This is a genomic window from Agromyces sp. Y575, from assembly GCF_059445445.1.
The window spans coordinates 112,269-169,939 of record NZ_JCAIUI010000004.1; the positions used below are offsets into that span (position 1 = coordinate 112,269).

Genomic DNA, 57,671 nt, shown 5'->3' on the forward strand with positions numbered 1-57,671 from the left:
CGGAACTCGATGACGCGCCGCCGCACCTTGCGCACACGACGCACCACCCACCGCGCCGGAATCGCGACGAGCATCGACAGGGCACCCACGATCGAACGATCGTGCTCACCGAGCATGCGCTTGCGCTCGAAAGCTCGACGCAGCGCACCGCCGGTCAGGTTGTGCGCCCGATCACGCGGGGCGAGGGGCCGTCGCCGCACGACGCGCGAGGAGCGCGTCGAGGTGCTGCGCCCAGTCGTCGTGCTCGCGCCCATGGAAGTAGTTCTCCGCGAGCCACCCCGAATCAGGGTGACGGGTCGACCAGGGTTCGGCGGCAGCGTGCCGCCGAACTCGCGTCGCACCTCGGGGTCGGCAAGGAGATCGGCGTAGTCGAACGCCTCGGCGTGCGTCTGCGCCTCGCCTCGGCGCGCCCGCACCTGCACCACCACGCGACGCGAGGGGCGTCGCCTTCGCCTGCGCCGCGAAGACGAGGTCGGTCCGGGATTCGTCGGCCGCGACATCCGCCAGCGCCTCATCGGGGAGGAACGGGAGCGTCGCCAGGCCGAACTCGACCGCGACGCCGAGACTCTCGGCGTCCGCGCGGAACTCGCGCACCTCACGGCGGCTGTGCAGCACGATGAGATCGACCTGCTCGCGGTAGACGATCGCCTTCGGCTCGGCGGGGATCGTCAGTCCGGGGAAGCGACGAACGCGCGAAGGGGCCGTCGACGGGCGCTCCGGCGAGAGTGACACGTGCTATGGGCGCGAAGCTCCGCGCGCAAGACGGCCGCCCAGTGCACGCGTGGTGAACACCGGGCGACCGGGAGGTCGACTACCGGTGCAGGCGCTGCTCCGCGGCCTTCACGACGTTCGCGAGCAGCATCGCGCGGGTCATCGGCCCGACACCGCCGGGGTTCGGCGAGAGGTGACCGGCGACGCCAGCCACCGCCGGGTCGACGTCGCCCGTGAGCTTGCCCTTGCCGGTGTCCTCGTCTTGCACGCGCGTGATGCCGACGTCGAGCACAGCCGCGCCGGGCTTCACCCAGTCGGCCTTCACGAGATGCGGCACCCCGACCGCCGCCACGACGATGTCGGCGCGGCGCACCTCGGCCGCCAGGTCTTGCGTGCGCGAGTGCGTGAGCGTGACCGTCGCGTCGATCCCCTTGCGGGTGAAGAGCAGTCCGAGCGGGCGCCCGACCGTCAGGCCGCGTCCGATCACCGTCACGTGCTGGCCCCGGATCGGCACGTCGTAGCGCCGTAGCATCTCGACGATGCCGGCGGGCGTGCACGGCAGGGGCGAGTGAAGCTCCCCCTCGATGCCGAGCACAAGCCGGCCGAGGTTCGTGGGGTGCAGCCCGTCGGCGTCTTTGTCGGGGTCGATGAGCTCGAGCATCGCGTTCTCGTCGTGCCCGGCCGGCAGAGGCAGCTGCACGATGTAGCCGGTGACGCCGGATGCCGCGTTGAGGTCGCGAATCGCCGCGCGCACGTCGGCAGTGGTCGCGGAGGCCGGCAGGTCGACCCTGATGGAATCGATGCCGACTTCGGCGCAGTCGCGGTGCTTGCCCGCGACGTACGACCGCGATCCCGGGTCGTCGCCCACGAGGAGCGTACCGAGCCCGGGTACGACGCCGTGCGCTTTCAACTGCTGGATGCGGGAGGCGAGTTCGGACTTGACGGCCGTCGCGGTGGCGACGCCGTCGAGGGTGATCGCGGTCATTCGTCTCTCTCTTTCATTCACCTCACCTTTTTCAGGAGATTTCGGGCGACACGCCGGTGTCGGCGGGCCGAACACAGCGTGTCGCGCCCGAAACTCCTGAGAAAAGTGGGGAAGGCGGCGAGCTACTGTGCGAGGCCCGGGTACAGCGGGAACGCCGCTGTGAGGGCTTCGACACGGGAGCGGAGGGTCGCGACATCCGCTTCGCCCTGCAGTGCGAGCGCGATGAGGTCGGCGACCTCGGTGAACTCGGTGTCGCCGAAGCCGCGGGTGGCGAGCGCGGGCGTGCCGATGCGCAGGCCCGAGGTGACCATCGGCGGGCGCGGGTCGAAGGGCACCGCGTTGCGGTTGACCGTGATGAGCGCCGCGTGCAGGAGGTCTTCGGCCTGCTGACCGTCGATCTTCGAGTTGCGGAGGTCGGCGAGCACGAGGTGCACGTCGGTGCCGCCGGTGAGCACGTCGATGCCCGCTGCGCGCGAGTCGTCGGCGGTCAGGCGAGCTGCGAGGATCTGCGCTCCGCGGATCGTGCGCTCCTGGCGGTCCTTGAATTCCTCGGATGCCGCGATCTTGAACGCCGTGGCCTTCGCCGCGATGACGTGCATCAGCGGGCCGCCCTGCTGACCCGGGAACACGTTCGAGTTGAGCTTCTTCGCGAGCGCCATGTCGCGCGCGACGATGAAGCCCGAGCGCGGGCCGCCGATCGTCTTGTGCACGGTCGAGGAGACGACGTCGGCGTACGGTACCGGGCTCGGGTGCAGGCCCGCGGCCACGAGGCCGGCGAAGTGCGCCATGTCGACCCAGAGCTTCGCGCCGACCTCGTCGGCGATCGCGCGGAACGCGGCGAAGTCGAGGTGGCGCGGGTAGGCGGACCATCCGGCGATGATGACCTGCGGCTTGTGCTCGAGGGCCTTGTCGCGCACGACGTTCATGTCGACGAGGAACGTCTCGGGGTCGACACCGTACGAGACGGCGTTGTAGAGCTTGCCCGAGAAGTTGAGCTTCATGCCGTGCGTGAGGTGGCCGCCGTGCGCGAGCTCGAGGCCGAGGATGGTGTCGCCTGGAGTGGCGATCGCAGAGAGCACGGCCGCGTTGGCGGTCGCACCGGAGTGCGGCTGCACGTTCGCGTACTCGGCGCCGAAGAGCGACTTCGCACGGGCGATCGCGAGCTCTTCTGCGACGTCGACGTACTCGCAGCCGCCGTAGTAGCGGCGACCGGGATACCCCTCGGCGTACTTGTTCGTGAGCACGGAGCCCTGGGACTGCAGCACGGAGACGGGAACGAAGTTCTCGCTCGCGATCATCTCGAGGTAGTTTCGCTGGCGACCGAGCTCGAGCTCGAGAACCTCGGCGATCTCAGGGTCGACTTCGGACAGGGGGGCGTTGAAAACAGACTCGGCCAAGACTGGCTCCTTCATGACAAACGGACCTATTTGGGTGCTGCCTCGCGCGCGCCAGCGCCGAGGTATGCGTACCGGCCCAGGCGTTCGGTCGGTCCGTGCCAGTCGCTCCCCGATGGTATCCATCTCAACGCCAGTCGCGACGTTGGAAGCTTAGCAATGGATGCGCCGCGCCGAGGAATTCAGCGCGACATGATCCACGTCGACACGAGCCACCACGCGATCACGCCGATGACGCCGACGACGCTCGCCCAGCGGATGCCGCCCCGCAGACGCCGTCCGCCCGGGGCGATGACGGGTGCGGCGGGCGTCGCGAACAGCTGCGCCGCCTGCGGCGCGGGAGCAGCGGATGCCTCGGGCGCGGCGGCGACTGCGCGCTCGTCGGCATATCGCTGCGTGCGCGAGAGCACCTTTGTGCCGACGGCGTCGGCGACACGGAGCGCGCGACCCCATGCCGCGGAGTCGAGCGGGTCGATGGGGTTCGGGGAGTAGCAGAGCAGCCAGCCGTCGATGAGCTCGACATCCCACTCGCCGGCCTCGTCGATCAGCACGGCCATGAGATCGGGCGTGAAGATGTAGAGCGCGTCCCGTTCGTACTCATGCGGGGCGTAGAGAGTGAAGTGGCGGTCGAAGTCGCCCTCGAGGCTCAGCACCTGGCTGCGCTCGAACGCCGCAGGCAGACCGCTGCCGAACATCCCGTTGTTGGCGCGGGCGTCGAGCAGCATGTGCGGCACCGGGCGGTCGAGGGCCACGGCGATATACCCCCACCGCGAGGTGCGCTCGTTCTTCTCGCTCCCGGTCGTGTACTCGTACGATCCGAGATCGACGAATCGACCGCGAGCGGACTGCAGCCGGTCGTAGGTCGCCCGGTTGCGACCCCGCCCGAACACGACGCCGGGATAGTTCGGATTCGCGGTGCGAATCGCGTAGCCGAAACCGTTCGCCGCGGCGAAGCCGTCGAGCCGGAACCAGCGATGCCACTTGCTGCCGCGCCGCACCCGTCGCACGATGGCGTTGATGCCGACGGCGAGGGCGACGATCACGAACACCGGCGCGATCAACAGCACGATCGGCAGGTCATCACCCGAGCTCGCGGCGGAGAAGTACAGGCCGCCGAAGACGATGCCGAGAATCGTGAAGACGACGACCACCAGGATCACGGAGAAGACGACGGCGATCGCCGACGTGCCTGCCGTCGCATACGGCGACCCGGGCGCTTTCGCGGTCTGCCGGAACGCCTGCAGCGCAACAGGTTCGATGGGGGCTTCGAGCGCGCTGAAGTCGACCTGGTCGACCGAAACCGGGAGCGCTGGCAGAGTGGTCGTCATTCGTCTCCGTTCCGGGCCCGAGCGTATCGCCGCCCGCCGACGAATCATGCCACTATGTGGGAGTTAGGGCTCTTTACCTCCAGACGAGTGAGGACGCATGCACCGACGCAGCAGCTCCACCCGAATCGACCGCGGCGAGCGTGGCGGCCGCCGCATCGGCCACGCCATCGCCGGCCGACCGATGAAATCGGGCCGCGCTCACCTCGTCGTCGCCGGCGTCGTCGGCATCGCACTCGCCCTCGGCGGCTGCACCCTCGACCCGCAGCACGACGGACGCCCCGTGACCGGCGTCATTCCGGCTCCGGCCGAACTCGAACTCACCGGCGGCTCGCCGTTCACACTGACCGAGGAGTCCCGCTTCGTCGCGACCGGCGATGCCGCAGCCGTCGCCGAGACGTTCGCCGCGCAAGCGCGCATCGCCACGGGATTCGACCTGCCGGTCGTCGAGGGCGACGCCGCGGCATCCCTTCGACAGGCTCAGGACGGCGCCGACATCGCACTCGTCATCGACGACGGAGCGGCCTTCAGCGCCGACTCCGACGAGGCGTACTCGCTCGCGAGCGGCGCCGACGGCGTCCGCATCTCAGCGCCCAGCCCGGCCGGACTCTTCTGGGGCACGCAGACGCTGCGACAGTTGCTGCCAGCCGAGATCGAGCGAGCGGATGCCTCGCGTGCGCCCTCTGGCGGATGGATCGTGCCCGCGGCATCCGTCACCGATGCCCCTCGCTTCGCCTACCGCAGCTCCGTGCTCGATGTCGTGCGCCACTTCTTCCCCGTCGAAGACGTGCTCGACCACATCGATCGCATCGCGCTGCTGAAGCTCAATGTGCTGCACCTGCATCTCACCGACGACCAGGGCTGGCGCATCCAGATCGATTCATGGCCCGAGCTCACCGGCATCGGCGCGTCGACCTCGGTCGGGGGCGACGGCAGCGGCTTCTACACGAAGGCCGACTACGCACGCATCGTCGACTACGCGGCCGAGCGCTTCGTGACGATCGTGCCCGAGATCGACCTGCCCGGGCACACGAACGCCGCGCTCAGCGCCTACCCGGAGCTCAACTGCGACGGAGTCGCGCCGAAGCCCTACGAGGGCATCGAGGTCGGGTTCTCGTCACTCTGCGCCTCGCCCGAGCGCGCAGAGGCGACCGACCGGTTCCTCGCCGACGTCACCCGCGAGGTTGCCGAGATGACACCCGGGCCATGGCTGCACGTCGGCGGTGACGAACCGCACGCGACGTCGCCCGAGGACTACCTCGATCTCGTCGCGCGGATCACCGCGGCGGGCGCCGCCACCGGCAAGACAGTGATCGCGTACCACGAGATGGGCGTCTCGACCGAGCTGCCGCCGGGCACGGTGGGCCAGTACTGGGACTTCACCGAGCCGCGCGAGAACACCGCAGAACTCACGACCTCGTTCGTGGAGCAGGGCGGCGAGGTCATCCTCATGCCGGCCGACGTCACCTACCTCGACATGATGTACCCCGACGACCCCGAAGGTCCGCTCGGCGGCTCGCTCGGCACCCGGTGGGCCGACGGTCCGACGACGCTCGAAGAGGCGTACGCGTGGGAGCCGACGTCGACGATTCCGGGCCTCGACGAGTCCGATATCCTCGGCATCGCGACGCCGATCTGGACCGAGACGACAGCGACCATCGCCGAGCTCGAGTTCATGGTGTTCCCGCGCATCACGGCGATCGCCGAGATCGCGTGGTCGGCGGCGGCCGCCGGCGGCGGCGCACGCGACGAGGCCGGCTTCCACGCCCGCCTCGCGTGGCTCGGCACGCACCTCGACGCACTCGGCGTCTCGTACCACCAGGTCGGCGGGGTGCCATGGGTCGAGTAGCGCGCCGGGTGCGAGGAGGCCGCGGGCTGCGGGATGCCGCTTCGGCGCGGGATGTCGCGTCGACCCGGACGCCGCGGCATCCGCTCGCAGTGCCGGTCTTGCGTGCTACGCCTCCGGCGGCGGCGCCGTCGAAGCCCGCACGACGAGCTCGGGGCGAAGCGGCTCGGTCGCGACGGGCTCGCGCTTCTCGATCATCTCGATGACGCGCTTCGCCGTGGCGCGGCCGACGTCTTCGAAGGGCTGGCGCACCGTCGTGAGGGCAGGCGCTGCATAGGCCGCGAGCGCGATGTCGTCGACACTCACCACCGAGACGTCGTCGGGCACGATGCGCCCAGCCTCGTGCAGGGCGCGGATGACGCCGAAGGCCATCTCGTCGCTCGACACGAACACCGCCGTGACGTCTGGAATCGCCGCGATCGTGCGCCCGGCGCGGTAGCCCGACTCGGGTGACCAATCGGCGGGGACCACCGGGGGCGGCGCGACCCCGCGCTCCCGGAGCACCGTCTCCCACTCCTCGCGGCGCGCGTTCGACTCCTGCCAGAACTCGTCGCCGGAGATATGCCAGACCGTGCGATGGCCCAGGTCGAGCAGATGCTCGGTCGCCGCCCTGGCGATCGCGCGTTGATCGACGAGCGCATCTGCGCCGACCCCGTCGGCCTGCCGGTGGCCGACCGTGGGCGTGCGCTCGGTGCGCGAGCCGAGGGCCTCTGCGAGGAAGCCGACCGGCGCGAGAATCACGATGCCCTCCGCCCCCTGGCCCTCGAGGCGATCGAACGCTTCGAGGAAGGATGCCGGTGCAGAATGCTGCGCCACACTCGCGGTCGTCACGGCATAGCCCTCTTCGGCGGCGACCGATTCGACTCCGAGGAGGATCGCGCTCGTCGAGTAGCGGGCCGTGGAGACGAGGATCACGCCGAGCATGCGGGTGCGACCGGAAGCGAGCGACGCCGCCGCCGCATGCAGTCGGTAACCGACGGCGTCGACCGCCGCCATCACCCGATGCGCCGTCTCGGGGCGCACGTTCGGGTGACCCGACATCACTCGCGAGACCGTCTGCGTCGACACGCCGGCGACGCGTGCGACGTCGACCTGACTCGGCGAGCGCTCCTCCGGTGAACGACGTGGCATGGACCCATCGTAGTGAGCGTTCACTCGTGTGCGACGAAGGCGAGTCCGACGAACGTTGGATTGCGCGATAATGTGAACGCAAACATTCTTCTCAATCGGGCGACATTGCCCGCGATTCAAGGGGGGCCGCGCGATGACCGCGACCGACACTCGAACCAGCGTTGATCAAGTGGCTGCGCTCACATACCGCGACAGCGTGTTGCTGCGCAACGGTCTCCCTCACCGGATGCTCGCCGGGGCGGTGCACTACTTCCGGGTGCACCCCGAGCAGTGGGAGGACCGACTCCGTCGCCTCGCCGCGATGGGGGCGAACACGGTCGACACCTACGTCGCCTGGAACTTCCACGAGGAGATCGAAGGCGAGCCGCGATTCGACGGATGGCGCGACATCGAGCGGTTCATCCGCCTCGCCGGCGAGATCGGTCTCGACGTGTACGTGCGGCCGAGTCCGTACATCTGCGCCGAGTGGTCCAACGGCGGCCTGCCCAGTTGGCTGACCGGCCGCACCCGGAGCATTCGCAGCAGCGACCCTGCGTACCGCGCCGCAGTCGAGAGCTGGTACGCCGAGCTCCTCCCCCGACTCGCTCCCCTGCAGGCCGCACACGGCGGCCCGATCGTCGCCGTGCAGATCGAGAACGAATACGGCTCGTTCGGGACCGACCGTGAACACTTGCACCACCAGCGCGATCTGCTCCGCCGGTACGGCATCGTCGAACTCCTCACGACCGCCGACGGCATCACTGCGGGCATGCACGCCTACGGCTCGGTCGAGGGCGCCATGCCGAGCTTCACGTTCGGCACGGGTGTGTCGGCGGCCGTCGACCTCCTCCCCCCGAACACCCCGCTCGTCTGCAGCGAGCTGTGGGGCGGGTGGTTCGACCACTGGGGTGAGCAGCACCACGTGCGCAGCGCCCCCAGCATGATCGGCACCGTCGACGAGCTCCTCGCCGCGGGCGGCTCCGTCAGTCTCTACATGGCGCACGGCGGCACCAACTTCGGTCTGTGGAACGGTGCCAACTGGGACGGCGTGATCCAGCCGACCGCCACGAGCTACGACTCCGATGCGCCCATCGCCGAAGACGGCCGTGTGGGCGCCAAGTTCGAGGCACTGCGCGCTTCGTTCGCTCCTTTCCACGATGGACCGCTGCCCGAGCTGCCCGATGCGCCGCGCTTCCAGGCACCTCGCACGGTGTCCCTCGCGCCCGAGGCATCGCTCATCGAGGCAGTCCGTGCGCTCGCCGCGAGCGATCCTCGCCCCCACCCCGCAACCTTCGAGGAGATCGGCGTCGCGGAGGGCCTCATCGCCTACGAGACGACCGTCGTCGTCGAGGAGGGTGAGAACGTCCTCGCCCTCAAGGGTCTCCACGACCGCGCCACCGTCTTCATCGACGGGAACCGTGTCGCCACACTCGACCGCGACGGGGAGACGAGCACCGTGCTCCCAGTCTCCGAGCGGCCGGTCGTCGTCACGCTCATCGTCGAGAACGTCGGTCGAATCAACTACGGTCCGAAGATCGGCGAGCACAAGGGCATTCTGGAGGGCGTCCTCCTCGGCCGTCGCTACGCCCACGGCTGGACCCACCGGGTCATCCCGATGGCGGCGCCGGAGCCCGCCGGAGCATCAGGCGCCGACGGATACGCCGTGGCCGGGTTCGACGTCGCCGAACCCGCCGACGCGTGGCTCGCCTTCCCCGGCGGAGTCAAGGGCTTCGTCTGGGTCAACGGATTCCTCATCGGCCGCTATTGGAACGTCGGCCCGCAAACGACCTTGTACGCCCCGGCCCCGCTCTGGCGCGCGGGACGCAACACCGTGCGCGTGCTCGACCTCGAGCAGCTCGGCGGCACCGTCGAGGTGCGCGACCAGCCCGAACTCGGCGCGGTCGAAGAGTTCATCGGCTCCTGACCGAGCCTCAGACGAGGAAGGCCCGCGGCATTCGCCGCGGGCCTTCCTGTTCGAAGCGAGGTGTCGAAGGGATCAGCCCTTGACTGCTCCGGCCGCCAGGCCCGAACGCCAGAAGCGCTGCAGGCTGAAGAACAGGATGATCAGCGGGACCACGCCCAGCAGTGCGCCGAGCATCACCGCGCCCTTGGCCGGCGCGAAGTAGCTCATCATGCCGAACAAGCCGAGTGTGACTGGCTTGAGTTCCGCTGACGAGACCATCATCAGCGGCAACAGGAAGTTGTTCCAGGTCGCCACGAAGATGAACAGGAAGATGGTCACCATCGCCGGAGCCAGCAGTCGCATCACGATCGTGAAGAAGATGCGGATCTCCCCGGCTCCGTCGATCCGTGCCGCCTCGAGCAGTTCCGCCGGCACCGCGTCCTGTGCGTAGACGATGCCGAGGAACACACCGAACGGCGAGACCGCCGACGGGATGATGATCGCCCACGGGGTGTCGACGAGACCGAGCGCATGGAACTCGAGGTAGAGCGGCACCGTGAGCAGTGCGACGGGCAGGAGCAGGCCGGCCATGATGACGCCGACCGCGATCGTCTTGCCCGGGAAGACGAACTTGGCGATCGCGTATCCCGCCATCACGGCGAAGAGTGTGCCGATCACCCCGGCGGTGACCGAGTAGAAGATCGAGTTGCCGACCCATTGCCAGAACATGCCCTGGGTCCAGACCATGAGGCTCTCGTAGTTCGCCGGCAGGTTCCACTCGGCGAACCAGAACCCGAACGACGAGGTGAGATCGCGATTGCTCTTCGTCGACGCGATCATGACCCACAGCACGGGCGCGAGGAAATACAGCGTCGCCACGACGAGCACTGCGACGCCGATGACGCGGGCGAAGGGGCCCGGCAGTTCGGATTTCGGCGGGCGGTCGGGCGCGGCCTTGCGGGCGCGACGCTTCGCGGATTCGATGAGTGTGCCGCTGCTCATGCCGAGGCTCCCTTCCGCCGCTGAAGCAGCGCATAGACGATCGCGAGCACGCCCGCGATGACCGCCATCAGCAGCGAATAGGCCGATGCCGGACCGGTGCCCGACGGCGAGACCGCACCCATCATCGAGTTGTACGTCAACATCATCGGTGTGAAGGCCTTGCCCATCCAGGGGTTCGCGCTCTCCATGATCACCGGCTCGTTGAACAGTTGGATGGTGCCGATGATCGACAGCAGCACCGCGAGCAGTGCCGCACCGCGCACGAGCGGGATCTTGATGCGCGTCGCGATCTGCCAGCCCGAGGCGCCGTCGAGGCGGGCGGCCTCGTAGAGGTCTCTGGGTATCGTCTGCAGCGCCGCGAGGAAGATGAGCATGTTGTAGCCCGTGTACGTCCAGGTGGTCATGTTGGCCATGGACGCCAGGATCGTGCCCGGCGCCATGAAGTTCGTGCCCTCGGGGAGGTACTGCATGAAGGGCGAGACCTCGGGCGTGTAGAGGTAGAGCCAGATCATCGCCGCGATGACACCGGGGATCGCGAACGGCAGGAAGAACGCCAGGCGGAAGAAGCCGGGCCGCCGCACGATCAAGGTGTCGAGCAGGAGCGCCAGCCCGAGCGCGGCCACGATCATCACGGGGATCTGGAAGAGCGCGTACAGCAGCACCCGCCCCATGCCCGCCCAGAACGGGGCACTGCCGATCGCGAGTGCGAAGTTGTCGAAGCCGACGAAGGTGTCGACGAGCTCACCGCCGCCGTACAGCCCGTCACCGGCCGGAAGCTCGGTGAACATCGACGAGCGGATCGACACGACGATGGGCACGAGGAAGACGACGATGAAGAGCAGGGAGAACGGCGCCATGAACATCCAGCCGGTCAACGCCTGATGGCGGGCGCTCCTGCTGCGCTTCGTGGCCCCGCCGTTCGTGCCCCGGGCGCGTTTCGTGCTCCCGGCGTCTTTCCTGCTCCCGGCGTCTGCTCTGCTGCCGGCGCGGGCCTGAGTGGAAACGGTCATTGTGGTCGGTCTCTCCTTTCAACCTCGATTCGGCGGCGGATCCCACGACACGTCATGTGATCCGCCGCCGTGGCGATCAATCGTCGGCTCGCCTCACTTGGAGACGGGCAGTCCGAGGTCTTCGAGCGTGGCGACCGCGGTCGTCTGCGCGGTGGTGAAGATGTCAGCGACCGTGGCGCTGCCGTCGGCGACGCCCGATGCGGTCTCGTTCATCTTGGTCAGCGAAGCGAAGCCCGGTGCGTACACGAAGTCGGGGTTCAGGTTGCCGGACGCCGTCGCGAGCTCGGCGAGCACGTCCTGGCCGCCGAACTGGCGGAGCATCTTCTCGCTCGTGGTCGGCGTGCCGTTGGCAGCGACGACGAGACCCTGTGAAGCGAGGTCGTCGATCTGCGTGTTGAACCAGGCGTTGAACTCCATCGCCTCGGCCGGGTGCTCGCAGCCCTTCGTGACGGCGACGCCGGAGCCCCCATCGGGGCCGGTCAGCGTGCCTGCACCGAAGTCGGGCAGCTGGGCGATGCGCCACTGGCCCTCGGCCGGGGTGCCGTCGAGGGAGTCGAGCATGAAGCCGGCCTCCCATGCCGCGCCGACGTGACCGATCAGGCTGCCGTCGTTGAGTGCCTGGGTGAAGGCCTCGCCCCAACGCTCGGTGGCCAGGGTCTGCTTGTTGTCGACCAGGTTCTGCCAGAACGCGGCGACCGTCTGACTGCCTGCGCCCTCGGCGTCGACGGTCCAGCCGCCATCGCTCGAGCCGAACCAGGAGTCGCCCGCGGCCGCTGCCTGCGCCGACAGCCAGGAGAGCGCCTCGTCAGGAGTGAAGGCGGTGACGTACTTGCCGGCCGCTGCCGCCGTGGCGGAGTCTGCGGTCAGTTCGTCGAGCGTGGTCGGCACCGTGAGACCGAGGTTCTCGAACTCCGTCGCGTTGTAGAAGTACACGAGGGGGCCGGTGTCTTGAGGGAAGCCGACGACCGCGTCGCCGACGGTCATCATCGCGTATGCACCGGCCGAGAAGTCGTCCTCGTGCGCCGCGGCCTCGTCTGCCACGTCTTCCAGTAGTCCCTTGACGTACATCTGCGGAACCTCGGAGTACCCGATCTGGGCGAGGCACGCTGCATTGCCGGCCTTGACGTCGGTTTCGAGCTTCAGGATCATGTCCGTCGCCGCACCGTCGAACTTCGTCGCCTTCACCTGGATGTCGGGGTTCTCCTCGTTCCAGCGGTCCACGATCTCGCTGACCGGCGTCATTCCCTCACCGTCGGGCAGACGGTGCAGGTAGGTGATCTCGACGGGACCGTCGGCGTTGCCCGAGCCGCTGCCGGTGCTGCAGGCCGCGAGCGCGAAGACGGAGATCGCCGCGACCGTCGCAGCAGCGGCGGTGCGTGCGAAGCGAGTCCTGGATGTCATGTGTCGCTCCTCTTTGAGAGAATCGCCGCCCGTTGGTGCACGGGCGGGCCCACCTGCCGGTTCAGTGCGCTCGTGCGCACCTCGTCGACATCGATGGAATGAATGTTTGCGTTCACATTACCCCTCTCACCCATAAACTCAAGTAACGCTCGTGAATCTCTGCTCGGAATGTACAGCGCGAACACTCCGACACCGCGACGGTGTTGCCTGCGAAGATGGGGTGACCCGCGGGCACCACCCGTCACCGATACCGAAAGAACGGATGAAGCCATGACCGGCATCGTTCCCGCACCCGTCCAGATCGAACTCCACGCGGCGGTCGCGCCGTTCCGTTTCGTCGATGGCGTTCATATTGTCGCACCGGGAGTTGCGAGGAACATCGGAGCCCTGCTGGCCGCCGAACTCCTCGCCGTCACCGGCCGCAAGCTCCCTGTCGTCGACTCCGAGGTCGGCTCGCCAACCGACGGCGTCATCGGCATCTCCCTCGTCCTGCGTGCGAGCGACGAGGCGAGCGACGAGGCGTACACCCTCGAGGCATCCGCTCTGGGGGTCGTCATCACCGCGAGCACGCCGACCGGGTTGTATCGCGGCACGCGGTCGCTTCGACAACTGCTGAGCGCGCACGACCATGTACCGAGCTCCGCCGCTGAGTGGACCGTGCCGGCGCTCTCGATTCGCGATGCTCCGCGCTTCGCCTATCGCGGCGCCATGCTCGACGTCGTGCGGCACTTCTTCCCCGTCGACGACGTGCTGCGCCTCGTCGACGCGATCGCGATGCTGAAGATCAACCACTTCCACCTGCATCTCACCGACGATCAGGGCTGGCGCATCCAGATCGACTCGTGGCCCGAGCTCACCGGCATCGGCGCGTCGACGGCTGTCGACGGTGCGGCCGGAGGGTTCTACACGAAGGCCGACTACGCCCGCATCGTCGACTACGCCGCCGAGCGGTTCATCACCGTCGTGCCCGAGATCGACCTGCCGGGCCACACCAATGCGGCCCTCAGCGCCTACCCCGAGCTCAATCACGACGGCGTCGCCCGCGCTCCGTACGAGGGGGTGAAGGTCGGGTTCTCGTCGCTGAGCGCCGCGCCCGAGCGCGCGGAGGCGACCGACCGGTTCCTCGACGACGTCATGCGCGAGGTCGCCGAGATCACGCCCGGCCCCTGGCTCCACATCGGCGGCGACGAGTCGTGGTCGACACCGGCCGCCGAGTACCTCGATCTCGTGCAGCGCATCACGAGCGCTGCAGCTTCGACCGGCAAGACGGTGATCGGATGGCATGAGATCGGCGCGTCGACCGCGCTGCCCGCCGGCACGGTCGCCCAGTACTGGAGCTACCTCGTGCCGCAGGAGAACGCGGGCACGGTCACCTCCGCCGTGGTCGAACAGGGCGGGCGCGTGATCATGTCGCCCGCAGATGCCGCCTACCTCGACATCCAGTACCCCGGGGCGCCGGCGACCCCGAACGGTTACGAACTCGGGCTCGACTGGGCCGACGGCCCCACGTCGCTCGAGGCCGCCTACTCATGGGAACCGACCCGGATCGTCCCCGGCGTCGGAGAGGCCGACGTCCTCGGCGTCGAAGGGCCGATGTGGACCGAGACGGCCCTGACGATCGACGATGTCGAGTTCATGGTCTTCCCGCGTCTCGCGGCGATCGCCGAGATCGGCTGGTCGCCCGCGCCGGGGGACGGTGCCCGCGACTATGCCGACTTCGCCGGGCGGGTCGCTGACCTCGCCGCGCTCTGGGATGCCGCGGGCACGGTGTACTGCGCGGTCGACGACGTCGCGAGGCCGCGCACCGCGTGATGGTCGCGACCGTTCCCGACATCGGCACCGGTCGCGCGAGCGCGGCGTGGTCGCGTGCAGTGCGGCCGCGTGCAGTGCGGCCGCGTGCAGTGCGGCCGCGCACAGCACGGTCGCCTGCAACACGAGCGGATGCCGCGAGGCCGGATGCCGCAGGGTTCGGCGACCCCGCGGCATCCGCTCGGCGCTACTTGACGCTGCCTGCGGTGAGGCCGCCGACGAGGCGCTTCTCGATGATCATGAAGAGGATCACGACGGGCACGATCGCGACGATCGAGACCCCGAACACGTACTGCCACGAGGTCTCGTACTGGCCGACGAACTTCGTGAGGGCGACCGAGAGCGGCTGATTGCCCGCGGTCGAGAGGATCACGAGCGAGGCCGCGAACTCGTTCCAGCACGCGACGAACGTGAACACGATCGCGGTCACGATGCCGGGCCAGACGAGCGGGAGGCTGATCGTGAAGAGCACGCGCAACCGCCCGGCGCCGTCGATCTGCGCGGCCTCGTCGACCTCCTTGGGCACGCCGGCGAAGAACGAGTGCATGATCCACACGGCGAACGAGAGGTTGAACGCGGCGTTGATGAAGATCATCGCCGCCCACGTGTCGATCATGTCGAACGCGAGGAACTGGCGGAAGAGCCCTGAGGTGAGCACCGCGGGCTGCAGCATCTGCGTGACGATCACGAGGAAGAGGAACACCATGCGGCCCGGGAACTTGAACCGCGCGGTGTAGTACGCCGCGGGCATCGCGACGAGCAGCACGAGCAGCGTCGCGACTCCCGCGATGATGATCGTCGAGATGAGGTTCTGCACGAGCGGCGTCTCGGGCGTCGACCACATGTTGATGTAGTTCTCCCAGTGCCACTCCGTCGGGAAGTAGGTGGGTTCGACCGAGCGGATCTGCGCCTTCGTCTTGACCGAGCCGAAGAACATGATCGTGTACGGCAGCACGAAGATGAGCAGCACGATGAGCCCGGCCAGCATGCGCCAGATCAGTTTGCCGAGCGGCACCTGGTCTTCGGTGTAGCGGCGCTTCCGAGCGGATGCCGCGGGCGGGGCGATCGTCTCGAACGCGTGTGCGGTGACGGCCATGCTCAGACCTCCTTCATGGGCTTGACCACACGCACGTAGATGGCGACGATCACGATGACGATGATGAAGGCGACGACGGAGAGCGCGCTCGCGACGTCGACCTTGTGCTGGTTCTGGATGTACTTGAAGATCATCGTCATGATCGTGTCGGCGTCGTAGCCGGGAATCGACCCGGTCATCACCTTCAGGATCGGCAGCGAGTTGAAGACGTTGATGATGTTGATGAGCACCGCGACCGAGAGGGCGCCGCGCAGTTGCGGCAGTACGACGCCCCAATACGTGCGAACCGGCCCTGCTCCGTCCATCTTCGCGGCCTCGAGCACGTCGCCCGGCACCGTCTGGAGTCCGGCGAGGATCGTGTACGTCGTGAACGGCAGCGACACGAACACCGCGACGACGATCGACCAGGCGAAGGCCGTCTCGGGGTTGCGGGTCCACCCGTAGCCCTCGGGCGTGTCGACGAGCCCCACGTCGACGAGGAAGGTGTTGATGATGCCGAAGTACGGCTCCAGACCGTAGTAGACGACCATCGTCGTCATGACGACGGATGCCGCCCACGGGATGATCACCGCCAGGCGCACGATGCGCCGGCCCGGGAACGCCTTGTTCAGCAGCTGGGCGAGGACGAGCGAGATGAGCACGGTGGCCGCGACGACCACCACGACCCAGACGATCGTGCGGCCGAAGATCGGCCAGAAATAGGGGAAGGAGAAGACCTCGACGTAGTTGTCGAAGCCGACCGAGCCCTTGTCGACCCCCGAGATCGAGATGTCGCGGGTCGAGTTGAAGAACATGACGACGGCCGGGAACAGCACGACGCCGAAGATGAGGATGAGGGCAGGGCCGATCCACGGGAGCGAGGCGAGGAACTGCCGCCCGCCTCGGCGAGGCTTGACCTGTTCGGCCCGCCCACTGGGCGCAGCCTGCCCGCCGGGGCGGGGGCGGCCGGTGGCCGCCCCCGCTGGGATCGATGACGTATCGGGTGTCGTGCTCATGGTTCGGCGGTCACCGATCCCTCCGGGTATTGCGCAACGGACGTGCTGGTCGAGCGGGGTGGGATCAGCCCGCGTCGGCCTGTGCCTGGATCTCGGTCAGCACATCTTGTGCGGGCTTCGTCTGGAGCTGTCCGAACAGCGCCTTGAATGCGGCATCCGTCGCCGACCACTGCGGGTTGGTGCTCGGGTAGAACTGCGCGTCGGGCAGCACCTCGAGGAACGGCGCGAGCGCCTCCTCGGAGGCGAGCGCCTCGGCACCCGACTTCGTGACGGGAAGGAAGCCCTCGGCCTGCACCCACGGCACGTACACGTCGGACGTGTAGTAGTAGTCGAAGAACTTCGTGATCGCGTCCTGCTTGTCGTCGTCGTTCTGGAAGGCCATGAGCTGGTCCATGACGCCGACCGTCATGGGGCTGCCGTCTTTCGTGGGGATCGGGACGACCGAGTAGTCGAGCTCGGGGTTGTTCTCCTCGATCTGGCCGACGGTCGGCGGGAGGCCGACCTGCATGCCGATCTTGCCCTGGATGAAGATGTCCATGAGCGGCGAACGGTCGGTCGAGCCCGGGTCTGCCTGCGTGGCACCGGCGTCGATCATCTTCTTGATCTGGTCGGCACCGGGCAGGTTCGCCGGGTCGTCGATGGTGATCTCGGTCGCGTCGCCGAACGTGCCGCCGCCGCCCCAGAGCCACACAGCCGCTTCGGCCTGCGCCTCTTCGGATCCGAGGGGCATGCCGTAGCCGGCGATGCCGCCGCCGAGGGCCGAGACCTTGGTCGCCGCGTCGAGCAGCTCATCCCAGTTGGTGGGGGGCGCGGTGACGCCCGCCTGCTCGAGCAGGGCGTTGTTGACGAAGAGCGCGCGTGCCGAGGCGATCAGGGGCAGTGCGTACGCAGTGCCGTCGACTTCGGCGTTCGCGATGAACGAGTCCTGGAAGTCGCTGAAGGTCTCGGGCGAGACGACGTCTTCAGCGGGGTACAACAGCTCGTCGGCGGCGAAACCGGCGAAGGGGCCGCCGTTGTAGATGTCGGGTGCCTCACCGCCCTGGATCTTCGTGGCGATGAGGGTCTCGAGGTTGTCCCACGACGCCACCTCGAGCTTGACATCGATGTCGGTGTTCTCGGCTTCGAAGCCCTCGATGACGTCTTCCCAGAGGCCCTGGGTGTTGTCGGAGTAACTCGGCACGAGCAGGTCGAGCGTGGTCTTGCCACCGGCTTCCTCGCCCGACCCGCCGCCGAAGCCGCAGGATGCGAGCGTGAGCGATGCCGTGGCCGCGAGCGCGACGGCCGCGCCGAGGCGCAGAGACTTCTTCATTGGATGCTTCCTCACTGTGGTGGATGGTGCACCAGCGCCCGTGGAAAGAACTTCGCGCGACGGTGCGTGTGTTCGGGAACCGCACTTGACGACTGTGGCTGAGTGCTATTTCCTGAACGTTTCGGCGAGCAAACGATCACGTCCGTTCACTCGACGCACGAAAATCTATGTCGGATGCCTCGGGCCCGTCAAGACGCGCAGCGGATTCGTTATGAGATTTTGTTCAGATCCCTGACAAACTCCGATGTCACGCGGAGCCGCTTGAATCGAGCGCTCGAGTGATCGTTGGACACATGTTGCAATCATCTGCGATCATTGAGTGTCATGCCGCCGCGGGGTTGCCACGGCGGCCGTCGCACACCTGTCTGGAGCCCCACGTGACCGACCAACCGACCACCGCACACACGACCGGCGAAGCTGTTCCCGCCGCCGCTGAACACATGTCCGCCGAACTGGCCTCTCAGCCCGAGACCTGGGCACGCGCCACCGAGCTCCGTGCCGAGCAGTCGCTCCTGCCGGCCCGCGGCGCCCGAATCGCGGTCGTGGGCTGCGGCACGTCCTGGTTCATCGCGCAGTCGTACGCGTGGTTGCGCGAAGCCGGCGGCCACGGCGAGACCGACGCATTCGCGGCATCCGAAGCCTTCGTCGACCGCGGCTACGACGCGGTCGTCGCCCTCACCCGATCGGGCACCACCACCGAGGTGCGCCAGCTCGTCGAGGGGCTCCGCGGCCGCGTGCGCACCATCGGCGTCATCGGCGATGCCACGTCACCCCTCGTCGACCTCGTCGACGAAGCCGTGACCCTCCCCTTCGCCGACGAGCGCTCGGTCGTGCAGACCCGGTTCGCGACGACCGCACTCGCGCTCTTCCGCGCCTCGCTCGGCGAAGACCTCACCGGCGCGATCGCCGATGCCGAGCGCGCGGTCGCCGAAGACCTCGCCCCCGAGCTGACCGACGCCGAGCAGTACACCTTCCTCGGTCGCGGCTGGTCGGTCGGCCTCGCCCACGAGGCGGCGCTCAAGATGCGGGAAGCCTCGCAGTCGTGGACCGAGTCATATCCGTCGATGGAGTACCGCCACGGCCCGATCGCGATCGCAGCTCCGGGCCGAGTGACATGGCAGTTCGGCGAGGCGCCCGACGGACTCGCCGGCGACGTCGCCGCGGCCGGGGCGCACTTCGAAGCGGGCCGCCTCGACCCGATGGCCGAACTCGTGCGCGCACAGCGCGTCGCACTCGCCCGTGCCCGCGCGAAGGGCCTCGACCCCGACTCGCCCCGCAACCTCACCCGTTCCGTCATCCTCGACGCGTGATGAACGAGCACCCGTCTCACGACGCGTTCCCGCTCGGCCCGGGCGCGGCCGTGCTCGCGTTCGACGTGGGAGGCACCGACACGAAGTCGGCGCTCGTCGATGCCTCGGGCCGGGTGCTCGGACTCCGCCGCACGCCGACGCCGGTCGACCCGGCCGACGCCGACCCCGGCCGGACGATCGTCGCCTCGATCGGCGTGCTCGCCCGTGAGCACCTGGCCGCGGCCCCCGGCATCGTTCCGGTGGCCGCGGGCATCAGCGTGCCCGGTCTCGTCGATGAGGTCACCGGTGTCGGCATGTTCGCGTCGAACCTCGGTTGGCGCGACGCCCCCATCCGTGACCTCGCCGAGCGCGCGCTCGGCTTGCCCGTGGCGTTCGGCCACGACGTGCGCGCGGCGGGCGACGCAGAGCACCGCCTCGGCGCGGCCCGCGGCTACGGCGATGTCGTCGTGCTCGCCATCGGCACCGGCATCGCGAGCGCGCTCGTGCTCGGAGGCCGCCCCTACGCCGGCGGCGGCTATGCGGGCGAGATCGGCCACTCGCTCGCCGATCCGCTCGGCGAGCGGTGCGCCTGCGGGGCGATCGGATGCCTCGAGACGATCGCGTCGGCGGGTGCGATCGCCCGGCGCTACTCCGCGGCATCCGGTACTCGGGTGACCGGCGCTCGAGAAGTGCTCGACGCGGCGACCGCCGGCGACCCGCTCGCCAAGCGCATCTGGGACGACGCGGTCGAAGCACTCGCCGAGGCACTCGCCCGTCTCGTCGCCATCCTCGCCCCCGAAGCCGTGGTGATCGGCGGCGGTCTCGCACAAGCTGGTCCGGCCCTGTTCGCACCGCTCGGCACGCGGCTCGATGCGCTGCTCAGCTTCCACCGCCGACCGGCGCTCCTCCACGCCGAACTCGGCGACGATGCGGGCCTGCTCGGCACCGCGCTCGCGGCCCGCGACCTCGCCGCCGCACGCCGAGTCGGGGGCACGCCGTGATCGTCACCGTCACACCGAATCCGGCGCTCGATCTCACCTGGCACGTCGAAGGCCTGCGACCGGGCGAGACGCATCGCGTCGACACCGGAGCCGCACGCGCCGGCGGCAAGGGGCTGAACGTCGCACGCGTGCTGCACGCCGAAGGCCACGACGTGCTCGCGCTCACGACCTCAGGCGGCGCGGTCGGCGCCGAGTTCACCGCGGAGCTCGAGGCGAGCGGCATCCACCACCGCCTCGTGCGCGTCGCAGGCGCGACCCGCCGCAGCATCGCCCTCGTCGACGAGGCGAGCGGCGACACGAGCGTGCTGAACGAGCGCGGCGCCGCGCTCTCAGTCGCCGAAGCCGACGCACTCGCGGCGAACGCGCTCGAACTCGGTCGCGACGCCGACGTCGTCGCCATCTGCGGAAGCCTGCCGCCCGGGTTCGGCCCCGACGAGCTCGGCGCACTCGTCAGTGCGCTCACCGCCGAAGGCGTGCCCGTCATCGTCGACACGAGCGGGCCCGGAGTCCTCGCTGCCGCCCGTGCGGGCGCGACGGTGCTGAAACCCAACGCCGAAGAGCTCCGCGACGCCACCGGTCTCGACGACCCGGTGGCGGGGGTGACCGCCCTGCTCGAACTCGGCGCCCGAACGGTCGTCGCCTCACTGGGTTCTGAAGGCCTGATGGTCGTGACGACGGATACCCCTGGCGGCATCCGAGCCCGATTGCCCCGCTCGCTGCACGGCAACCCGACCGGGGCCGGCGACGCGGCGGTCGCCGCGATCGCCGTCGCCATCGCTGAGACGCCCGACCTCGCCGACGGCACGCCGGCCGCCACGGCCGCCCGCGAGCGCCTCGCCCGCCGGGCCGTCGCCTGGTCGGCCTCGGCGGTGCTCGCGCCGCTCGCCGGTGAGCTGTCACCCGAACACACGGACCTCGAGCGCGAGGTCGTCGTGAGCATCGACCCGAAGGAACACGCATGACCCTCACCCCCACTCGCATCCTGCTCGCCGACGCAGCCGAAGGCGGTCGGGGTATCGGCGCGTTCAACGTGCTGCACCTCGAGACCGCTGAAGCGCTCGCTGGCGCCGCTGAGGCGACCGGGCTGCCCGTGATCCTGCAGATCTCCGAGAACGCCATCCGGTACCACGGTGGCTTCGAGCCGATCGCTCGCGCGACGCTCGCCGTCGCCGAAGCCTCGAGCGCCCCCGTCGCGGTGCATCTCGACCATGCCGAAGACGCAGAGCTCGCGCTGCTCGCGATCGACCACGGCTTCGGCTCCGTCATGTACGACGGCGCGAAGCTCGACTTCGCTGACAACGTCGCCACGACCCGCCGGGTCGTCGACCATGCTGCGACCACGGGCGTACTCGTCGAGGCGGAGCTCGGCGAGATCGGCGGCAAAGACGGTGCACACGCACCTGGGGTGCGCACCGACCCCGACGAGGCCTCGCGATTCGTCACCGAGACCGGCGTCGGCGCACTCGCCGTCGCGGTCGGCTCTTCGCACGCAATGACCGAGCGGGTCGCCGCACTCGACCTCGAACTCGTCGGCCGGCTCCGGGCGGCGGTGCCGGTGCCGCTCGTGCTGCACGGGTCATCCGGAGTCGCCGACGAGACGATCGTCGCAGGCATCCGTGCGGGGCTCACGAAGATCAACGTGTCCACGCACCTGAACGCGCAGTTCACCGGCGCGATCCGCCGATTCCTCGACGATCATCCCGGCGTCGTAGACTCCCGAAAATACCTCGCCGCCGGCCGCGATGCCGTCGAAATCGAAGCTGCACGTCTCCTCCGCCTCTTCGCAGGGAAGGACCCCAACGGATGAACCGAGCCGAGCGTCTGAGCGCAGTGCTCGACCTGCTCGCCGAGAGCGGGCAGGTCGACGTCGACCAGATCGTCGATCGTCTCGAGGTGTCGCCAGCGACGGCGCGACGAGACCTCGATGCGCTCGCCCAGCAGCAACTCCTCACCCGCACGCGCGGCGGCGCGGTCGCACACTCGGTGGCCTACGACCTGCCGATCCGCTACAAGAACCAGCAGAACCCCGGCGCGAAGGCGGCGATCGCACTCGCGGCGAGCGCGCTCGTGCCGCGCGGTGCCGTGATCGGCCTCTGCGGCGGCACGACCTCCACCGCGATCGCCGACGCGCTCATGTCGCGCGCCGACATCATGGAACCGGCGCCCGACCCAAGCCTGACCGTCGTCACCAATGCGATCAACATCGCCATGCAGCTCGCGATGCGCCCGCAGATCAAGACCGTCGTCGCCGGCGGCGTCGTGCACGCCCGTTCGTACGAACTCGTCGGCGCCTACACCGACGCGGTGCTCGGCAGCATCACCCTCGACCTCGCATTCATCGGCGTGAACGGCATCGACGCGGATGTCGGCCCCACCTCGCACGACGAGCGCGAGGCCGCCGTCAACGCACTCATGGCCGCGCGTGCAACGCAGGCCGTGCTCGTCGCCGACTCGTCGAAGATCGACAAGCGGGCGTTCGCCGCGATCGGTCCTCGACGACTCTTCTCGACGATCATCACCGATTCGGGCGCCACCTTCGAGCAGCGCGAACGACTCTCCGATGCGGGCTACGACGTTATCGTTGCTTGAGTGAGCACTGCACCCGTCGTCATCCATTCCGCGCGTCTCGTGAGCGGCGCCGACACCGTCGCCGACGCGTGGGTCGCCTTCGACGGCGACCGGGTGAGCGCGCGCGGCATCGGTGACAGCTGGCGTGACGCGGTTCCACTCGCGTCGGCCCACGTGACGGATGCCGCGGGGCGATTCCTCACCCCCGGATTCATCGACATCCACTGCCACGGGGCAGGTGGCGCGGCCGTCGACGAGGGCGACGAGGCCATCGAGACCGTGCTCGCCGTGCACAACGCCCACGGCACGACCCGCACGGTGCTCTCACTCGTGACGGCGCCCGTCGAGCGGCTCGCAAGCGACCTGACGACGATCGCGCGATTCGCGGAGCGTGATCCCCGCGTGCTGGGCGCGCACCTCGAAGGACCGTTCCTCGACCGGGAGTTCCGGGGTGCGCATGATCCCGGGCTGCTGCGCGCCGCCGACGCGGCATCCGTCGACCTGCTGCTCGACGCGGCGGCGGGCGCACTGCGGCAGATCACGATCGCCCCCGAGCACGATGGTGCGCTCGCCGCCATCGGTCGGTTCGCCGATGCCGGCGTCAAGGTCGCGGTCGGCCACACGGGCGCCGATTTCGCGACGGCCCTCGCCGCCTTCGACGCCGGGGCCACGATCCTCACCCATGCCTTCAACGGCATGCGCGGCATCCACCACCGTGCGCCCGGACCAGTCGTCGCCGCGATGCACGCCGACCACGTCACCCTCGAGGTCATCAACGACGGCGTGCACGTGCACCCCGATGTCGTGAAGCTCGCCTTCGCCGGCGCGCCCGGTCGGGTGGCCCTCGTCACCGACGCGATGGCCGCAACAGGCTCCTCCGACGGCGTCTACGTGCTGGGATCGCTCGAGGTCGTCGTCGCCGACGGCGTCGCACGGCTCCGCGAGGGCGGCTCGATCGCCGGTTCGACCCTCACGCAGGATGACGCACTCCGGCGTGCGGTGCTCGAGTGCGGTATCCCGCTCGACGAGGCGGTCGGCGCGCTCACCGTCACGCCCGCCGCAGCGATCGACCGTGCTCACGACCTCGGCCGGCTCGATCGGGGGTTCGCCGCCGATGCCGTGCTCCTCGATGCCGAGCTTCGCGTCGAAGCCGTCTGGGCTGCGGGCGTACGGCTGCGCTGATCGTCGACGGGGCTCCTCGCCGATCGAGGCGGGGTTCGGAGGCGTGTTCCCCTTCGCCTCCGAAGCCCCCGCCCGTTCGAGCGGCGCATCGTTCCCCCCGATGCTGACCGCTCAGGCGCCGGCAGAGCCGGCGACCGTCTCGGGGTTCGGGTCGCCTGAGACGGCGGTGGGTGAAAGCGAATTTCGCCTTCACCCAGAGAGACGGCGGGTCCACGCATCTATGACGCGCATTCCGAAGAAATAATCTGCGCGCGCGCTTCACAGGGAATTCTGCTGAAATGTACTCACCCCGTGACTCGCGTCATGAATTGTACTTCGACGCGTCTCTTCAGTGGGCGACCCGCGACTCTGCGGATCCCCATCACCCGAAGGAGGCGAAGTGCCGCCGCTGCGCACCGACCGATCGGCCGACGCCGCGCTCATCGAGCGAACGCGCAAGGGCGACCGTTCGGCGTACGCCGAGCTCTGGGAGCGGCACTCCGCATCGGCGCGCACCGTGGCGCGCTCGTACAGTTCACTCGACCCCGACGACCTGGTCGCCGAGTCGTTCACCAAGATCTACAGCACGATCCTCGCCGGGGGCGGGCCGACGGGTGCGTTCCGTCCCTACCTGTTCACGACGATCCGCAACACGGCAGCAGGCTGGGGCCGTGCCCGTCACGAGACCACCCTCGAGACGCTCGAGTCCTTCGAAGACCCGGCGACGAGCGAATCGGCGACGCTCGAGGCGCTCGACCGCGGCGCAACGGCACAGGCCTTCCGCGCATTGCCGACCCGGTGGCAAGAGGTGCTGTGGTACTCCGAGGTCGAGAACATGACCCCGCAGCAGATCGCCCCGCTGCTCGGCATGAGCGCCAACAGCACGGCGGCGTTGGCCTACCGTGCTCGCGAGGGCCTGCGCCAAGCTTGGATCCGGGTGCACCTGCGCAACCCCTCCAACGATCCCGAGTGCCAGTGGAGCATCGATCGCCTCGGCAGCTACACCCGGGGCAAGCTCCGGCCCCGTGAGACGACGCGCCTCGAGGCGCACCTCGACGACTGCGCCCGCTGCACGATCGTCGCCGCCGAGGCACGCGACGTCGGCTCCCGGCTCGCGCTCGTGCTCCTGCCGCTCACTGCTGGCATCGGCGGGGCGACGGCGTACTCGGCCTGGCTCTCGCAGGGCGCGCCCGTGGCCGAGGTGGCGATGGGGGCGGCGGGCATGCCTGCCGTGCTCGTCGGACACGGCGCGGGAGCCGGTGCATCGAGTGCTGGAACGGCCGGCGCCGGCGCGACCGGTGCCGGCGCCGGCGCGACCGGTGCCGGCGCCGGCGCGACCGGTGCGGGATCAGCGGGTGGCGTCGCCGCCGGAACAGGGATCGGCGCCCTCGGGGGCACCGGTGTCGTCGTCGGCGTGGGCGCGGGCGTGCTCGTTGCCGCCGTCGCGGTCGCCGCCGCGATCGTCGTGCCCGGACTCACGGCTCCCGCCAACCCGCAGGCTGCTCCGCCGGCCGCGGTGTCCGAGGCCGGCGACGCCGACACCTCGACCAGCACGATTCCGGATGCCCCGGTACCGCTCCTCCCCGCTCCGCCGCCGCAGCCGCCGCTGGTCGAACCCGAACCCGAGCCCGAGATCGAGCCCGGGGTCGAGGCTCCGGAGCCGAACCCTGCCCCTGAGCCGAGTACGGAGGCACCCGCCCCCGGACCTGCCCCATCGCCCCAACCCGAGCCGGAACCCGAGCCGGAACCGGAACCGGTCGACACGGTCGCCCTGCCGCCGACCATCGGCACCGTTGACACGGCAGGCGGACTCGTCGCCCCCATCATCTCGGGCACGGCCGAGCCCGGCGCCACGATCGAGTTCCAGATCGGCGGCGCGAGCACCGAGCGTGCGAGAGCCTCCGTCGCCGTCGCGAGTACAGTCGTCGCCGATGAGGCCGGCGCGTGGCGCTTCGAGCCAAGCGACCTGTCTGCGGGCACGCACACAGTGACCGCGCGGCAAACGGATGTTGCGCAGAACGTGTCGGAACCGGCCGGGGTCGTCGAGTTCACCCTCGAGTCACCCGAATTGGAGGTCTACACCGCGGGCCACGTGTTCGTGGCATTCGCGTCGGGCCGAAGCAAGACCCCGGTGCTCGTCTCGAGCTCTCGCTGGGGTTCGCACCAGATCACGCTCAACGGCGCCGGTCAATACGCCCTGCTCTCCCTCGGCCGCATCGAAGAGGGCGACACGCTCACCGTGCAGTACGCGGTCGGCGGCCGGGTGGGCCCTGCGAGCTCAGCGGTCATCCACCGGTGGGGCAACGCCGAGATCGCAGCTTCGACGCCGGCGGAACAGACCCCGCTCCCCGGGTAATCTGGGCGGATGACCACCGTCGCACCCCCCGAACACCTGTACCACTGGGTCGTCACGCTCAGCTGCACCGACGGCCCGGGCATCGTGCATGCGGTGAGCGGGGCGATCGTGGCCGCCCGCGGCAACATCACCGAGAGTCAGCAGTTCGCGAGCCACGACACCGGTCGATTCTTCATGCGACTGCAGGTCGAGTCATCCGCCGCCCGTGCCGAGCTCGAGCAGGCGCTCGAGCCCGTGACCGAGCGCTGGAACATGCAGTGGCACCTCGACGAGGTCGCTCGTCCTCTCCGAACCCTCGTGCTCGCCTCGACCGCGGGGCACTGCGTCAACGACCTGCTGTTCCGCCAGCGAGCGGGGCAACTGACCGTCGAGATCCCGCTCGTGCTCTCCAACCACGGCACCCTCCGCGACCTGGTCGACTTCTACGGGGTGCCGTTCGAGTCGCATGCGGTCACGGATGCCGCGTCGAAGTCTGCATTCGAGCAGCGCGTGCTCGCCTCGGTCGACGAGCACGACATCGAGCTCGTCGTGCTCGCACGATACATGCAGATCCTCTCCCCCGAGCTCTGCGCGGCACTCGAGGGCCGCTGCATCAACATCCATCACTCGTTTCTGCCCGGTTTCAAGGGCGCGAACCCGTATCGTCAGGCGCACGCCCGCGGCGTGAAGCTCATCGGCGCGACGGCGCATTTCGTCACGAGCGACCTCGACGAAGGCCCGATCATCGAGCAGAACGTCGTGCGAGTGGATCATTCCCGCAGCCCGTCCGAGCTCGTCGCGATCGGGCAGGATGAAGAGAGTCGCACGCTCAGTCAGGCGGTCAAGTGGTTCGCCGAGCGCCGGGTGCTCGTCGACGGTGCACGCACGATCATCTTCCGCTGAGGACGCGGGTAGGCTTGATCGTCGTGACCGAAGCATCCCAGCACCACGAACCGCAGCCGAAGATCGGGCTGAACGACATACTGCGGTTCCTCCTCGAACTCTTCGCGTTCGTCTCTCTCGGCATCTGGGGCTTTCTCGCCTTCCCGCTCCCATGGCCCGGAGTACTCATCGGCATCGGTGCGCCGCTCCTCGCGATCCTGGTTTGGGCGCTCTTCGTCTCACCGAAGGCGGTGCTGCGGGTCGACACGTTCGGCAAGGCGCTCGTGGAGATCGCCGTCTTCTCCGCCGCGGCACTCGGCTGGTGGACCCTCGGCCAACCGGTGGTCGCGGTCATCTTCGCGGTCGTCGCCGCGGTCAGCGGCATCCTGAACGGCCGCAAGGAACTCGCTCGCTGACCCCGCGAGCGCTGTGCGGGCGCACGGCGAGCCTGTGCACCTCGCACCGGCTTGACGATCGGACGGCGACGGATGCCTCGGCGTCGGACTCCGCACCGCCGGCAGCGCGGAAGTGACCGATGACCGTGGTGCTCGGCCTCGGGCCGGGTTGCATGGTCCAGCGCATGATCGTCGACGACTTCGATGAAGAGGCCTACCTCAGCGCGCTCCCCGAGGCGCTGCCCCATTGACGCAGGCGGATGCCGCGGCATCCGCTCTGCAGCTCACGCAACGCAACCGCCCGCACACGTCAACCGTGCGTGCGCGTCCACCGCCCGCGCGGTTCAGATGCCTTGCCAGGCCGGCTTGTTCGCCCATGCATGCCGGTAGTAGTCGAGGTTCGCGAGCCCGGAAGCCGCGGCCTCGTCGACGACGACCGTCGTGTGCGGGTGCAACTGGATCGCCGAACCCGGCTGACTGGCCGACACCGCCCCCTCGACGGCCGCCGCGACCGCGTGCGCCTTCGCCTCGCCGAACGCGAGCAGCACGAGATGCCGAGCACGGAGGATCGTTCCGATGCCCTGCGTGATGCAGTGCATCGGCACGTCGTCGGGAGAATCGAAGAAGCGGGCATTGTCGAGACGAGTGGCCGCGGTCAGCGTCTTCACCCGAGCGTGCGACGCGAGCGAGGAGCCGGGCTCGTTGAAGCCGATGTGCCCGGTGCGCCCGATGCCGAGGATCTGCAGGTCGACCCCACCGGCCGCCTTGATCGCCCGCTCGTAGTCGGCGCCCGCGTGCTCGATCGTCGCCGGGTCGCCGTTGGGCACCCGCACGAGCTCGGGAGTCAGCCCGAGCGGTTCGACCACTTCGCGCGTGATCACGGCTCGATAGCTCTCGGGGTGTCCCGCGGGCAGCCCCACGTACTCGTCGAGCGCGAAGCCGCGCACGCCGCGCACGTCGATCGAGTCGGCGGCGATGCGGCGGGCGAGTGCGCGGTAACTCGCGAGCGGCGTGGAACCGGTCGCGAGACCGAGCACGACATCGGGCTTCGAGCGGATGAGCGAGACGATCGTGTCGGCGACGAGGGCGCCGGCGGCGTCCTCGTTCTCTACGATGACGATTTCAGCCATTGGTGTTCTCCTACGAGGGCGGCGCCGACAGCGGCCGCGGGGAATCCGAGTGGGATGACCTGCACGCGAGCCGCGAGGTCGATCGATGCGAGGAAGGCCGACTCGGCCGCCCACTGATTCAGGATACGGCGTGTGCCGGCGACGAGCGGCTCACCGAGCGCGGCGAGCCCCCCACCGATCACCACGGCATCGACGTCGACGGTCAGCGCGAGCAGGCGCACCGCCGCTGCAACCCCGGTCAAGAACTGCTCTTGCACGGCGAGCGCCCGTTCGTCGCCGGCCTCCGCCGCGTCGAAGAGCTCTCGCGCGGGGTGCTCCGACGCGGTCGGCCACGTGCGTGCGATCGCGAGTCCGGAAGCGATCGTCTCGAGGCATCCGCGCTGTCCACACCCGCACACCACGCCGGCGGGGTCGACCGGGACGTGCCCGATCTCGCCGGCGACGCCGTGCCCACCGCGCATCAGGCGCCCGTCGAGGAGCACTCCCGCCGAGAGGCCCGTACCGAGGTTCAGGTACGCCATCGACGTCACCCGGCGCTCCCTGAGCCTGCCGAAGGGGCCGTCGGCTACGCCGAGCAGATGGTGCGCGCCGACCGCGGCCGCCTTCACGTCGTTCTCGATGCGCACCTCGACTCCGAGTCGATCGGCCAGGCGCCGGCCGAGGTCGAGCCCCTCGAGCCCGAGGTTCACAGCGTGCTCCACCCGACCGGTGTCGCTGTCGACCGCGCCGGGGATGCCGACGCCGATCGACGTGAATGCCGAAGCGTCGACACCTGCGAGCTCGGTCATGCGCTCGACCATGCGGATCGCGGTGGCGACGACCGCCTCGGCGCCGAAGCCCGTGGGCATCCGCACCTGGTCGCTCAACTCTCCGTCGGCACCGATCGCCACCGCGGCCGTCTTGGTGCCGCCGATGTCGATGCCGAGCCTCACGGCGCGGCCACCGCGGCACTGAGCGCGTCGTCGACGAACTCGATGACCGCTTCGCCGACGAGTCGCGAGGCGCCGAACGTCGAGACGTCGGCATACGCCCGATCGTTCGAGGGCCAACCCATGTCGATCGTCACCACGTCGTCGCGCACGGCTCGCAGCGCATCGATCGCGGTTCGGGCGAACGGATGCCGGTGCAGGTTCTTGCCCACCACGAGCACCGTTCCCGCCAGCGCGGACGCGTCTGCGAGGTGCTCCTGCTCCGAGACGGTGATGACCTCGGTGTCGCCGAGCCATGACGGGTGCGCGCTGACGTCCTCTGCGGCGAACGGGCCCCACGGGGCCACACCCACGGCGATGTTCGCGACCGTGTCGATGCGCACGACGGTGCCGATGCGCGGCGCCTGCGCGAGGCGTGCACGCGCGGCATCCGACACCTCGAACGCGGCGATGACGCGGCCGATCTCTTTCAGGTCGTGCGGCGGCTCGATCGACGCCGACACGGCGGGCCCGTCGGGAACGGGCGCGGCCTCGGCCGCGAGAACGCGGACCCGTGCGGCCGATTCGCGAATGCGTTCGGCCGGAAGCCGGCCGGACTCGACCGCGGCCTCGACGGCCTCGACGATCTCGGCGATCTGCACGGCCGTGTTGTCGGAGCCGATGCAGAGCAGATCGCAACCGGCGGCGAGGGCGCGTACTGCAGCTTCGGGTATGCCGTGAACGCCGCTCGCCCCCTTCATGTCGAGGGCGTCGGTGACGATGACGCCGTCGAACCCCAGCTCCCCGCGGAGCAGGCCGTTCAGAATCTGCGGGGAGAGGGTGGCCGGGTTCTCCGCGTCGAGCTGCGGAATGAGGATGTGCGAGGTCATGATCGTGCGGGAACCGGCTGCGATCGCCGCGCGGAACGGCACGAGCTCGCGCTCGCGGAGCGTCTCGAGCGGCACGTCGACGACAGGCAGGGCGAGGTGCGAGTCCGTCGCGGTGTCGCCATGGCCCGGGAAGTGCTTCGCGCTGGCAGCGACGCCCGTCTGCTGCAGCGCCGTGACCCAGGCCGAGGAGTGCCTCGCCACGAGCTCGGGGTCGGCGCCGAAGCTCCGCACCCCGATCACGGGGTTGTCGGGGTTCGCGTTCACGTCGACGTCGGGTGCGAACGTCACGGTGCACCCGGTCGCCGCGAGCGCTTCGCCCACGGCCCGCGCGACGCGTGCGGTGAGATCGAGGTCGTCGATGCGGCCGAGCACGGCGTTGCCGGGGAACGGCGCGCCTCGGTCGTGGAAGAGCCGCGTGACGTCGCCGCCCTCCTCGTCGATCGCGATCACAGCGAGAGGGTTCGCCTGGCGCAGCGACGCGTTCAGGCTGCGCAGTTGCTCGGGCGATTCGACGTTCGACCCGAACAGGCAGAGCCCGCCGAGCCCGCCGCGGAGCAGCTCGAGTACCCATTCGGGTGCGGTCGGGCCGTCGAAGCCCGGCAGCAGGGTCGTGAGGATGTCCCGGCGGAGGGCAATGCCCGCGCCGGTCGAGTCGATGCCGGTCATCCCTTGACCGCTCCGCTCACGAGACCGCCGACCATTCGACCCTGCACGAACAGGAAGAAGATGACGACGGGCAGGGCGATGAGCGTGGACCCTGCCATGACGGCGCCCCAGTTCGTCGCTTCGGTCGCCGACTGGAAGGAGTTCAGCCAGGGCGGGAGGGTGAGGTTGTAGCCCTTGAGCAGGAGGAGGGCCATCAGGAACTCGTTCCAGCTCTGGATGAACGCGAAGATACCGGTGGCGACGAGACCCGGTGCGAGCAGCGGGAAGGTCACCTTCCAGAACGCCTGCGCCTTCGAACAGCCGTCGATCTGGGCCGCCTCTTCGAGCTCGGCCGGCACACCCCTGACGAAGCCACGCAGCGTCCAGATCGTGAACGGCACCACCGCGGCGAGGTGCACGACGAACAGCCCGAGGAGGGTGTTGATGAGGCGCCAGTCGTCGATCATGTTGTAGATCGTGAACATCATCGCCTCGCCCGGCACCATCTGCACGACGAGCACGCTCACGATGAAGACGACGCGGCCTCGGAAGGCGAAGCGGGCGATCGCGATCGAGGCGAGGAACGCGATCAGCGCGCCGACCACCACGACGGCGAGGCCCACGGTGAGGCTCGAGACGAGTGCGTGCGGAAAGTCGGTCTGACCGGGTGCCGCTTCGCGGGTCCATGCCGTCACGTAGTTCTTCAGCGTGAAGTCGAACGGCAGAAAGCTCGGGTTGCGGCTGATGATCTGGTTCGGCGGGGTGAACGACATGTTCACCATCCAGTAGACCGGGAAGACCGAGCAGACGATCACGATGAGCGCGAAGACGTTGAGCCCGAACCGCCCGGCGATCCCCTTGGTTCGGCCAGCGCGTCGGCCGAGTCGGCCGCCATCGCCGATCGTGGAAGCGGTACGCGTGGACGTCGTGACCGAGTCGGGGCTCTCGGCGATCTGGATTCCTGGGCTGACGGTCACAGCTCTGCCTCATCCTTCAGGGAGGAACGGACGTTGAAGTAGGAGATGGCCATGAGCAGGATGACCATGAACACGCCGATCGCAGCGGTCACGCCGAACTCGCCGAGGCCCTGCCGGAACAGATAGGTGGGCAGGATGTTGGTCTCGCTCGCGAGCCCTCCCTGCTGCTGCAGCGCATACACCTGGGTGAAGATTCGAAGGTTCCAGATGGTCTCGAGCACCAGTACGGCGGTCAAGACACCCCGCATGTACGGCATGGTGATGAGCCGGAACCGCTGCCAAGGGCTCGCGCCGTCGAGCGATGAGGCCTCGAGCACCTCTTCGGGCACCTGGCCGAGACCGGCGTAGAAGGTGACCGCGGCGAAGGGGACGCTCTGCCAGACGACGATGATGACGAGCACCATCATGAAGGACCACGGGTCGATGAGCCAGGAGTGGCCGCGGAAGTCCTGCGTGTCCGTGATGGTGTTGAGCGCCCAGTTCACGAGACCGTAATCGGTATCGAAGATCCAACCGAAGACGACGGTGGCCGAGAGCGGCGGCATCGCCCATGCGAGCATCAGGCCGATCGACACCGCGAGGCGCCAGCGCTTCGACAGTTTCGTCATGAGGAGGGCGATGACCATGCCGATCACGACGATGAGTGCCGTGAGTACGACCATGAGCCCGAGGCTGCGGGCGAGCACTGCCGGGAAGTCGGACTCGGTGAAGACCTCGATGTAGTTGTCGAAGCCCACGAAGTTCGGCGAGGTGCCGAGCATCTTGTTCTTGATCTGCAGGTCCGTGAAGGAGTTGACGAACATCACGATGGTCGGGTAGAGGACCATGACGCCGAGCAGGAGGATGCTGGGGGCGAGCAGCAGCCATGGCGCCCAGGGCAGCGGCTTCTTACGGGGACGATCGCCCGCGGAGTTACGCGGTGATTGGGGAGGTCTGGACTTCGGCGTGCGCGGCGCTGCGTCAGGCTCGGTGAGGGTTGCGCTCATGGCTGCTCCTCGGATGTGTCGCGGGGGATCGCGATTTGACTGATGGTACGTCTCGGGCGCGGCGGCGACGGCGACGGCGGGCACGAGGATGTCGTGGAGCGGGGGGCGGAGCTGTGTGGGACTCCGCCCCCCGCGCAGGGGCTCGACAGGCTAGCTGTTGAGGATGTCCTCGATCTGCGCGTCGAGGTCGGCCGCGATGGTCGCCACGTCCCCGCCCTGGGCGATCTTCACGAGCGCCTCCTGGATGATCTGCGCAGCTTCGACCTCGGCCCACTTCGGAGTGGTCGGGGTCACCTTCGAGTTGGCGAGCGCTACGGCCTGGGCCTTGGCGATCTCCGTGTCGGGCAGCGATGCAGCAGCTGCCGTGAAGCCCGGCGTCAGGCCGCCTTCGGCGAGCAGGATCTGGTAGTCCTCGCCAGCCATGATGTCGAGCGCGGCACGAGCCTGCTCGGGGTTGGCGCTCTTCGTCGCGACGGCGATGTTCGAGCCTCCGGCGAAGATCGGCGCGGTCTCCCCGGCCTCGAGGCCGGGGAGCGGGAACGCACGCAGGTCGGAACCGTAGGTGTCGGCACAACCCGGCGCCTCGGCGTCGGCCGGAGCCGTGATCGACCACTGCACCCACGCGGGAGCGGAGAGCAGCGCGATCTCACCGGCGCAGAACGGCACCTGCGGGTCGGTCTCGTCGCCGTCCTTCGCCGCGTTGGACGCGTTCACGTACACGTCCTGCAGCTGGGTCAGGCCCTCGATGCCACCTTCGCTCGAGAAGCCGGCTTTCCACTCGTCGCCGTCCTGCTCGGCGATGAAGCCGTCGTGCGCCCAGACGTAGGGAAGGGCGTTGTACCAGTCGCGGCCCGGAGCCCAGATACCCGAACGGGTGTCGGTCTTCAGCGCCTTGCCGGTAGCGACGTACTCGTCGAGTGTCGTCGGAACCGGTGTGGCGCCGAGGATCTGCTCGCTGTAGAACACGATACGACCGCCCGCGTAGTACGGCGCTGCGTAGAGCTCGCCGTCGTACGTGGCGGACTCGACGAGACCGGGCAGGTAGTCATCGGCCGGGAAGTCGGTGAGCGGCAGGAACAGTCCCTGGTCCGCGAAGCTCGCGGTCTGGGTGTTGCCGACCTCGACGACGTCGGGCGAGTCGTTCGACTGCAGTGCCGCCGCGTAGGTGTCACTCACGTCGGCCCAGGTCTTCTCCTCGACCGTGAGGGTCCAACCGTCGTTCTCCGCCTCGAAGGTGTCCTTGAGGTATTCGCGGGCTGTGTCGGGAGTGTCGGTGCCGACGACCCAGACGGTGATCTTGCCACTGTCGGCCGACTCGTTGCCACCACCGGCGCTGCAACCGGCGAGGGTCAGGGCAGCAGCAGCGCCGAGCGCCACAATGCCGAGTTTCCTCATTTGTCGTTTCCTTTCATGGGGATGGGGAGGCAGCGGGGGTTCGCTGTCACCCTTGGTGCGTGGAGTCCCTCACGAGACTCCGAGTTGTCCGGAGAGGACCATGACGGCCGCGCCGCGAAGGACGATGTCCTCCGCCTGCTCGGACATCCGGAGCCTCAGATCACGGTTGAATTCCGCCATCGTCCGCTTCCGGAGTGTTTCGACGGTCGCCTCGTGAAAGGCGCCGACGAGCAGTTGGGCGGGGCCGCTGAGCACGACCTCCGACAGGTTGAGCGCACCGACGACCGGTGCGAGCACGATGCCGAGTCGGCGGCCGGCCTCGCGAAGAATATCATCGCGTGCGGATGCCACGGCGACCTCGTCGCCGGAGAGCTCGGCGAGCTGGGCGGTCAGCCGCGGCACGGCGAGCCACGCTTCGAGGCATCCGTCTCTGCCGCATGCGCAGTGCGGGCCGCCATCGGTGCCGACGACCACGTGGCCGATCTCGCCGGCCGCGAAACCGCCGCCGATGACGGGTCGGCCGCCGATGATGAGGCCGGCGCCGACACCGTGCCCGATCTTGATCAGCAACAGGTCGTCGAGGTGGGACGAGCCGTGTTCGGCGAGGACGCCGACGTTCGCGTCGTTGGCGACGTACACGGGCAGGGCGAACAGGGCGGCGAGTCGATCTTGCAGCGCGACGTCGGTCCAGCCGAGGTTGGGCGCCGACCTGACCACGCCGTGCTGGTCGACGACGCCGGGTGAGCCGACGCCGACGCCGAGCACCGGCGTCGTAGTGCGCTCGGCGAGGCTCGCGACGAGTCGCTCGACGAGGAGTATGGCCGCTTCGCCGGTCGCACCGCCTCGCGCGATCTCGTCGCGGACGACGATCTGGCCGTCGAGGCCGACGACGGCGCCGCGGAACACCTCGTGCTCCGAGAGATCGACGCCGATGATGTGGAACGCATCGCGGTCGATGTCGATGAGGGTCGCCGGCTTGCCCGGTCGTGCGTCTTCGCGTTGGCCCAGCTCGACGACGAGCCCCTCGGCGATGAGGGCGGCGACGAGGTCGGAGATCGTGACCCGGGTGAGCCCGGTCTCGCGCGCGACATCCGCCCGGCTCTGCGCGCCGGCCGAATAGAGGGTCTGCAGCACGAGTGCACGATTGTGGGTGCGGGCGTGCTCGGGCAGGACCTTGCCGGTGGGACGGAGTGCGCGCGAACGGGTGAAGGCGGGAATGCCCGGGCTGGGTGCGATGAGCAGCTCGGGCGCCACCGGGGAGGTGGGGGGCGTCGGCACCGTTGTGACCGGGCCTCGCTGCGCATCCGTTGCAGTCACGTTTGTTAGTAAACCTTACGAACAAACCAGCCCGCAAGTGTTTGCAACCACTTCTCCCCGACGTTATCGAGTTGTGACCAGTTCCGCTTTCGCATCGAGCCGCCCGCCGATCGCGCGGAGCGCCGCGAGGATCGTCACGAGATCGACCACTTCCTGCAGCACCGCACCGAGGACAGCCGGGATCACCCCGAACGCGGCGACGAACATGAGCCCGACGCTCACGATGATGCCGATCCAGATGCTCTGCAATGCGATGCGAACGGTGTCTCGGCCGATCTCGACCGCCTTGGCCGTGAGCGAGATGTCATCGACGAGGATCACGGCAGACGCCGACTCACTCGCCGCCGTCGCGCCTTTCGCCCCCATCGCGATACCGACATCGGCGGCCGCGAGTACTGGCGCATCGTTGACACCGTCGCCGACCATGATCACCGGCCGATCCGCAACCGCCGCGACCTCGTGCACCTTGTCGGCAGGAAGGCAATCCGCCCGCACGCGGGTGATGCCGAGTTCGGCGGCGACGTGATCGGCCGTCGCCTTCGCGTCGCCTGTGAGCATCATGACGCGGTGCACGCCGAGTTCGTCCAGGCGCGCCAGCGTGGCCTTCGCGTTCTCGCGCAGCCGGTCGCTCGCGAGCAGTGCCCCGCCGAAGCGACCGTCGATCGCGACGTAGACCGCGAGTTCTCCCGGCGCGATCTCGGTGCGCTCCGCATCCGGCGCGTGCTCGCGTACGAAGGCGAACTTGCCGACGACGACCTCACGCCCGCCGACCTTCGCGGTCACGCCGTTCGTCGCGGCTTCGCGCGCCCCCTCGGCTTCTGCCAGGGCCAACCCGCGATCCTTCGCCGCCTGGATCATCGACGTTGCGAGCACGTGCGACGAATACTGCTCCGCCGAAGCCACCGCGCCGAGCAGTTCGTCGTCGCCGAAGCCGTTCGCCGGCCGGATCGCGACGAGTGTCGGCGAACCGTGGGTGAGCGTGCCGGTCTTGTCGAACACGGCCGTCTTCGCCGCTGCGAGCTGCTCGAGCACTCCCCCGCCCTTCACGATCACGCCGTTCCTCGCCGCGCGGCTCATGCCGCCGATGAATGCCACCGGCGCGGCGATGAGCAACGGGCACGGGGTGGCGAGCACGAGCACCTCCGCGAAGCGCACCGGGTCGCCCGACGCCCACCACGCGACCGCGGCGAGCGCGAGCGAGAACACCGTGAACGGCACGGCGTAACGATCGGCGAGCCGCACGACCGGCGCCTTCGATGCGGCCGCGGCCGTGACGAGGGCCATGATCTGCTGGTACTGGCTGTCGGCTGCGGACGCCGCGGCGACGACCTCGACCGCAACCTGGCCGTTCACCGACCCGCTCAGCACGAGGTCGCCGGCGTGCTTCTCGACCGGGACCGACTCCCCGGTGATCGACGATTCGTCCATCGTCGTCTCCGCAGAGCGGAGGTTCGCGTCGACCGGCACGATCTCGCTCGGTCGCACGAGCAGCACGTCGCCGACCTGAACCTGGCCGGCGGGCACGTCGACGATCGCGTCGCCCTCCATGCGGTGCGCATGTTGGGGCGAACGGGTCAGCAAGGCGTCGAGCTCGCGCTTGGCGCGACGGTTCGCGTAGTCCTCGAGAGCCGCGCCGCCCGTGAGCATGAGCACCACCACGAGGGCGGCGACGTACTCGCCGACGAGCACCGTCGCGACGATCGCGGTGACCGCGAGGATGTCGAGGCCCCAGTGCCCGCGCAGAATGTCGCGCACCATGCCGACGGCCTGCCAGGCCGCCACACCGAGGGCGTACACACTGAAGATCCACTGCACGGCGGCACCTGCGCCGGTGAGGGCGAGCACGACGCCGAGCAGACCGATGCCGATCGTGAGCGTGACGGCCCAGTACTGGCGGGCGAGCTTCAGGATACGTGCCATGCCCCCATCCTCCCGTGCCGCACTCTTTTCAGGAGTTTTTCGGGCGCACGGGTCGGATTGGGGCGATTCCTCCTGAAAAGGGCCCGGATTCGAGGGGGCGTTCCTGAGAAACGTGGTGGAGAGGGGGCGGAAACGCGAACGGGGGTCGGATGCCGCGGCATCCGACCCCCGTCACGAGGCGTTTCGACTACGCGGCGATGCGCGCCTTCAGGTTGTCGGCCAGTGTCGCGAGGAACTCCTCGGTCGTCTGGTAGCCCTGCTCGGGGCCGACGAGGGCCGCGAGGTCTTTCGTCATGGCGCCCGACTCGACGGTCGTGATGACGACGTCTTCGAGGGTCGCGGCGAAGTCGATGAGCTCCTGGTTGCCGTCGAGCTTGCCGCGGTGCGCGAGGCCGCGCGTCCAGGCGAAGATCGAGGCGATCGGGTTCGTCGAGGTGGGATTGCCGGCCTGGTGCTGGCGGTAGTGACGTGTGACGGTGCCGTGCGCCGCTTCGGCCTCGACGACCTTGCCGTCGGGAGTGGCGAGCACCGAGGTCATGAGGCCGAGCGAGCCGAAGCCCTGGGCCACGGTGTCGGACTGCACGTCGCCGTCGTAGTTCTTGCACGCCCAGACGTAGCCGCCCTCCCACTTCATGGCCGAAGCGACCATGTCGTCGATGAGGCGGTGCTCGTAGGTGAGGCCGGCGGCGTCGAACTGCGCCTTGAACTCGGTCTCGAAGATCTCCTGGAAGATGTCCTTGAAGCGGCCGTCGTACGCCTTCAGGATCGTGTTCTTCGTCGAGAGGTACACGGGGTAGTTGCGGTTCAGGCCGTAGTTCAGCGAAGCGCGGGCGAAGTCGCGGATCGACGCGTCGAGGTTGTACTGCACCTGCGCGATGCCGTCGCCCGGGGACTGGTAGACCTCGAACTGCTGCGGCTCGCCACCGTCTTTCGGGGTGAACGAGACCGAGAGGGTGCCCTCGCCCTTGAAGAGGAAGTCGGTGGCGCGGTACTGGTCGCCGAAGGCGTGACGGCCGATGATGATCGGCTTGTTCCAGCCCGGCACGAGGCGCGGGATGTTCGAGATGATGATCGGCTCACGGAAGATGACGCCGCCGAGGATGTTGCGGATCGTACCGTTCGGCGACTTCCACATCTTCTTCAGGCCGAACTCCTCGACGCGCGCCTCGTCGGGCGTGATCGTCGCGCATTTGACGCCGACGCCGTGCTTCTGGATCGCGTGGGCCGCATCGACCGTGATCTGGTCGTCGGTCTCGTCGCGCTTCTGGATCGAGAGGTCGTAGTACTCGAGGTTCACATCGAGGTACGGGTGGATCAGCGTGTCTTTGATGGCCTGCCAGATGATGCGCGTCATCTCGTCGCCGTCGAGCTCGACGACGGTGCCTGCAACCTTGATCTTCGACAAAGTGGATGTCTCCTTGATTCTGGTGGGGGAAACGGGAAGCTTCGGGGCGGTCGGACACGCCGTCCGCCAGCTTACCGCGTCGCCTGATTATCTCCACATCGAGAGATATTTCGGCTCGAGATCGAGGCGAGCGGATGCCGCAGCATCCGCTCGGTCGCGACGACACTGCGCCGCTCGATCGGTCAGATATCGGCCTTGTCGCGAATGGCCGTGAGCAGTTCGTCGATCATGGCGCGCTGGAGCTGCCCGTCGAGTGCGCGGGGTGTCGTCGACACCGGCCGATGGCCTTTGTGTCGTCTCGGCTACCGACGCGGAGCTCGCACGGGTTAGCCTTGGCTGCATGGCTGAGCTGAGACTGGAAGACCTGTCGGCGTCGAACATTGTTGCGGCGAACTCGCTGTCACTCAAGCCCGGCCAGGAACAGTTCATCGCCCCGGTCACCTACTCAGCCGAGTCGTCGGTCATCGATCCCGCCACCGCGTGGCAGCGTGTCGCACTGCTCGAAGACCGGGTCGTCGGGTTCATCCACGGCAACTTCGACCCCGAGAACGAGCACGAGGAGTTCCGCGCGTGCATCTGGCGCATCAACGTCGACGCCGAGGTGCAGGGCAAGGGCGTCGGCCGATTCCTCGCGACGGCGCTCGCCGAAGAGGCGAAGCGCCGCGGCTTCGACCGCATCACCGTGCTGTGGGAGCCGGGCGAAGAGGGGCCTGAAGCGTTCTTCCACCGAATCGGCTTCACCGACATCGGTGAGACCGCGTACGGTGACGTCATCGGTGCGCTCGAGCTCTGACGCGAGCACCGATCAGGCCCAGCGGATGCCGCAGCAGCACATCGACGGGCGCCGCCCTGAGCCTGTCGAAGGGCGCCGCCCTGAGCCTGTCGAAGGGCGCCGCCCTGAGCCTGTCGAAGGGTTCGTCGAGGCCGTACTCGTCGTGGTCGCCGACATCCCTTCGGGGCAAGTGGCGACCTACGGCGACATCGCCGCATTGCTCGGCTCCCGCGGCGCCCGCGCCGTCGGACAGGTGATGGCCAGGCATGGAGCGGATGTCCCGTGGTGGCGGGTCGTGCGCGCCGGCGGCCGGCCGCCGGCAGGCCACGCAGAGCGGGCGCGCGTGCACTACGACGCCGAGGGCACGCCGCTGCGCACGACGGCCGACGACGACGGCTACCGCATCGACCTCACCGCGTGCCGCTGGCGGGCCTGAACACCCCTGCGGGTTGAGGAGGCGCGCCGGCGCCCGCCACCCTGCGGGTTGAGGAGGCGCGCTAGCGCCGTCTCGAAACCCCCATGTACGGGCAAGCAGGTTTCGAGACGCTCGCTTCGCTCACTCCTCAACCCGCGAAGCCTCGAGACGCTCGCTTCGCTCACTCCTCAACCCGCGAAGCCTCGAGACGCTCGCTTCGCTCGCTCCTCAACCCGCGAAGTCCGCGCCGAGCGGGATGCGCACCGTGATCGTCGTGCCGGCACCCACCGGGCTCACGATGAGGAACCGGCCGCCGACGGCGTCGACGCGGTCGGCGATGCCGAGCATGCCCGAGCCTGCGTCGACGGATGCCCCGCCCACGCCGTTGTCGCGCACGACGAGTTCGAGTTCGCCGCCGTCGATGCCGGCTCGCACCCATGCCCGCGTCCCCTCCGCGTGCTTCGCGATGTTCGCGAGCGCCTCTGAGACGACGAAGTACGCGGTCGACTCGACGACCTCGGGCAGGCGCCCCTCGGCTTGCACATCGAGCTCGACCGGCACCGGGCAGCGACCGGCGAGTTCCGGCACCGCGAGCGCCAGTCCGCCCGACGACAACAGCGACGGGTGGATGCCGTGCGCGAGTTCGCGCAGGTCTTTGAGGCCCTGGTTCAGCATGCCGATCGTGCCGTCGAGTTCGATCCCGAGCGGCTCGACACCGCGATCGCGCGCCTGGTTCGCCGCGAGGCGCAAGCGCATGCCGAGGGACACGAGCTGCTGCTGAGCCCCGTCGTGCAGGTCGCGTTCGATGCGACGCCTCGCCTCGTCGCCCGCCTCGACGATGCGACTTCGCGACTGGCGGACCTGCTCGAGGGTGCGTTCGATCTCCGAACGCAGCCGCCCGTTGTCGACCGAGAGTCGCAGCGCGCTCGAGACCCCGTCGAGGAGGCGCATGTTGTCGGTGAGCACCCGGTCATGGCGGATGACGGCGATCGGGATTCCGGTCGGCGACGCGACGGGCAACAGGCCGTGATCGCCACGTCGGTCGTCGGGGCCGTGTTCGAGCGGTTCGCCCGCGGCATCCGCATATCTGGCGCGCTCTTCGTCCCACCAGTAGACGCGTACCGAGGCGTCGCGCAGGGTGCGCGCGAGCGATTCGGCCCACAACCCGCGATCGGCGCCCTCGCGCGTGATGCGCATCAGGTCTGCGACCCGGGCGCGCATGTTCCGCGTGTGGGCGATGCCTGCGACGAAGCTGACGGGGATCGACGCGATCGCCACGAGCGAAACGGTATCGAGCACGAGGTCGGCGGTGCCGGATGCCGCGTAGTTGGCGGCCTGGGCCGCGAGGGTGATCGCCCAGGCGAACAGGGCGACCGGCATGAGGAATGCCACCGTGCGGGCGGGAACGCTTCCGCGCACCCAACGGACGAGGAGCCGGCCGGCGATCACGAGTGCGAGCAGCACGCCGACGATGCGGTAGCCGATGTCGATCATCGCGAACAGCGCAGGCGCCTCCGCGATGCGGTACGGATTGGGAGCGCAATCGCACACTCCTGCAGACGGCTGGCCGAGCAGGAGCACTCCGAGGAGGTAGCCGACCGACGCGACGAGCGCGATTCCCGCGATCCAGCGATCGACCCGGTCGACGAGCCAGCCGCGCGGATACACGAGCACGAGGATGCCGGTGAGCACCGCCCACCAGAGGTGCAGGCCGTAGAGCAGCGGCCAGAGCCATCCGATGTCCTCGACGACGCGCAGGAACGACAGTGGTATCCACACCACGGCGAAGGTCACCATCAGCCGTGCCGGCACTCGCGAGGGGCCGATCGACCAGGCGATGCCTGCGCACGCCACGAACACGAGCGGAACGAGCGCGTGAAGGGTCGTCCATGACACTTCACGACGGTCCGCCGCCGGGGTGGCGATGTATCCCGAGATCTCCATCGCGAGGCTCACCGCCACGACCACGGCGATGATGATGCTGCGTCTGATGATCCGGCCTTTGCGGCCGGGGGCCATCACCTCGCGCCGAGGAGCGTCAGTACCGCGAGCACCCGTCGGTGGTGCTCGGGCGACTCCTCGAGATCGAGCTTCTGCAGGATGGAGCGGACATGCGTCTCGACGGTCTTCAGCCCGAGGAAGAGCGACTGCGCGATGCCACCGTTCGAATACCCCTGCGCCATGAGTTCGAGCACGGATCGCTCGCGTTCGGTGAGGCGCGAGAGGGGGTCGTCGGCGCGGGTGCGCTGCACGAGCTGTTCGACGACCTCGGGGTCGACGACCGACCCGCCCGAAGCGACCGTCTCGACCGCACGCACGAGCGTCTGAGGCTCGGAGACGCGTTCCTTCAGCAGGTAGCCGGTGCCGCTGCCCGCGCCCATGACGCGCAGGGCGTACTCGGGCGTCGCGTACATCGAGAGCAGCAGGACGCCGATGGTCGAACCCTGTGCGCGCATCTCTTCGAGGGCGAGGATGCCCTCGTCGCGGTGGCTCGGGGGCATGCGGATGTCGAGGACGGCCGCGTCGAGCTCGCCGCGAGCAGCGACCTCGAGGAGTTCGGCACCCGTGCCGACGGAGGCGACGACCTCGATGCCGCCGTCAACGAGCACCTTGGCGATGCCCTCGCGCAGAAGGAGCGCGTCATCGGCGATCGCCACGCGCAGGGGACGTGCGGCCGTCTCCATCGCTCCTCCATTCCGGGGCAGGCGTGACCGTCATCGGGTGGACCCGCCTCCCGTGAGGGTACCGCGGTTGCACTCGGCCCGCGCGGCCCATTTCAGGGGGCACCCCGGTGCGGGCGCACCGGATCACTGCCAGGCTGGAGAGTTCGTGCCCGTCGAGCGCACGCCGATCCCGCTCAGTGCCTGCACCCCGGGCCGCCCCGTGGTCGCCCTGATCCCGCACCCCCGGCCGCGCGGCAGACTTCGGGTCATGTCCTGGTCCGAGCGTTTGCATGGGCTGCTCGATGAGCGCGCACCGGCGTCCGTCGTGCCGCCGGGCACCGGTTCGGCAGCCGAGCGCGTGCCGCACCGCGAACTCGTGCGCCGCGACCTGGCCGAATACGCCGAGCACATCCGGCTGGGCGAGCTCGTGCGCCGTCATGGCACCCCACTCCTCGTGCTCGACACCGACCGGGTCACCATGCGGCTCCTCGACCTGCGCCGGCAGCTGCCGAACGTCCGCATCCACGTCGCGGCGGGAGCACTGCCCCACCCGGCGGCTGCACGCGCCGTCGACGCGTTCGGCGCGAGCATCGACGTCGCGTCCCGAGCGCAGATCGCCCTCCTCGAGCATCACGCCATCTCGGTGGATCGCAGCGTTCACACCCACCCTGTGAAGACCGTCGCCGATCTCACCAGTGCATACCTCCGAGGCATCCGCACCTTCGTCGTCGACAACGCGGCCGAGGTCGCGAAGTTCGCCGGCCTGCCGACGGATGTCTCGGTGCTCGTGCGCCTCTCAGCAACTGCGCCGACCAGCTCGAGCACGCCGGCGGTGAAATTCGGTGTCACCACGGCAGGGGCACCGGACCTCGTCGAGATCTGTCGGCACGCCGGACTGCACAGCGCAGGGTTCAGCGTGGACCTCGCGGTCGGGGCGACGCCGGCGACGTGGAGACGCGCGATCCACGACGCGCTCCACCTCGAACAGCGGCTGCGGAGGCAGGGCGGGCGCCGGAGCGTGCTGCACCTGGCCGGTGAGCTCCCCCTCGACCACGGCGAACGCGCTGGGGTGCGCGCCGACGTCATTCGCGCCATCCGCAGCGCGCTGGCGGGCGCTCCCGGAGACCTCCGTGTGTCGTTCGACCCCGGCCGCTCCGTCACCGCACCGGCGATGACACTCGTGACCCGCGTGATCGGCACTGCCGATCGCCCCGACGGGCGCTGGCACCACCTCGACGGGTCGTTGCCCGTTGCGCAGCCCGGCGAGGCCGGTGGCAATATCGCGGAGCGGGTGTTCGCGGCGGTAGAACTCGGCGCTGAGCCGGTGACGGATGGTGCCACGGAGCGGCCGACCCGGCGGCTGTTGATGCGCGGACGCCGACACGTCACCCTCGCCGGTCCCAGCCTCGACCCCGGAGACGGAGTCGTGCGCGGCTGCCTGCTCCCGCCGCTCGGCGACGGCGACCTGCTCGTGAGCCCGATGGCCGGAGCGGGGTTCCCGAACCATCCGGCGGCGCCGGTCGTCGTCATTCCCGGCTGAGGCCCGGGACGCGGATGCCCCGCGCCGATCGTTCGGCGCGGGGCATCCGCTCGCGGCAGGCGTGTTCGACCTAGACGAGCGAGTCCCGCCAGGCCGCGTGGAGCGCCGCGAACCTTCCGGAACCGCCGATGAGCTCGGCCGGAGTGCCGTCTTCGACGAGGCGACCGTGTTCCATCACGAGCACCCGATCTGCGATCGAGACCGTCGACAGGCGGTGCGCGATGATGATGGCGGTGCGGTCGGCGAGGAGCTTGGTCAGCCCGTCTTGCACGAGCCGCTCGCTCGGGATGTCGAGCGAGGACGTCGCTTCGTCGAGGATCAGTACCGCAGGGTTCGCGAGGAACGCCCGCGCGAACGAGATCAACTGGCGCTGTCCGGCGCTCACTCGCCCGCCACGCTTGTTCACATCGGTGTCGTAACCGCCGGGCAGAGCCTCGATGAACTCGTGCGCGCCGACCGCCATTGCCGCCCGTACGATCTCGTCGGACGTCGCATCGGGCTTGCCGAGCGCGATGTTGTCGGCGACCGAGCCCGAGAAGAGGTAGGCCTCCTGCGTGACCATGACGATCGCTCGCCGGAGGTCTTTCGGGTGCAGGTCGGCGAGCGCGATGCCGTCGAGCGAGAGGACCCCGTCACTCGGGTCGTAGAAGCGAGCGATGAGCTTGGCGAGCGTCGACTTGCCGGCACCCGTCGAGCCGACGAGCGCGATCGTCTGTCCGGCCGGAATGTCGAGGTCGAACCGGGGCAGGATGACCCGGTCCTTCGTGTAGGCGAACTCGACGCCGTCGAAGCGCACGTGGCCCTCGGCGTTCCACAGGTCGACCGGCTTCACCGGGTCGGGCACGCTCGGCTCCTCTTCGAGCACGCCCGAGATCTTCTCGAGCGCCGAGGAGGCCGACTGGTACCCGTTGTAGAACATCGCGAGGTCTTCCATGGGGTCGAAGAAGCGCTTCGTGTAGAGCACTGCGGCGAGCAGTACACCGACCTCGAGGCCCCCGTCGACCACACGGAAGCCGCCGAGCACGAGCGTGACCGCGACCGCGGTGTTGCCGATGAACGCAAGTCCCGGGTTGAACACCGCGAACAGGCCGAGCACCTTCGCGTTGACGTCGCGGTAGTCCTCGGTGAGTCCGGCGAACTCGGCCTCGTTGCGGCGTTCCTTGCGGAACGCCTGCACGGCGCGCATGCCCGTCATCGTCTCGACGAACTGCACGATGAGCTTCGCGGATGCCACGCGTGAACGCCGGAACAGCGATTGGGAGCGCACCTGGAACCACCGTGTCAGAATGCCGAGGGGCACGAGCGCGACGACCAGCACGAGCCCGGAGGGCAGGTCCATCAGGAGCAGTGCGATGGCGGTGAACACCATGTACATGAGCCCGCGCACGAGGAGTGTGAGCCCCTCGTCCATGAGCTCGCGGATGGCGTCGAGGTCGCTCGTCTGGCGTGAGATGATACGCCCCGACGTGTACGACTCGTGGAACTCCAGCGAGAGCTTCTGCGTGTGCAGGAACACCCTCGTGCGCAGGTCGATGAGCACGGCCTGGCTGATGCGGGCCGACATCCGGATGTACACCGAGATGAGGAACGCACCCACGAGGCCCGTCAGGAGGTACGCGAAACCGGCGAATGCGGCGGGGTACCAGTTCTGTTCGATCAGCGCAGGAATGCCCTGGTCGATGCCGAACGCGATGAGCGCCGGGCCGGCGACCTGCGCGGCCGACGACACGACGATCGCCAGCGCCGTGACCCACAGCTTGGCCTTCAGCGGTGAGAGCAGCGAACCGAGGAGCCGCCGCGAGCGGGCGCGGATCTGCGCGGATTCCGCCTTCGTGTAGTCCTGGCGTTCTTCGCCCTGCACTCCGGTGACGCTCATGATGCCGCCTCCTCTCGGATCGTGGTGTCGACATCGACGGCATCGATGCCGGTGTTCCTGCGCTCGTCGTCTTCGAGGCTCGAGATGACGAATCGGTAGTGTTCGCTCTCCTGCAGGAGCTCGGAGTGGGTGCCCACCGCGGTGATCCGCCCGTGCTCGAGCAGCGCGACCCGGTCGGCGAGCATGACCGTCGACGGGCGGTGCGCCACGATGAGCGCCGTGGTCGAGGCGAGCACGGAGCGCAGCTCAGCCTCGACCCTTCCCTCGGTCGCGACGTCGAGCGCCGAGAGCGGGTCGTCGAGTACGAGAACGGCGGGCTTGGCCGCGACCGCGCGAGCGAGCGCGAGTCGCTGGCGCTGTCCGCCGGAGAGGCTCATGCCCTCTTCGCCGACCTTGGTGTCGACGCCCTCTGGCAGGTCGTAGACGAACGCGGCCTGCGCGATCCGCAGGGCCTCGTCGAGCACCCGCTCGGCCTCCGCCCGTGTCTCGGGGTCGTCGGCGGCGAGTTCGGGTCGGCCGAGCAGCACGTTGTCGCGCACAGAGGCGCTGAAGAGCGTCGCATCTTCGAAGGCCATGGCGATGAGCGTCCGCAGCTCTTCACGGCTGAACGCGCGCACGTCGACGCCGTCGAGCGTCACCGAACCCGCAGTGACGTCGTACAGGCGCGTGGTGAGTGCGGTCATCGTGGTCTTGCCGCAACCGGTGAGGCCGACGAGCGCCATGGACTCCCCTGGCTCCAGCACGAGGTCGACGCCGTCGAGGAGGTCGTCGAATCGCTCGGGCGAATCCTGATAGCGGAAGTGCACGCCGGTGAAAGCGAGTTGGCCGCGCGGACGTTCGAGGGTGCGCGGTTCGGCCGGGTCGAGGATCGTGTTCTCGCTGTCGAGGATGTCGAAGTACCGGTCGGTCGCGGTGCGCGCGTCGAGGGCGAACGCGAGCATGAAGCCGATCGACTCGATGGGCCACGCGAGCACGGTTGCCGTCGCGAAGAAGGCGACGAGCTCGCCGACGCTCAGCTGTCCCTGCGCGGCCAGCCACACACCCGCCACGAGGCAGATCGAGAGGGCGACCGCCGGAATGACCATGATCCACACCCAGATGGTCGCGTCGAGGCGCGCCTTCTCGATCTCGGTGCTGCGCAGCGACTCGGCCTGCGCGCGGAACGTGGACAGGGCGTGCTTGCCGCGCCCGAACGCCTTCAGCACCCGGATGCCGTGCACCGACTCCTCGACGGCGGTCGCGAGGTCGCCCGCCTGGTCTTGGCTGAGCCGCGACATCTCGGAGTAGCGGCCCTCGAAGCGCCAGCCCGCCCACCAGAGCGGCAACGAGCAGACGAGGAAGATGAGCCCGAGGAACCAGTTCATCGACATCAGGATGCCGACGCCCACGACGATGATCACGACGTTCGCACCGGTCAGCACGAGCCCGAACGAGAGCCACCGGCGGATGAGGCCGAGGTCGCTCACCGCGCGGGAGAGCAACTGGCCGCTCGGCCAGCGATCATGGAAGCTCACGGGCAGATCTTGGAGCTTCGCGTAGAGCGCGTTGCGCATGCGCGCCTCGACCCGGGTGCCGGGGCCCACGACGAGCCAGCGGCGGATCGCATAGAGGATCGCCTCGACAGCGCCGAGGACGAACACGAGCACCGCGAGCGGGATGACCGCGTCGGCCTCACGATTGGCGAGCGGCCCGTCGACAATCTGCTGAAGCACCTGCGGGATCGCCAGGGCGATGAGGTGCGCCCCGATCGCAGCGGCCATGCTGCCGGCGAATGCGGGCATGGCCGGCCCGGCGTACTCGCGCAACCGCCAGAGCGCGCGCAGGGTACCGAGCCGCTCAGGCCCTGCGGTCGAGTCGGGTGCGCCGTGCGCAGTCGCTTGGGGGGATTCGGACACAGCCGGTTCCAATCAGAAGGGGCGCCGGACGCTCCGGAGCGAGCCCGAACGGCGAAGGTTTGGTGAAGAGAGAGTGGCGCGGATCGCGAAGGCGCGTGAATCCGCGGGGCAGGCGAGGCCTGCGCGGCAGGAACGGGCGGTCTACCCGGCAAGCCCGACGACGAGATACGCCGGGCGGGCAGAGCCGTGGACCGCAATCGTGCGGGCGTCGGTTTCTGTCTGCATGGTGTCCTCCTGCAAGTCGTCTGCGAATCTCGAGGCCGGTCGGATCTCTCACCGCGGCCAGCCCTTCAGACTATGGCGTTTCCGGGGTGGCACGCAAGACCGCACTCACCGCTAGGCTGTGCGGATTCGTCGCCACGCGGGCGACAGCGATCGTCTCCCCCCAGACGAACCGCCCAGCCCCGCCCCTACGCCCCTGCGCGTGCGACCCGATCAACGAGGAGAACGCGTGGGTGCGGCACGGATGGCGTTCGCCCGAGCAAACGCTCGCGCTGGCGTGCTCGCATCGATCGCCGCCGTCGTCCTCCTGCTGTCCGCCCTCGGCACCGGAGTCGTCGACTCACTCGCGGGTTCGTCGGCGAGCAGCCTTCGCAGCGGTCTCGAAGCCGTCCAGGGCGCAGCGGGAGCGGCGCGCTGGCAGATCCGTGTGGCGAACGACACGGCGGCCCAAGCGGATGCCGCGGCATCCGTGCTCGATCGCACGCTCACGCCCCACGGCGCGTCGTGGAGTCGCACCGTCGAGACCGCACCTGTGGATGCCACGAGCGGCGAGACGGCCTTCGGCGCCGTCCTCCTCGCGGATGCCGGCGCCGCTGCACGTTCCGAACTCGTCGACGGCGCCTGGCCCGACGAACCCGAGGCGCTCGCCGCGGCCTCGGCCGACGGCGCCGAACCTGCGACGCTCCATGCCCATGCTGCGGAGGCGCTGGGCCTCGCGCCGGGCGACCTCGTCGAGCTCGCCGGTACATCGACTCCGCGCCTCCTCATCGTGGGCACGTGGCTGCCGATCGATCCCAACGATCCGGCGTGGTTCGGCGAGGCCGTCGTCGCCTCCGGCGGCACGCCCGAAGGCGCCGGCCCCTTCCTCGTCGCCGAGGAGGCGACGCTCGACGTGCCCGCCGCGGTCGTCGTACGCTGGACCGCCGTCGTCGACGGGGCCGTCGCCACGCCCGAGTCAGCGCAGGCCCTCCGCGCCGAGCTGCCCGACGTCGAGCCCGCACTCCGCGCGGAGCCCGCCATCGGCACCGACGGCTTGAGTTCGCTCGGCGGCCTCGGCGCCACCCTGACGAGGCTCCTCGCCAGTCTCGGAGCCGTGCGCGCGATCGCACCACTGCCCCTGCTCCTGCTCGCCTTCGCGGGCTTCGCCGCCCTCACCCGGCTCGCAACGCTCCTCGGCGCCGCTCGACGCGGCGAGACCGTGCTGCTCCGTGCTCGAGGAGCCTCCGCCGGCCGGCTCGCACGCGACACCGCGTTCGAGGTCCTCGCGCTCGGCGTACCGGCCGCACTCGTGGGTGCGGCCGTCGCCGAGGCGTTCCTCACGATCACCCGGCCCGGGGAGGCCCGTGACTGGACCACCGCGGCGCTCGTGGCATCCGTCGCGCTCATCGGTGCCGTGCTCATCGTCGCCGGAGGCGCGTGGCTCGATGCCCGACGGCCGGTCGTACGCGGGTCGGGCGATGAGGTGGGCCGGATGTCCCGTGGTCTCGTCACCGGCGGCGTGGTGCTGCTCGTCGCGGTCGCGGCCATCTCCCTCTGGCAGTTCCGCCTGTACGGCTCACCGCTCGTGGCGACCGCGTCGGGCACGATCGACGTCGACCCGATCGCCGTGCTCGCACCGGTGCTCGTGCTCGTCGCGCTCTCACTCGTCGCGCTCGGGCTCTCCCGACCGATCGACGCCGTACTCGAGCGGCTCGCCGCCGCCCGGCCGGCCCTCGTCCCGTCGCTGCCGATGCGCCAGCTCGCGCGACGCGCTGCGCTCTACGCCTCTGCATCGCTCGTCACGATGCTCGCCATCGCGGGGCTCACCCTGACGGCCGCCTTCTCGGGTGCATGGCACGACATCGACCGCACCGCTTCGGCGCTCGCCACCGGCGGCGAGGTGCGGGTCTCGATCGCGGGCCGCGACGTGGTGCAGGGCCCTGACGCGCTCGCGCTCGACGACGCGGTCGCCGGCGTCGAGGGCGTCACCGCCGAGGCACCGGTCTTCCGCGGCGAGGTGCGGGTCGGTTCCGAACCGTCGACCTTCGTGGCGGTGCCCAGCGCGGAGGTCGACGCGGTCGCCCCCGGCACCGGTACGGGGCACGCGACCGCGGCACTCGCCGACTCCGCAGCCGCAGCCGGTGCTGCGTTGCCGCCCGAAGCCACGACGGTCGACTTCACCGTCGAAGTCGATGCGCTGGACGGCATGAGCGGGACCGTCGCGGTGACGGCGTGGCTCCTCACGGAATCGGGCGCGGCGACACCGGTCACCCCGGCGGTCGTCGACATCGCCGCTGGCGGCGGCGTCGTGACCCTCGAGCTCCCGGAAGCCGAAGGCCTCCGATTCATCGGCCTCGGCGCTTCGCTCTCGGGTGCTTCGAGCGCCGACGTGCTCGTCTCGTTCGGCGCGATCTCATTCGACGGCACGAACGTCGCCGCACCCGAGTTCGAGACGGAACGCGAGCTGCGCCTCTCATCGAAGGCGTCGAGCGGGCGGGTGTCGCTCGTGTCGGGCGGGAGCGACCCGCTGCCCGTCGTACTCGGCTCCGAAATGGCCGAGCGGATCGCTGCCGACGTGGGCGACGAGTTCGCGTTGAGAGTACTCACCGGTGGCGTCGAGGTCGACGCGGTCGTGGCCGGAATCCTGCCGGTGGTGCCGACCGCGGGCAGCGACGCCGTACTCGCCGACCTCGGCGCGTTCGAACGGTACGCCTTCGATACGGGCGCAGGCGTTCCTGCGTTCGGGGAACGGTGGGTCGCGGCATCCGACCCCGACCAGGTCGCCGACGACCTGAGTCGCGACCACGGCTCGGCCGTCATCGCCGATGCACGGTCGGCCGCCTCCTCCGCGCCGTTCATCGCTCCCGCGATCGCAGCCCTCTGGACCGGGACAGCCGGCGCCCTGCTCTTCGCCCTGATCGCGGTCGTGGCGCTCGTCGCCGCACTCTCGGGCAGCCGATTCGGCGAGATCGTCGTGCTCCGCGTGCTCGGCGTGCCGGCGCGAACGCAGTCGCGCGCCCGATTCGCCGAGTTGGCCGTGACGCTCGGCACCGCCATCGTGATCGGCGTGCTCGTCGGGATCGTCACGGCATTGCTCACTGCACGCGAGCTCGCCCGGGTCGCCGTGGCGGGAGTGCCGGCGGTGATCCCAGTCGAGTTCGTCCTGGATCCGGTGCCGTTGATCGGGGGGGTCGCGGCGTTCGTCGTGCTCGCTGCGGCGATCGCGGCCGGCGCCGCGGCATCCGTTCGGCGAGTCGCATCACGCCCCGGGCTCAGGCAGGAGGAAGGATGACCGGCCTGCATCACTCACGACTCACCACCACAGGTCTGCTGCGGCGCCAGTTCTTCGCAGCACCGAGCGCATCGGTCATGCTCGCGCTGCTCGTGTTCGCCGGAGCGCTGCTCGCCACGGGGGTGCCGCGCGCGATCTCGTCCATGCACACGGCTGCGCTCGAAGCAGAGCTCGAACAGTTCCCGGCTCGCGAGCTCGACCTCGTCGCCGCCAGCCGCAACCTGCCCGAGCTCGGGGCATCTGCGGGCGACTCGACGCTGCCGCCCGAAGTCGACGCGGTCTGGGGCGCACAAGAGCAGCGCATGCTCGACATCCGCGCCAATATGCCCGAGCTGCTGCACAGCGTCACGGGAGAACCGCTCACCTCGCTCGTCGCCGGGCCCACCGCCGCAGCCGTGGAAGGTGCCGCACCCGGCTCGACCCTGTACACGCTGTTCACGGGGATCGACCCGAGACTCCGTGAGCACGTCACGCTCACCGGCGGCGAGTGGCCTGCACCCATGACCGGCACGGCACCGAGCAGCACGCCCCTCGACATCGTGCTCGCCGATGCAGTCGCCGCAGAGATGGAATGGGCGTTGGGCGAGGTCCGCTCGATCACGGTCGGCTCCTCCCCTCAGCCGGTGCGCCTGGTCGGCACGTTCGCGGCGGTCGATCCCGACGACGGTTTCTGGACGCACGTGCCGGTGGCGCTCGAACCGTCGGTTGCGTACACCCCCGGCGGCTTCATCGAGGTCACCGGGCTCGGCTTCGCCGATCCGGTGTCATGGACGGCGCTGCAGAACTCGCAACTGCCGACCGCGATGGACGTGTGGTTCCCGACGCTGCCCGAGCGCATCCGCGCCGCCGACTCGGCCGAGCTCACGACGCAACTCGGCGAATTCACGAGTCAGACGTTCGTGCTCGGCGGCGGCTCATGGGAGTTCTGGTTCGCGACGGTCGGCGACGTCGCCTTCACGAGCGGCCTGGCCGACGCCCTCGGTAACGCGGCCGTCGCGGCGAGCGCGACCGACGCGGTGCTCGCCACGATCGCGTCCGGACCGATCGGCGTGATGGTCGCGGTGCTCGTGCTCGGTGCCCGAGTGGTGTTCGAGCGTCGGCGCACCGGACTCGAACTGGCAGCCGCCCGAGGCGCATCGCCCGGCCAGCTCCGTGGCATCCTCGCGCTCGAAGGCCTGGCCATCGGCGTACCGGCCGCCGTCGTCGGCGGTGTCATCGGCACGCTGCTCGTCGCAGCCGACGCCGGACTCGGCGGGTGGGCGATCGCGGCGCTCTTCGCCCTCACGCCCGCTGCCCTCCTCGTCGCAGCTGAGCCCGCACTCAGCCCGCTGCGGCGAGCCAGGTCGGATCTCGGTCGCCCGAGCAAAGGCCGCTTCCGGTGGATCGCCGAGGTGCTCGTCACGGTGCTCGCGATCACCGCGGTCGTGCTGCTGTTCCGCCGCGGTCTCTCCACCTCCGCCGCGACGACCGGCGTCGACCCGCTGCTGGCCGCGGTCCCGCTGCTCCTCTCGCTGCTCGCCTGTCTCGTCGTGCTTCGGCTCTATCCGCTCCCGCTCTCGGCTCTGGTGCGCCGCACGGCGCGCCGAGCCGATCTCGTTCCGTTCCTCGGTTCGGCGCGAGCGCTGCGCGACCCCTCGGCGGGCCTGGTCCCGGTACTGGCCGTCGTCGTCGGCGTCTCGGTCGCAGTATTCTCCTCGGTGCTGCTCGGCACGGTGCAGGCCGGCGTCGATCGCGCCGCCGACGCACAGGTCGGCGCCGACGCCTCGGTGGGCGGCACGCCGTTCACGCTCGTCCAGCTCGACGAGTTCGCAGCAGTACCGGGTGTCGATGCGATCGCGCCGGTATTCTCGACGAGCCCGACCAAGGTCAGCGCCGACGGGCGCTCCCGCACATCGACGCTCATCGTGATCGACTCCGAGCAGATGCGTCGCGTGCAGGCCGATCGCGCCGGGTCGACCCCCCTGCCCGCCGGACTCGAGTCACCGGATGCCGACGCGGTGCCCGTCGTGCTCTCGAAGACCGTCGCCGACATCGTCGAGGGCGCAGACGCCGCCGAACTCGACGGCCACGAGTTCGAAGCGCTCGCGGTCGTCGACGGGAGAACCGCGTACTCACCTCGCTCGAACTGGGTGCTCATGGATCGTGTGAACGCGAAACCGTTCACCGATACGCTCGTGCCGCGCACGGTGCTCGTTCGTTTCGAGCCGGGTGCCGACGCCGACGAGATCACCGCGGCACTCGCGGAGATCGCCGGCCATTCGGCGACGGTCACGACTCCCGACGAGCTTCTCGAGGAACTTCGCGCGAAGCCCACGACGCAGGCCCTCGTGCTCTCGCTCATCCTCGCCATCGTGCTCGCGAGCCTGCTCACGGCACTCGCGATAGTGCTGACGCTCGTCGTCGGCCGTCCGGCCCGCGACCGGCTGTTGCCGCTCCTGTCGACTCTGGGCCTCGGCCGTCGCGGCGAGCGCGCACTCGTCGCCTGGGAGATCGGACCGGTCGCGATCATCGCCCTCGTCGCCGGGGCGCTCCTCGGCGCGGCGCTGCCGTTCGTGGTGCTCTCGGCGATCGACCTGCGTGCGTTCACGAACGGCGACGTGCAGCCCGCCGTGACGTTCGACCCCTGGCTGATCACCGCGGTGCTCGCGGGCAGCGTGCTCGTGACCGTTGTCGCGGCCGCCGCGGCATCCCGCATCGACGGCAGCGTGAACGCCGCTCGCGCGATGCGCAAGGAAGAGGAAGGATGACCCCGTGACCCCGACCGACATCCAGACGCAGCAGGCGCAGCCAGGCCAGCAGGCGACGCAGCGGCCGCACGCCGCACCGGGAGCGCAACCGCACATCCTGTGCACCGACCTGGTGCGCATCTTCAGCGCCGACGGCGTCGAGGTGCAAGCGCTGCAGGGACTGAACCTCCGCGTCGATCCCGGCGAGATGGTCGCCGTCGTCGGCGCATCCGGCTCCGGCAAATCGACGCTGCTGACGATCCTCTCCGGCCTCGACACCGCCACAGCGGGTGTCGCCCACGTGGCCGGACACGACCTGCTCACCATGGGCGGGCGCGAACGCGTGGCGTACCAGCGGCACACGGTCGGCTTCGTCTGGCAACAGACCTCCCGCAACCTGCTGCCCTATCTCACCGCCGGCGAGAACATCGCCCTCGCGATGAACGTCGCCGGCACCCTCCGTGGTGCGGCGAGGGCGAGCCGTGTCGATGAGCTTCTCGAACTGCTCAACGTCGGCGATGCGCGCGATCGGCGTCCAGGCGAACTCTCGGGCGGTCAGCAGCAGCGCGTCGCGATCGCGGTCGCGCTGGCGAACTCACCGCACGTGCTGCTCGCCGACGAGCCGACCGGCGAACTCGACGAGGCGACCTCCGCCGCCGTCCTCGAGGCGATGCGCGGCGTCAACGAAGAGCTCGGGGTCACCACGCTCATCGTCACCCACGACCCGACCGTCTCAGACCACGTGCGGCGCACCGTGCAGATCCGCGACGGGCGCACCTCGACAGAAGTGCTGCGTTCGACACGGCTCGACGAGCACGGCGAGGAGGAGCACATCGCCGAGGAGTTCGCCGTGCTCGATCGAGTCGGCCGCCTGCAGTTGCCGCACGACTTCATGCAGAGCCTCGAGCTGAGGGACCGCGTGCGCCTCGCACTCGAAGCCGACCACGTCGGCGTGTGGCCGGGCGACGAGGGGCGAGCGGATGCCGCGGCACGGCCCTCCCCCGAAACGATCGATGCCGCGCCCACGAGTGCCACGGATACCGACCGCACCGGCGACGGCGGCTCGCCGACTGCCGGTGGCACCCCGGCTGCCGGTGGCTTGCCGGCTGCCGGTGGCTCCCCAGTGGACCACGGTGCATCCGGCCCGGCCGAGCCGGCGGACTCGGCGCCGTCGAGTCGGCGCGAACGTCGTGCAGCAGAACGGGCGGCCGATGCCACTTCGACACGCTCGAGGAACGCCGTCACCGACGAACCGAAAGAACCACGATGACCACGCTTCGTGCCGAATCGATCAGCCGCGTCTTCGAGTCGAAAGCTGGCGCGGTGCACGCCGTCGCCGAGGTCTCGCTCGAGGTGAAGCCGGGCGAACTGCTCGTGGTCACCGGGCCGTCGGGTGCGGGCAAGACGACACTATTGAACCTGCTCGGGGGCCTTGACCGGCCGACGGCCGGTCAGGTCTTCCTCGGCGACGACGAACTCTCAGCGCTCGGCGAAGACGCGCTCGCGACCGTGCGCCGTGACCGACTGGGGTACATCTTCCAGTCGTTCGGCCTGATCCCGGTGCTGTCAGCGGCCGAGAACGTCGAGGTGCCGCTTCGCCTGCAACGCATGGCGCCCGCCGAACGCGACGCGCGCGTCGCCGAGTCGCTCGAACTCGTCGGCCTCGCGGGTCACGCTGCGCAACGTCCATACGAACTCTCGGGCGGCCAGCAGCAGCGGGTGGGTATCGCGAGAGCGCTCGCCGCGCGGCCGCAACTGCTGCTCGCCGATGAGCCGACCGGCCAGCTCGACAGCGGCACCGCGGCGACCGTCATGGATCTCATCGGCGAGCTCGTGCATGCGCGCGGAGTCGCCGCCGTCGTGACCACCCATGACCCGGCACTCGTCGGGCGCGCCGACCACGTGCTCGAACTCCACGACGGCCGGGCGGTCTCGCTCAGCGCACCCGCACCGACAAGCATGTGACGCAGCCCTCGAGCTTCTCGAACTCGCCGATGTCGACGGTCACGACCCGGTAGCCGAGACTTGCGATCATCGCGGCCGTCTGCGGTGCCGACGACGACATGAGCAGCGACTCGCGCGACAGCTCGACGACAGCGACGCCCTCGGGTTCGAACACCGGCAGGAAGCGCGGGAAGAGACTCGCCACGTCGAGCAGAGCCGGCTCGCCGATGATCGTGCCGTCGGGCAGCGCCGTCGCGGCGCTCTTGAGGTGCAACGCCTTCGTGATGGGCACCGCGACGACCGTGTAGCGGTGCGGAGTGAGCAAGGTGCGCAACTGCCTGATGCCCTCGGCGTTCGTGCGCTCAGATGCGCCGACGTAGACCGTCGAGCCGACCTTCAGCACGTCGCCGCCGTCGAGCGTGCCCGGCAGCTCGATGCGGGTCACCGTCACGCCTGGCACGGCGCGCACCGCACGTTCGACCGCTTCGACCTCTGGGCGCCGCGACTCGGCGCCGGGGCTCGCGAGCACCGCGAGGTCGCCGAACATCACCACCATGTCCTCGACGAACACCGAGTCGGCGAGCTCGGGCGCCGCGTCGACCTCGATCGTCTCCCAGCCCTCGGCCACGAGCGCGGCGCAGTAGTTGTCCCACTGCCGGTCGGCGAGCGCCTGGTCGATCGGCTGCCGGTCGCGATGAGTGAGCACGGCCTCGTCGAGGTTCGACGCCGGGATGCGCACGAGCGCGATTCGTCGGTCGGCGACGGCGGGCGCGTAGCCGAGGATGCCGCGGAAGACACGCGGCGCGAGCACCATCTCGCCCACGATGATCGCGATGATGAAGATGAGGTTGAGGCTCACGAGCGACCCGACCACGAAGAGGAATACCGCGCCCGAGAACGGGTTGCCTGCGGCGCTGGCCGTCACGGTCGTCGCGATCAGTGCTGCGAGGCATCCTGATGCGAATCCGGTGATGAGCGTGAGGAACCACGCCCGCGTCGCCCCCACCGCGTTCGCGACGGAGAGCAGCACCCACGCGACGAACGCGGCGAGCGCGAAGTGACCGACGACCTGGCTGAGCACCTGCGGCGACTGGCCGCTGCCGATGAAAAACGCCAGGAGCGCGACGAGCATCGCCGAGCAGGCGACTGCCGCCGAGGAGGCGAACACCGCCGCCACCCGCCGCCCCGGGGTGATCGCCGGAGTGAATCGGGCCGGGGCGGTCGGGGGCATGGCGGGGGACGTCATG

Annotated in this window: 43 protein-coding genes, 2 pseudogenes and 1 riboswitch (1 of these 46 only partly in view); of the genes and pseudogenes, 19 read left to right on the forward strand and 26 right to left on the reverse strand. The window is 69.4% G+C overall.

Annotation, left to right across the window (positions count from 1 at the left end):
* The 5 genes and pseudogenes from AC1C2U_RS16530 to AC1C2U_RS16550 form a co-directional block, all read right to left on the reverse strand.
* Positions 1 to 116: the 5' portion of a hypothetical protein gene (locus AC1C2U_RS16530; protein WP_495363117.1), read on the reverse strand. Its footprint begins 22 nt before the window's first position; the window shows 116 of its 138 coding nt (coding positions 1-116); it begins with the start codon at positions 114 to 116; its stop codon lies off the left edge, out of view.
* A 282-nt stretch (positions 117 to 398) separates the two neighbouring features.
* Positions 399 to 732: pseudogene (locus AC1C2U_RS16535) on the reverse strand (DUF6716 putative glycosyltransferase); the annotation flags it as partial.
* Positions 733 to 811: 79 nt separating this feature from the next.
* Complete coding sequence (locus tag AC1C2U_RS16540) at positions 812 to 1,696, reverse strand: bifunctional methylenetetrahydrofolate dehydrogenase/methenyltetrahydrofolate cyclohydrolase (protein WP_495362869.1); 885 nt, start codon at positions 1,694 to 1,696, stop codon at positions 812 to 814.
* Between the two features lie 122 nt (positions 1,697 to 1,818).
* Positions 1,819 to 3,093 carry a serine hydroxymethyltransferase gene (glyA, locus tag AC1C2U_RS16545; RefSeq protein WP_495362870.1) on the reverse strand — a complete coding sequence of 425 codons (1,275 nt, stop codon included), beginning with the start codon at positions 3,091 to 3,093 and terminating at the stop codon, positions 1,819 to 1,821.
* A gap of 67 nt (positions 3,094 to 3,160) precedes the next feature.
* A riboswitch (ZMP/ZTP riboswitch) is annotated at positions 3,161 to 3,241 on the reverse strand.
* A 31-nt stretch (positions 3,242 to 3,272) separates the two neighbouring features.
* Positions 3,273 to 4,418 carry a hypothetical protein gene (locus AC1C2U_RS16550; RefSeq protein WP_495362871.1) on the reverse strand — a complete coding sequence of 382 codons (1,146 nt, stop codon included), beginning with the start codon at positions 4,416 to 4,418 and terminating at the stop codon, positions 3,273 to 3,275.
* 97 nt (positions 4,419 to 4,515) lie between these two features.
* Between AC1C2U_RS16550 and AC1C2U_RS16555 the strand changes: the two genes are divergently transcribed.
* Positions 4,516 to 6,264 (forward strand): beta-N-acetylhexosaminidase, encoded by a 1,749-nt coding sequence (locus tag AC1C2U_RS16555; RefSeq protein WP_495362872.1) that lies wholly within the window; start codon positions 4,516 to 4,518, stop codon positions 6,262 to 6,264.
* A gap of 105 nt (positions 6,265 to 6,369) precedes the next feature.
* Here AC1C2U_RS16555 and AC1C2U_RS16560 read toward each other — a convergent pair whose 3' ends face one another.
* Complete coding sequence (locus tag AC1C2U_RS16560; RefSeq protein ID WP_495362873.1) at positions 6,370 to 7,392, reverse strand: LacI family DNA-binding transcriptional regulator; 1,023 nt, start codon at positions 7,390 to 7,392, stop codon at positions 6,370 to 6,372.
* 169 nt (positions 7,393 to 7,561) lie between these two features.
* Between AC1C2U_RS16560 and AC1C2U_RS16565 the strand changes: the two genes are divergently transcribed.
* Positions 7,562 to 9,295: a glycoside hydrolase family 35 protein gene (locus tag AC1C2U_RS16565; RefSeq protein ID WP_495362874.1), complete on the forward strand. Its 1,734-nt coding sequence runs from the start codon at positions 7,562 to 7,564 to the stop codon at positions 9,293 to 9,295.
* A 72-nt stretch (positions 9,296 to 9,367) separates the two neighbouring features.
* Here AC1C2U_RS16565 and AC1C2U_RS16570 read toward each other — a convergent pair whose 3' ends face one another.
* The 3 genes from AC1C2U_RS16570 to AC1C2U_RS16580 all read right to left on the reverse strand — a co-directional run bounded on the left by AC1C2U_RS16570 (position 9,368) and on the right by AC1C2U_RS16580 (position 12,687).
* Positions 9,368 to 10,276, reverse strand: a complete 909-nt coding sequence (locus AC1C2U_RS16570) for a carbohydrate ABC transporter permease (protein ID WP_495362875.1) — start codon at positions 10,274 to 10,276, stop codon at positions 9,368 to 9,370.
* Positions 10,273 to 11,286: a carbohydrate ABC transporter permease gene (locus tag AC1C2U_RS16575; protein ID WP_495362876.1), complete on the reverse strand. Its 1,014-nt coding sequence runs from the start codon at positions 11,284 to 11,286 to the stop codon at positions 10,273 to 10,275. The genes AC1C2U_RS16570 and AC1C2U_RS16575 overlap by 4 nt, the downstream gene beginning before the upstream one ends.
* 93 nt (positions 11,287 to 11,379) lie before the next feature.
* Positions 11,380 to 12,687 carry an ABC transporter substrate-binding protein gene (locus tag AC1C2U_RS16580; protein WP_495362877.1) on the reverse strand — a complete coding sequence of 436 codons (1,308 nt, stop codon included), beginning with the start codon at positions 12,685 to 12,687 and terminating at the stop codon, positions 11,380 to 11,382.
* A 270-nt stretch (positions 12,688 to 12,957) separates the two neighbouring features.
* Here AC1C2U_RS16580 and AC1C2U_RS16585 point away from each other — a divergent pair, with 270 nt between their 5' ends.
* A complete protein-coding gene (locus tag AC1C2U_RS16585) occupies positions 12,958 to 14,499 on the forward strand; it encodes a beta-N-acetylhexosaminidase (protein ID WP_495362878.1) in 1,542 nt (513 codons plus the stop codon).
* Positions 14,500 to 14,683: 184 nt separating this feature from the next.
* On the opposite strand, the gene AC1C2U_RS16590 is transcribed toward AC1C2U_RS16585, so the two are convergent.
* From AC1C2U_RS16590 to AC1C2U_RS16600, 3 genes are all read right to left on the reverse strand, one after another.
* On the reverse strand, positions 14,684 to 15,592 hold the full coding sequence (locus AC1C2U_RS16590; RefSeq protein WP_495362879.1) for a carbohydrate ABC transporter permease: 909 nt from the start codon (positions 15,590 to 15,592) through the stop codon (positions 14,684 to 14,686).
* A 2-nt stretch (positions 15,593 to 15,594) separates the two neighbouring features.
* Positions 15,595 to 16,587, reverse strand: coding sequence for a carbohydrate ABC transporter permease (locus AC1C2U_RS16595; protein WP_495362880.1), 993 nt, complete (start codon positions 16,585 to 16,587; stop codon positions 15,595 to 15,597).
* Positions 16,588 to 16,651: 64 nt separating this feature from the next.
* Positions 16,652 to 17,896 carry an extracellular solute-binding protein gene (locus AC1C2U_RS16600; protein WP_495362881.1) on the reverse strand — a complete coding sequence of 415 codons (1,245 nt, stop codon included), beginning with the start codon at positions 17,894 to 17,896 and terminating at the stop codon, positions 16,652 to 16,654.
* Positions 17,897 to 18,336: 440 nt separating this feature from the next.
* On the opposite strand from AC1C2U_RS16600, the gene AC1C2U_RS16605 reads away from it, so the two are divergent.
* The 9 genes from AC1C2U_RS16605 to AC1C2U_RS16645 all read left to right on the forward strand — a co-directional run bounded on the left by AC1C2U_RS16605 (position 18,337) and on the right by AC1C2U_RS16645 (position 27,548).
* Positions 18,337 to 19,206 (forward strand): SIS domain-containing protein, encoded by an 870-nt coding sequence (locus AC1C2U_RS16605; protein WP_495363109.1) that lies wholly within the window; start codon positions 18,337 to 18,339, stop codon positions 19,204 to 19,206.
* Positions 19,206 to 20,186: an ROK family protein gene (locus AC1C2U_RS16610; protein ID WP_495363110.1), complete on the forward strand. Its 981-nt coding sequence runs from the start codon at positions 19,206 to 19,208 to the stop codon at positions 20,184 to 20,186. Before AC1C2U_RS16605 ends, AC1C2U_RS16610 begins: the two co-directional genes overlap by 1 nt.
* Positions 20,183 to 21,148, forward strand: a complete 966-nt coding sequence (locus AC1C2U_RS16615) for a 1-phosphofructokinase family hexose kinase (protein WP_495362882.1) — start codon at positions 20,183 to 20,185, stop codon at positions 21,146 to 21,148. Before AC1C2U_RS16610 ends, AC1C2U_RS16615 begins: the two co-directional genes overlap by 4 nt.
* Positions 21,145 to 21,993, forward strand: coding sequence for a class II fructose-bisphosphate aldolase (locus AC1C2U_RS16620; RefSeq protein WP_495362883.1), 849 nt, complete (start codon positions 21,145 to 21,147; stop codon positions 21,991 to 21,993). The genes AC1C2U_RS16615 and AC1C2U_RS16620 overlap by 4 nt, the downstream gene beginning before the upstream one ends.
* Positions 21,990 to 22,775, forward strand: a complete 786-nt coding sequence (locus tag AC1C2U_RS16625) for a DeoR/GlpR family DNA-binding transcription regulator (protein ID WP_495362884.1) — start codon at positions 21,990 to 21,992, stop codon at positions 22,773 to 22,775. Before AC1C2U_RS16620 ends, AC1C2U_RS16625 begins: the two co-directional genes overlap by 4 nt.
* Positions 22,776 to 23,936, forward strand: coding sequence for an N-acetylglucosamine-6-phosphate deacetylase (gene nagA, locus AC1C2U_RS16630; RefSeq protein ID WP_495362885.1), 1,161 nt, complete (start codon positions 22,776 to 22,778; stop codon positions 23,934 to 23,936).
* A 379-nt stretch (positions 23,937 to 24,315) separates the two neighbouring features.
* Positions 24,316 to 26,271: a sigma-70 family RNA polymerase sigma factor gene (locus AC1C2U_RS16635; protein WP_495362886.1), complete on the forward strand. Its 1,956-nt coding sequence runs from the start codon at positions 24,316 to 24,318 to the stop codon at positions 26,269 to 26,271.
* 9 nt (positions 26,272 to 26,280) lie between these two features.
* Positions 26,281 to 27,153, forward strand: a complete 873-nt coding sequence (purU, locus tag AC1C2U_RS16640; RefSeq protein ID WP_495362887.1) for a formyltetrahydrofolate deformylase — start codon at positions 26,281 to 26,283, stop codon at positions 27,151 to 27,153.
* Positions 27,154 to 27,176: 23 nt separating this feature from the next.
* A complete protein-coding gene (locus tag AC1C2U_RS16645) occupies positions 27,177 to 27,548 on the forward strand; it encodes a YrdB family protein (protein WP_495362888.1) in 372 nt (123 codons plus the stop codon).
* 323 nt (positions 27,549 to 27,871) lie between these two features.
* On the opposite strand, the gene AC1C2U_RS16650 is transcribed toward AC1C2U_RS16645, so the two are convergent.
* The 9 genes from AC1C2U_RS16650 to AC1C2U_RS16690 form a co-directional block, all read right to left on the reverse strand.
* A complete protein-coding gene (locus AC1C2U_RS16650) occupies positions 27,872 to 28,657 on the reverse strand; it encodes a glucosamine-6-phosphate deaminase (RefSeq protein ID WP_495362889.1) in 786 nt (261 codons plus the stop codon).
* A complete protein-coding gene (locus AC1C2U_RS16655) occupies positions 28,636 to 29,589 on the reverse strand; it encodes an ROK family protein (RefSeq protein WP_495362890.1) in 954 nt (317 codons plus the stop codon). Before AC1C2U_RS16655 ends, AC1C2U_RS16650 begins: the two co-directional genes overlap by 22 nt.
* Complete coding sequence (locus AC1C2U_RS16660) at positions 29,586 to 31,121, reverse strand: glycoside hydrolase family 3 protein (protein ID WP_495362891.1); 1,536 nt, start codon at positions 31,119 to 31,121, stop codon at positions 29,586 to 29,588. Before AC1C2U_RS16660 ends, AC1C2U_RS16655 begins: the two co-directional genes overlap by 4 nt.
* Entirely contained in the window at positions 31,118 to 32,002 is an 885-nt protein-coding gene (locus tag AC1C2U_RS16665) for a carbohydrate ABC transporter permease (RefSeq protein ID WP_495363111.1), read from the reverse strand. The genes AC1C2U_RS16660 and AC1C2U_RS16665 overlap by 4 nt, the downstream gene beginning before the upstream one ends.
* Positions 32,003 to 32,073: 71 nt before the next feature.
* Positions 32,074 to 33,063, reverse strand: a complete 990-nt coding sequence (locus tag AC1C2U_RS16670) for a carbohydrate ABC transporter permease (protein ID WP_495362892.1) — start codon at positions 33,061 to 33,063, stop codon at positions 32,074 to 32,076.
* Positions 33,064 to 33,213: 150 nt separating this feature from the next.
* Positions 33,214 to 34,458 (reverse strand): extracellular solute-binding protein, encoded by a 1,245-nt coding sequence (locus AC1C2U_RS16675; protein ID WP_495362893.1) that lies wholly within the window; start codon positions 34,456 to 34,458, stop codon positions 33,214 to 33,216.
* A 69-nt stretch (positions 34,459 to 34,527) separates the two neighbouring features.
* On the reverse strand, positions 34,528 to 35,700 hold the full coding sequence (locus AC1C2U_RS16680; RefSeq protein ID WP_495363112.1) for an ROK family transcriptional regulator: 1,173 nt from the start codon (positions 35,698 to 35,700) through the stop codon (positions 34,528 to 34,530).
* Positions 35,701 to 35,838: 138 nt separating this feature from the next.
* Positions 35,839 to 37,695: a heavy metal translocating P-type ATPase gene (locus AC1C2U_RS16685; RefSeq protein ID WP_495362895.1), complete on the reverse strand. Its 1,857-nt coding sequence runs from the start codon at positions 37,693 to 37,695 to the stop codon at positions 35,839 to 35,841.
* A 187-nt stretch (positions 37,696 to 37,882) separates the two neighbouring features.
* Positions 37,883 to 39,100, reverse strand: a complete 1,218-nt coding sequence (locus tag AC1C2U_RS16690) for an NADP-dependent isocitrate dehydrogenase (RefSeq protein WP_495362896.1) — start codon at positions 39,098 to 39,100, stop codon at positions 37,883 to 37,885.
* Positions 39,101 to 39,440: 340 nt separating this feature from the next.
* On the opposite strand from AC1C2U_RS16690, the gene AC1C2U_RS16695 reads away from it, so the two are divergent.
* Together AC1C2U_RS16695 and AC1C2U_RS16700 are read left to right on the forward strand one after the other, a co-directional pair.
* Positions 39,441 to 39,893, forward strand: a complete 453-nt coding sequence (locus AC1C2U_RS16695) for a GNAT family N-acetyltransferase (protein WP_495362897.1) — start codon at positions 39,441 to 39,443, stop codon at positions 39,891 to 39,893.
* Between the two features lie 25 nt (positions 39,894 to 39,918).
* On the forward strand, positions 39,919 to 40,308 hold the full coding sequence (locus AC1C2U_RS16700; protein ID WP_495362898.1) for an MGMT family protein: 390 nt from the start codon (positions 39,919 to 39,921) through the stop codon (positions 40,306 to 40,308).
* Positions 40,309 to 40,515: 207 nt separating this feature from the next.
* Here AC1C2U_RS16700 and AC1C2U_RS16705 read toward each other — a convergent pair whose 3' ends face one another.
* On the reverse strand, positions 40,516 to 42,306 hold the full coding sequence (locus AC1C2U_RS16705; protein WP_495362899.1) for a sensor histidine kinase: 1,791 nt from the start codon (positions 42,304 to 42,306) through the stop codon (positions 40,516 to 40,518).
* A complete protein-coding gene (locus AC1C2U_RS16710) occupies positions 42,306 to 42,971 on the reverse strand; it encodes a LuxR C-terminal-related transcriptional regulator (RefSeq protein ID WP_495362900.1) in 666 nt (221 codons plus the stop codon). The genes AC1C2U_RS16705 and AC1C2U_RS16710 overlap by 1 nt, the downstream gene beginning before the upstream one ends.
* A 247-nt stretch (positions 42,972 to 43,218) precedes the next feature.
* On the opposite strand from AC1C2U_RS16710, the gene AC1C2U_RS16715 reads away from it, so the two are divergent.
* A complete protein-coding gene (locus AC1C2U_RS16715) occupies positions 43,219 to 44,490 on the forward strand; it encodes a type III PLP-dependent enzyme domain-containing protein (protein WP_495362901.1) in 1,272 nt (423 codons plus the stop codon).
* 70 nt (positions 44,491 to 44,560) lie between these two features.
* Here the strand turns inward: AC1C2U_RS16715 and AC1C2U_RS16720 are convergent, their stop codons facing one another.
* Both AC1C2U_RS16720 and AC1C2U_RS16725 read right to left on the reverse strand, forming a co-directional pair.
* Entirely contained in the window at positions 44,561 to 46,366 is a 1,806-nt protein-coding gene (locus tag AC1C2U_RS16720) for an ABC transporter ATP-binding protein (RefSeq protein ID WP_495362902.1), read from the reverse strand.
* Positions 46,363 to 48,261 (reverse strand): ABC transporter ATP-binding protein, encoded by a 1,899-nt coding sequence (locus AC1C2U_RS16725; RefSeq protein ID WP_495362903.1) that lies wholly within the window; start codon positions 48,259 to 48,261, stop codon positions 46,363 to 46,365. The genes AC1C2U_RS16720 and AC1C2U_RS16725 overlap by 4 nt, the downstream gene beginning before the upstream one ends.
* 451 nt (positions 48,262 to 48,712) lie before the next feature.
* Between AC1C2U_RS16725 and AC1C2U_RS16730 the strand changes: the two genes are divergently transcribed.
* The 4 genes and pseudogenes from AC1C2U_RS16730 (at position 48,713) to AC1C2U_RS16745 (ending at position 56,445) form a co-directional block, all read left to right on the forward strand.
* Positions 48,713 to 51,754 carry a hypothetical protein gene (locus tag AC1C2U_RS16730; protein ID WP_495362904.1) on the forward strand — a complete coding sequence of 1,014 codons (3,042 nt, stop codon included), beginning with the start codon at positions 48,713 to 48,715 and terminating at the stop codon, positions 51,752 to 51,754.
* Positions 51,751 to 54,501: an FtsX-like permease family protein gene (locus AC1C2U_RS16735; protein ID WP_495362905.1), complete on the forward strand. Its 2,751-nt coding sequence runs from the start codon at positions 51,751 to 51,753 to the stop codon at positions 54,499 to 54,501. The genes AC1C2U_RS16730 and AC1C2U_RS16735 overlap by 4 nt, the downstream gene beginning before the upstream one ends.
* 112 nt (positions 54,502 to 54,613) lie before the next feature.
* A pseudogene (locus tag AC1C2U_RS16740) lies at positions 54,614 to 55,483 on the forward strand (ABC transporter ATP-binding protein); the annotation flags it as partial.
* Positions 55,484 to 55,746: 263 nt separating this feature from the next.
* The gene (locus AC1C2U_RS16745) at positions 55,747 to 56,445 is read left to right on the forward strand and encodes an ABC transporter ATP-binding protein (protein WP_495362906.1); all 699 of its coding nucleotides are present in this window, start codon (positions 55,747 to 55,749) and stop codon (positions 56,443 to 56,445) included.
* Here AC1C2U_RS16745 and ddaH read toward each other — a convergent pair.
* Positions 56,417 to 57,670, reverse strand: a complete 1,254-nt coding sequence (ddaH, locus tag AC1C2U_RS16750; RefSeq protein WP_495362907.1) for a dimethylargininase — start codon at positions 57,668 to 57,670, stop codon at positions 56,417 to 56,419. The two genes, AC1C2U_RS16745 and ddaH, sit on opposite strands and share 29 nt — an antisense overlap.
* Between the last annotated feature and the right edge of the window lies 1 nt (position 57,671).

Coding starts and splice junctions, on each gene's coding strand:
- AC1C2U_RS16540 (WP_495362869.1), bottom strand. CDS start 1,696: ATGACCGCGATCACCCTCGACGGCGTCGCCACCGCGACGGCCGTCAAG.
- AC1C2U_RS16550 (WP_495362871.1), bottom strand. CDS start 4,418: ATGACGACCACTCTGCCAGCGCTCCCGGTTTCGGTCGACCAGGTCGAC.
- AC1C2U_RS16555 (WP_495362872.1), top strand. CDS start 4,516: ATGCACCGACGCAGCAGCTCCACCCGAATCGACCGCGGCGAGCGTGGC.
- AC1C2U_RS16560 (WP_495362873.1), bottom strand. CDS start 7,392: ATGCCACGTCGTTCACCGGAGGAGCGCTCGCCGAGTCAGGTCGACGTC.
- AC1C2U_RS16570 (WP_495362875.1), bottom strand. CDS start 10,276: ATGAGCAGCGGCACACTCATCGAATCCGCGAAGCGTCGCGCCCGCAAG.
- AC1C2U_RS16575 (WP_495362876.1), bottom strand. CDS start 11,286: ATGACCGTTTCCACTCAGGCCCGCGCCGGCAGCAGAGCAGACGCCGGG.
- AC1C2U_RS16580 (WP_495362877.1), bottom strand. CDS start 12,687: ATGACATCCAGGACTCGCTTCGCACGCACCGCCGCTGCTGCGACGGTC.
- AC1C2U_RS16585 (WP_495362878.1), top strand. CDS start 12,958: ATGACCGGCATCGTTCCCGCACCCGTCCAGATCGAACTCCACGCGGCG.
- AC1C2U_RS16590 (WP_495362879.1), bottom strand. CDS start 15,592: ATGGCCGTCACCGCACACGCGTTCGAGACGATCGCCCCGCCCGCGGCA.
- AC1C2U_RS16595 (WP_495362880.1), bottom strand. CDS start 16,587: ATGAGCACGACACCCGATACGTCATCGATCCCAGCGGGGGCGGCCACC.
- AC1C2U_RS16600 (WP_495362881.1), bottom strand. CDS start 17,896: ATGAAGAAGTCTCTGCGCCTCGGCGCGGCCGTCGCGCTCGCGGCCACG.
- AC1C2U_RS16605 (WP_495363109.1), top strand. CDS start 18,337: ATGTCCGCCGAACTGGCCTCTCAGCCCGAGACCTGGGCACGCGCCACC.
- AC1C2U_RS16610 (WP_495363110.1), top strand. CDS start 19,206: ATGAACGAGCACCCGTCTCACGACGCGTTCCCGCTCGGCCCGGGCGCG.
- AC1C2U_RS16620 (WP_495362883.1), top strand. CDS start 21,145: ATGACCCTCACCCCCACTCGCATCCTGCTCGCCGACGCAGCCGAAGGC.
- AC1C2U_RS16625 (WP_495362884.1), top strand. CDS start 21,990: ATGAACCGAGCCGAGCGTCTGAGCGCAGTGCTCGACCTGCTCGCCGAG.
- purU (WP_495362887.1), top strand. CDS start 26,281: ATGACCACCGTCGCACCCCCCGAACACCTGTACCACTGGGTCGTCACG.
- AC1C2U_RS16650 (WP_495362889.1), bottom strand. CDS start 28,657: ATGGCTGAAATCGTCATCGTAGAGAACGAGGACGCCGCCGGCGCCCTC.
- AC1C2U_RS16660 (WP_495362891.1), bottom strand. CDS start 31,121: ATGACCGGCATCGACTCGACCGGCGCGGGCATTGCCCTCCGCCGGGAC.
- AC1C2U_RS16670 (WP_495362892.1), bottom strand. CDS start 33,063: ATGAGCGCAACCCTCACCGAGCCTGACGCAGCGCCGCGCACGCCGAAG.
- AC1C2U_RS16675 (WP_495362893.1), bottom strand. CDS start 34,458: ATGAGGAAACTCGGCATTGTGGCGCTCGGCGCTGCTGCTGCCCTGACC.
- AC1C2U_RS16685 (WP_495362895.1), bottom strand. CDS start 37,695: ATGGCACGTATCCTGAAGCTCGCCCGCCAGTACTGGGCCGTCACGCTC.
- AC1C2U_RS16695 (WP_495362897.1), top strand. CDS start 39,441: ATGGCTGAGCTGAGACTGGAAGACCTGTCGGCGTCGAACATTGTTGCG.
- AC1C2U_RS16700 (WP_495362898.1), top strand. CDS start 39,919: ATGCCGCAGCAGCACATCGACGGGCGCCGCCCTGAGCCTGTCGAAGGG.
- AC1C2U_RS16705 (WP_495362899.1), bottom strand. CDS start 42,306: ATGGCCCCCGGCCGCAAAGGCCGGATCATCAGACGCAGCATCATCATC.
- AC1C2U_RS16710 (WP_495362900.1), bottom strand. CDS start 42,971: ATGGAGACGGCCGCACGTCCCCTGCGCGTGGCGATCGCCGATGACGCG.
- AC1C2U_RS16715 (WP_495362901.1), top strand. CDS start 43,219: ATGTCCTGGTCCGAGCGTTTGCATGGGCTGCTCGATGAGCGCGCACCG.
- AC1C2U_RS16720 (WP_495362902.1), bottom strand. CDS start 46,366: ATGAGCGTCACCGGAGTGCAGGGCGAAGAACGCCAGGACTACACGAAG.
- AC1C2U_RS16735 (WP_495362905.1), top strand. CDS start 51,751: ATGACCGGCCTGCATCACTCACGACTCACCACCACAGGTCTGCTGCGG.
- AC1C2U_RS16745 (WP_495362906.1), top strand. CDS start 55,747: ATGACCACGCTTCGTGCCGAATCGATCAGCCGCGTCTTCGAGTCGAAA.
- ddaH (WP_495362907.1), bottom strand. CDS start 57,670: ATGACGTCCCCCGCCATGCCCCCGACCGCCCCGGCCCGATTCACTCCG.